Consider the following 55,968-nt stretch of genomic DNA (forward strand, 5'->3'; position numbering starts at 1 on the left):
ACCGAGCGGGAGCAAGCTCCCTCGCCACAATGGATCCGCGTTTTACTCGCACATATCCGGCGCATAAACAAAACACAACTTGTTCCCCTCCGGATCGCGGCAATAGGCCCCGAAATACCCTTCTGAGTACTGGGGGCGCGGGCCCGGCGGGCCTTCGTCGGTGCCGCCCAGGGCGATGGCCTGCGCCCAGGCGGCGTGCACGGTGTGCGGTGAATCGGCGGCAAAACTCACTTGCATGCCATTGCCCCAAGTCGCGGGCAAACCATTGAACGGCAATTGCACGAACACCTGGGGCCAACGCTTGCCGGGTTGATGCCAGCCTTCTCCCGGCGGGCCCGAGTCGTTTTCACTGGGCAGGCGTACCAACCCCAGGCAGCCCAGCACGGCATCATAAAACGCGACCATTGCTGGCAGGTCCCGCGCGCCGATTTGTATGTGACTGAACATATGGCCTGCTCCTTATTCACATTCGCCCCACATTAAGTCGATGTCGATCGCAAGGCACCTCGCGCTCATCGACCGGCCCCGGAATCCGACCGAACTCTGCCTGAAGGCCCACAGTCCACCCTCCATCGACTATACATCCAGCATGGAGAATGTCATGACTGACTACCCTACCCCGCCGTTTCCAAAACAAAGCCAACCGGTGCCCGGCACTCAACGCAAGATGGATCCGTATCCAGACTGCGGAGAACAGAGCTACACCGGTTCCGGACGCCTGGAAAGCAAGATCGCCTTGATCACGGGCGCCGACAGCGGCATCGGTCGTGCTGTGGCGATTGCCTTCGCCCGCGAGGGCGCGGACGTGGCCATTTCCTACCTGGACGAGCATGAAGACGCCAGGGAGACTGCCCGTTGGGTAGAACAGGCCGGCCGCCAATGCCTGTTGCTGCCCGGCGATCTGGCGGACAAGGCCCAATGCCGCAAGATCGTCGACGAAACCGTCGCCCGTTTCGGGCATATCGACATTCTGGTCAACAACGCGGCGTTCCAGATGACCCACGAAAACCTGGAAGACATCCCCGACGAAGAGTGGGTGCGCACGTTTGATATCAACATCACCTCGATGTTCAGGATCTGCCAGGCCGCCGTCCCGCATATGAAGGCGGGTAGCTCGATCATCAACACCACTTCGGTCAACTCCGACATGCCCAAGCCGACTCTGCTGGCCTACGCCACCACCAAAGGCGCCATCGCCAACTTCACCGGCGGCCTGGCGCAGATGCTCGGGCCCAAGGGCATCCGGGTGAACAGCGTGGCGCCAGGGCCGATCTGGACACCGCTGATTGTGGCCACAATGCCTGAGGAAGAAGTGCAGAACTTCGGCTCCCAGACGCCCCTTGGCCGTCCTGGCCAGCCGGTGGAAGTGGCGCCGATCTATGTACTGCTGGCTTCGGATGAGGCGAGCTACATTTCCGGTTCCCGGTATGGGATTACGGGCGGCAAGCCGATCCTGTGAGTCAAGCAGTGATACGCAGCTGTTGTGGCGAGGGGATTTAGCCCTCGCCATAAATCATGTGAAGGGGATCACGACTCCTTGGCAATCACCGAGATCTTGCCGTTACGCTCGATAATCGCGAACTTGATCTGTTCCAGTGTCTCGATCCCCTGGCTCGACCGTGCCGCTTCCATGATGTCTTCTTCTATGAGTCGGGCATGGCGCATGCGTGCCTTCAGTATTCGCCCATCCTCCACAATAATGGTCGGGCCGCCGTCAATCAGTTGCGAGACCCATTGTGAGCGTTGCTTGAGCAACGACAGGCCGACATCGATGGCAATCAGCGTCACGATCACCATCAACGAATTGGTCAGCGAGAAATCGTCCCCCAGCAACGCCTGCTGAGTGGCCTCGCCGATGATCATCAGCAGGACAAAATCAAACGTGGTGATTTCCGCCAGGGAGCGACGCCCAGCGATCTTGAACAGTACCAGCAACGCCCCATAGATCGCGGCAGCCCGCAGCACAGAGTCCATACGTCACCTACGGAAAAATGAATTGATCGAAACTGACCGTGGCGCCACCGGGCGTGGCAATACGACTGTGATAGAGCCCCAGCCCATCGCCCAGCAGTGACAGGTAAAGGCTGGCCTCTCCATTGGCATCCGCCTGGACCCAAAGCTTCAGGCCCCGCTGCGCACTCGCCGAGCGCACGGGCTGGGGCTGCAGGGTCTGCACCTCGAAACCCTCCAGCCACTGGCCGACCAGTTCCACCTCCAGCACGGCATTGGGCTGCCCCTTCAGATGGATGACCATGGGGTTGGTAGAACCGTTGCGGTGGAACATTTCGTACTCGACGCCGAGTCGGCCATCACCGCTGTGTACATCTCGAGTGCTCAACGGGCCGCGAGAGAACAATCCAAGCAACGTCAGGATCACCAGCAATACCAACACGTACCAACCCACTCGCTCGAAACGCCAGACCTTGAGCTGGTAGGCCATGTCTTCGCGGACCGGGAACTGGCGGCTGCGCAACTCCTCGGATTCAGTGGGATGGGTCATGGGGGCTCCTATCTGCGTTCACCCGCCAGTGCGCGTTGATGAAAGTGCCGCAACTGCACAAGCGCATGTTCAGCGGCCCACCGTTGGACCTGGTTGCGACTGCCGAAAAACCTCTCCTGGCGACTGAACAGCGCTCGCTCGCCGCGCATATCGAACGCCCAGGCAAAACAGACGGTACCCGCCGGAATGCCGTCCATGTCGTCCGGCCCGAGAATGCCGGTGGTGGCCACGGCGACGTTGGCATTGGCGTCGCGCAGCGCGCCGAGGGCCATTTCCTCGGCCACCTCACGGCTGGTGAGATTGAAGGTGTCGATGGTGCATGGGTTGACCCCTAGCAATCGTTGCTTAGCCTCCGGGGAATACACCACGTAACCGCTTTCAATCAGCGAGCCGCTGCCCGGCACTTCGGCCAACAGGGTGACGATTTTGCCGGCTGTGCAGGATTCAGCCGTCGTCAGGCGCAACTGGTGTTCACGCAGGTAATCAACCAGGGAGCAAGCAACAGTCATGGCATACAGTCCTTCAGGGATCTGATGGATTGACCCCGGCCGTATTGATTCATTCCCTCGGATCATGCCCCGCGGGCACTCCAAATAAATGAACCCCGGGCCGATCCTGAACCTCAAATCCGTATAGGCCTCAGCAGAGGCTGTACTGATCAGGAGGTCGTCATGTCTGCCCCTTTCGTCAAACTGTTCACCCACCCCGAGTTTGCCTGGAAAGACATCCGCGAGCAGGAACAAGCTCACCCGCGCCACTATCTGGCTCACCTGTTGTTGCTCGCCCTGATTCCCGTGGTGTGCCTGTTCATTGGGACCACCTGGACCGGCTGGAGCCTGGCTGAAAACGAAACGGTACGGCTCAGCACGGCCAGCGCCCTGCAACTGAGTGTGCTGCTGTACCTGACCATCGTGGCCGGCGTGATGCTCATGGGGCTGTTCATCCGCTGGATGTCGCGCACCTTCGAAGCCCGCCCTACGGTCAACCAGTGCATTGGTTTTGCCGCCTACACCGCCACGCCCTACTTCCTGGCCGGGATTTTCGGGCTCTACCCCAACCGCTGGCTGGCGGTGATCGCGCTGGCAATGGCGTCGGCCTACTCGACCTTTTTGCTGTTTGTTGGCCTGCCCAAGTTCATGAACATCAAGAAGGAACAAGGTCTGTTGTACTCCGCCAGCGTATGGGGCGTAGGGCTGTTGGTGCTGGTGACCATCCTGGTGGAAATGATCCTGCTGTGGTTCAACGTCTTGCAGCCGGAATACCTGCGCGTTCCGGTGAGTTGACAGTCGGGAGGCACCGAACAAGATTACTTCTCGGTCTTTTTCATACCAATGCGTCGGCGCATGTCGGCGGTGATGTTTTGGCGGGTCTTCTTCAGGCCCGCCCACGGCTCGTGACCCACTTGTGCCAAACGCTCATGGACGTTGTGCACGTTCCACAGATTCGCGCCCTTGAGTTCGGCGACTTCCTCGCGAAAGATCGGCACCGACACCGGCAACCCTTCACGGGTTCGCGCGGCATAGGCGCAGATGGTGGTGGCGCCCAGGCCGTTACGCAGATAATCGATGAAGATCCGCCCTACCCGGTTCTTTGGCCCTGAGACCGCCGAGAAGCGATCCGGCAATAGCTTGGCCATGTGGCTGACAATCGCATGACTGAAGCCCTTGACCTCGTCCCAACCCAATTTGCGGGTCAAGGGCACGACAATGTGGATCCCCTTGCCGCCGCTGGTCTTGAGAAACGCCTTGAGCCCTAGTTCATCGAGTACCGACAAGGTCAGATGCGTCGCTTCCACCATGCTTTTCCAAGGGAGGGCCGGATCCGGGTCAAGATCGAGCACAAAGCGATCAGGCTTGTCCAGGTTCACCGAAGTGGCATTCCAAGTGTGCAACTCCACCGTGCTCATTTGCACCGCGCCGATCAACGCTTCGGCATTGTTGATGATCATCACCGGCTGCCCAGTCAATGATTTGTCGAGGCTGGTGATGCCAGGAATCGCCAGGCGCTCGGCGTTTTTCTGGAAAAACAACTCACCGGCAATGCCATCCGGCGCCCTGACCAATGCCACCGGGCGATCGGCCAATTCCGGCAGGATGAATTCGGCGACGCTGGCGTAGTACTCGGCCAGTTGCAGCTTGGTCGTGCCGCTGCTGGCGTCGATGACCCGTTCCGGGTGGGTAATGCGCACCTTGCCGTCCATGGCCGGCGCCTTTTTCGCGGTCTTTTTCACGGGCTTGGCCAGCTCCTGGGTGATCGACTTCGCCGGTTTATCGTTGCGCAAACCATGAAACACGGCATGGCGGACCGAGCCTTCCTTGGTCATCTCGGCAAACGCCACCTCAGCCAGCAGCGTCGGCTCCAGCCAATGCACGCCTTTGGCGTCATATCCGGTGGGTGGGTTGACCACCGCAGCCTTTGTTCTTTCCAGGGGCAACAATTGCTGGTGAATGCTGTTGAGCGTTTGCTCATTGAACCCTGTGCCGACCTTGCCGGCATAGCGCAGTTGCCCGCTGTCGGCATCGTGCAGCCCCAGCAGCAAGGCGCCGAAGCCATTGCGGGCGCCCTTGGGCTCGCTGAAACCGACGACGACGAACTCCTGGCGATTCTTGCACTTGAGCTTGATCCAGTCGTTGCTGCGCCGGGAAACGTAGGCACTGCCCATGCGTTTGCCGATCAATCCTTCCATCTGCATTTGGCAAGCACTGTTGAGCAAGGCTTCAGGGGTTTCTTCGAAGGCATCGGAGAACCGCAACAGCGGATTCTTGTTGCTCGCAAGCACCGCCGCCAACGCGGCCCGCCGCTCTTGCACGGGCACCTCGCGCAGATCCATGCCATTGAGGTAAGGCAGATCGAACAAGTAGTAGGCAATCTTGTTGCTGCTGCCGGCGTCGAAAGCGTTTTGCAGGGCCTGGAAGTCCGGGACGCCTTGCTCGTTGGCCACCACCATTTCGCCGTCCAGCCAGGCTGATTCCAGGCCCAATCCGGCCAGGGCCTCGGCCTGTTTGGGCAGCTTGTGGGTCCAGTCATGGCCGTTGCGGGTGATCAGCCTCACGTCGTCGTTTTCAATGCGGGCGATGACGCGGTAACCGTCAAACTTGATTTCATAGAGCCAGTCGCCGTCAGGCGCGCGTTCTACTAACGTAGCTAGTTGCGGTTTGAGTGTCTTGGGCATTGGCCCGGCCACCGCGCCGCTGAGGGTGGTGGACGAGGTTTTTTTCGACGGTTCAGACTTGGCGGCCTTTTTGGGTTGCTTCGCTGCCGTCACCTGGGCGGCAGCCTTACCACGGTGTTTGGGTACAAGGGTACGCTCGCTGAGCACGCTGTCCGGCTCAGCCTGGACCACGTCGTACTCGCTTTCGGGGCGTGCCGCTGCGTCCTGGTGCTTGATCAGGAACCACTGTTCCTGCTTGCCGGGCATGTGGGTGCGCACCAGGTTCCACAGGCCGCTGAGTTTTTCCCCTTGCAACTCGAACTTGAGCCGGCCTTTTTCATAGGCCTCGTGGGCATCGCCCTGGGGAATCCACACGCCCCGATCCCAGACAATGACGTCGCCGGCGCCATAGTGACCTTCGGGGATGCTGCCTTCGAAGGTCGCGTAATCGAGCGGATGGTCTTCAACATGCACCGCCAAGCGCTTGACCTTGGGGTCCAGGGACGGCCCCTTGGGCACCGCCCAGCTCTTGAGCGCACCGTCCAGCTCCAGCCGGAAATCATAATGCAGCCGTGAGGCGTCGTGCTTTTGAATACAGAACTGCAAGGCATGAGCGGTTTTCGTCGATTTACGTGAACGCTTGGCCGCCGGTTCCGGGGTGGCGGCGAAGTCACGCATCCGGTTGTAATCCTCCAGGGTCTTGCTGCTCATGGACCACCTGCCACTTGCAACAGCGACGGGTCGGCCACGGGCATCCCAGCAGTTTCGGCCAACAATTGATCGACCACCCTGCTCAAGGCGTGCTCGGTGGAGTCACCCAGCAGCAGCCCTTGTTCGTAGAGCACGATTTGCCGATCGGAACTGGAGCCTTCCTGGACGATACGCCGCGCCTGCTTGAACACATCCTCAACGTCCAGCGCGGCGGCCGTTTCGCCAAAGGTTTGCTCCGCCAGTGTGATCCACTCCCCGATCATCATCGGCTGCTCCTGCCCCTCCAGGATGAACTCGGCCAGGGTTCCATGACGCTTGGCCCGCCAGCGATTCTCCTTGAGGATCCAGTGGGAGGTCAGGCTGAAGTGCGCGCCGGGCGCAGGTTGTGCAATGGCATGAGCTACCATCAGGCGAAACAGCGAGGCCAGGCACAGGACATCTTCAACGCGCGGACAGGCATCGCAGATTCGCAGCTCCAGCGTGGGATAACGCGACGAAGGCCGCATCACCCACCAGCAATCGCTGGGCTGGCGAATGGATCCGGTGCGCATGAGCATGTCTACGTAGCCGGCAAACGCCGATTCGTCCTCGAAGAACTCCGGCACGCCCATGCGCGGCCATTCATCGCAAGCGACCTGACGGTAACTGCTGAACCCGCTGTAGGCGCCGTTCCAGAAGGGCGAAGAAGCACTCAGGGCCAGGAACATCGGCAACCAGGGCAGCACCTCGTTCATGACCCGGACACGGTCCTTGTTGGCCGGCACCTCTACGTGCACATGCAGGCCCGAGACTACGCTACGGCGGGCCACCCGCTGGTAATCGTCGAACAGTTGCTGAAAGTGCAGTTCGTCGGTGGGCTGCAGACCCTGGGTCGCCATGGGATGAGATCCTGCGCTGAGCAGGCCCAGGCCATGGGCAGCCAGGCACTGGGTCAGGCCTGTGCGCACCCGGGACAGATAATCGGCCGCCTCGGCCAGGTTGCGAAAAATAGGCGACGCCATCTCGATCTGACACTGGAACATTTCATGGGCAAAATGCTTGCCCAGTAGCGCCTGGCACGCCGCGACAACCTCTGTCGAGGGTTGATCCGGCATGCAACGGGTTTGCAGATCGGTGATGAAATACTCCTCTTCAATGCCGAACTTCAGTCGCCTGTTCATCGATAGTCCCTCCGATACCCGCGCCGATGCGGGTTACAACCAACGCCACCACGGCGATCCTTTCTACATCCTGGTAACCCGGGGTGAGCAGTTCTTCACCAAACACGTCCGGGTCCAATTCCTTGTAAGTCCAGCCGAAATCCGGCGAGTCGCGCCAAGGCTCAAGCGCCTCGAGAAACGGATCACGACCATCGACCATCGCCACGCCGGTGTAGAGCACCAGCGAGCCACCGGGCGTAAGCCGTGGCAGGGCCTGTTCGACGATGCGCAGCGACAGCCCGGCGCCCAGTGCGCCACCGCCATGGCGGTAGGCCCGTTCGCTGGGGTCGGCCATGTACGGCGGATTGGCGACGATCAGGTCGAAATCGCCCTCCACATCCTGGAGCACATCGCTGCGGGCGATCTCGACGTTGGACACCTCGGCCAGCGCTGCGTTGACCGCGCTCAGGCGCAGGGCCATTGGATTGATGTCCACCGCCAGCACCTGTGCCTCGCGCCGGGCGCGGGCAATGACCAGCGCACCGACACCGGCGCCACAGCCAATGTCCACGGCCCGATGTATTGCCGTGAAGTTCTGTTGCAGATAAGTATGGATCAGCTGGGCGAAACGATAGCTGTCGGGACCGAAAAACACCGCGTCGTTGGCTTGGGTGGGAAATTGCGAATGAGCGAACAACAGGCCGTCAAGGCTCGACCAGCGCACCCGGCTATGCAGCAGGCCGTCGCGCTCCTCCAGCACCTCGGCTTGCTGCAATTGACGCTGCTCATCGGCGCTGATCAGCCCCGGGGCAAACGGGCGCGACCAGCCGAACACGTCCCTCAGGGTCCTGGAGCGCTCATTACCAGGCCGCTGGTTGACGCGTTCGTGGGTCAGAGGTGTCGGGGTAATGAAGCGATAGCCGTCGGCTTGCAGGCGTCGGCCCAATTGCAACAGCGCCAGGTCGGTTTCTGATAGGCGTTCTTCCTGATTCATGCGGGCTCCTAGCGCAGCGCGGATTTGAGTTCGATGAAACGACGAGTCGCCAGCAGGCCGGCCGGATGGCTGTGGCAGCGTGCCGAAAGCCACGGCATCAGGGTCTGCATCTGCGCATCGGGCGCCTGGCCGCGCAGGGTCTGTTGCAGGCTCTGTACATCGGGATCCTCGGTCGGCGTCGGTGGTTCGCACGCGGCGCATTGGGTGCGGCGTGGGGCCTTTCGGGCGCCCCCTTTCAGCCAGTCACCGGCGATCCAGTCGTGCAGCAACTGTTTTTCATAGGGGCTGAACACCCCGAACATGGCCGCGCCCGCCCCTTCGATCAGGGTCCAGAACCGGCTGTTCTGCGGATCTTCATGACGTTTTATCCAGCCCTTGTTTTGCATCGCCGTCAGGAAACCCTCCAGCTGTCCAGGTGCTGCCAGCCATTGATTGACGGTCTTGCCTTCGAACTTGCAGTAATCGGAATGCATGTGCTGGCCGAACGGGCGTTTGCGTTCGAGCATCTCCAGCACTTCGCGATACAGGTCGAACGACTCGATGATGGTTCGGCTGCCTTGGCCCAGGTCATTGAGGCGATAACCCAGGGTGACCCGGCGCCAGAAGGCTTCGCGATCCGCTTCCATCGGCAGCAGTTGCAGCAGCGACTGGATGGCCTTGTGGGCATGACCGGTGCTCGCGTTGTCGATCGTGACGTGGAGGGTGAAGTAGTAAGGGTCGATGTCCAGCTCAGTCAGCTCATAAGCGCTGATCAACAGGTGCAAGGGCAATTGTTCGTAACCCAGGTTGTAACCGATTACTTCAGGCAGGTATTCATCGCCGGCATAACCCAGGGCCAATTGCACGGCACCTTGCAGGTAGCGCTCGTCTTCAATGTCGGGCGCGTCCGACAGGTCGTGTTCGGCGAGCAGCTTGCGATAGATCACCACATGGTTTTGCGAAGGATTGCCGTCTCCCAGCTCTTCCAGATAGGTGCACAGCAGCCCTTCAAAACGATGGTCGTGCCAATGCTTGAGCACGCCATACAACCACGCGCCATCCACCCGTTTGGTCGGCGCCACCGCCTGCAGGAAATACAAGGCGTGGGCCTTGCAAGTGAAGAACTCTCGCGGACCGGCGTTTTTGCGCCGCTCCAGATACTCGGCGTACTGGCGGGCTACACCGGCGCTGTGTTGCTCGACCCAGGCTTGCAGGGCCGTGGGGTCGCCGGGCATTTCCAGGGGCAGCGTCTCGGCCTGCCCCAGGCATTGCTGGAGGAAGGCCTGGGCGACGGCCTGTTTGTCAGCATCGTCGGGGCCATTGAGCAGCCGCTCATAGCATTGGCGCACGTTCCCGGCATCCATGAATGAATGCACGGTGGCAGGCCGGGATTGGAGGGGTGTCAGCGCAGTCATAAGGGCCTCTTGGGTTCTCGGCAGGACGCTGAATCAACACGTCTCTTCTTTTGCAGAGCGCCGGGAATGACGAAAAATTCCCTTGGGGTGAAATGCTGCCGGACAAACGGGAGCGTACCGCTTCGATGGGAACCCCTGCTTCGCTGCGGCGCTCGAATCACTGACAGGAGTCGAACATTGGCTCCCCTGCTTTACCTGTCCGCTATCCAAGGAGCAGCAATGATTTTTACGGTATGGGTAGCGGTGCTCGGCGCCGTATTGCTGACCTTGGCCCTGACGTCCTCCTACCTGCGCTGGATGCCGGTGACCACCTCGGCAATCTGCCTGGGTTTGGGTGTTGCCATCGGGCCGGCGGGCCTGGAGCTGTTGAGGCTGGACATTGCCGACTCCTCGGCCTGGATGGAACACCTCACGGAAGTCGCGGTGGTGTTTTCGTTGTTCGTCAGCGGCCTCAAGTTACGCTTGCCCCTCAAGGACCGAAGCTGGCGCGTGGCTTATACCCTGGCCGGGCCAGTGATGATCCTGACCATCGCGGGCCTGAGCCTGATACTGCATTTCCTGTTCGGCCTCGGTTGGGGCGTGTCGGTATTGATCGGGGCGATCCTGGCGCCGACTGATCCGGTGCTTGCCGCGCTGGTGCAGGTTAACGACGCCCGGGATGACGACCAGGTGCGGTTTGGCCTGTCGGGGGAAGCCGGTTTGAACGACGGCACCGCCTTCCCCTTTGTGATTCTGGGTTTGTTGTTGCTGAACGAGGACGGCCTTGGTTTTCTCGGCGACTGGATGCTGCAGGATGTGCTGTGGGCGGTGCCGGTCGGTTTGCTCACCGGTTACTGGATGGGGCGCGGTATCGGCTGGTTGACCCTGTCGATGCGCATCAAGAACGCCGACAGCACGCTCTCGCCCAACGATTACCTGGCCCTGGCACTGATTGCCCTGGCCTATGTCGTGGCCGAAGCCCTCCAGGGTTATGGTTTTCTTTCGGTGTTCGCCGCCGGCCTGGGCCTGCGCCAGGCCGAGGTGCAATCGACAGATGAACACTCACTTCCGGCCGAACACCTGGTGCAACCGGTCGTGGGGCACGAAGCGGCCACCCCCCGGGACGCGGTCCGGGGTGACGCCGAGACGCTGGAAGAGGGTCAGGTGGCCGCCGGGGTCATGATGAGCGACATGCTCGCCTTCGGCAGTCTGGTGGAGCGTTCCATGGAAGTGTTTTTGGTGACGCTGTTGGGGGTGGTGCTTGCCACTCATTGGGACTGGCGGGCGCTGGTCATCGGCGGCCTGCTGTTTGCCGTGATTCGCCCGTTGAGCTTGTTGGTGTTGCCATGGGGGCGGCTGCTGGACAGGCCGCAACGGCTGCTGATTGGCTGGTTCGGCATACGCGGCATCGGCAGTCTGTTTTATCTGTTCTATGCGGTGAACCATGATTTACAGCCAGAGATGGTCCAGCTGTGCATCGATATCACGCTGTCGGTGGTGGCCCTGAGCATTCTGGTCCATGGCCTGAGCACCCAACCCATACTGGCCTGGTATGAGCGACACAAAAAATCGAGCTGAGGCTTCAGCCGCCTGGATCACTCACCTGGATATAGATCGAGTACACCCCAAGCAACACCCAGAACGTGGCAAAGATCCATGGCGTACGCACCGAAAACAACAACGACTTGCGATAGCCCTTGTGGGTCGATTCCTGTTCGCTGAACAGCGGGGACTCATCGTAGGCCAAGCCCATCAATGGCTCTGCACGCAGCAACTCGCTTTGCTTGAAATGCCAATGGTCAATGATCTCGTAAGCGGCGCGAATTCCTGGCCAGGCGTTGAGCGAGCTCAGGAAGCCCAGCAGAGCCAGGAACGGCGGCACGATCAAGGTGAACAACTTGCCCCACTCCGGGTTCAGGTTGGCCATGCATGAGGCAAAGGCGATCACCAGGAAGGACTGGGCAGCCAGGTAGGCATCGGTTCGATTGGCCAGGATGCTGGTTTCGTACTGGATCTCCCGACGATAGAAATCCAGGCGTTCCTTGGGCGAGCCGAACAGCTTGGCATTGTGTTCCGTCAGTTCTTCATCCGGGGTATGGCTGGTGAGTATTCTGGGCATTGCGCAGGCTGCGCCTCGGGCGTGGGTTTGGGACTTGTTAGAAGAAATGAGGGACAGGCAAGTTCCGACCACCGGACCAGAGGTGCGACCCGGGTTCAACGAAACACTTACCGATCGTCACGGTCTCTAAATCACCAAATGCTTAAGGAGGGATCTGTGGACTATCTTGGATGGGTGCAATGGCCGGCGATGGTGGTAACGGTGCTGGCCGCCTGGCTGATCGGCTCACGTCAGCCCCGACGGCGGGTGGCCGGGTTCAGTTGCTTTATCGCGAGCAATATCCTGTGGGTCATCTGGGGGCTGCATTCAGACGCCTACGCGCTGATCGTGCTGCAATTCTGCCTGTGTGCGATGAATCTGCGCGGGTTCAAGAAAAATACCGAATGAACCTGTGGCAGGTGCATGCCTGAGGCTACTTCATCGCCTGCCCAATGACCCGCACCAGATCGATCTGCTTGAACGGTTTGGTCAGCCGCGGCAATTGCGTGGCGAACCCCTCCAGACGCTCGGCGTAACCGGTGGCCAGGATGATGGGCAGGGTCGGATGCCGGTCACGCAACAGTTTCGCCAGCTGCGCACCGTCCATCTGCGGCATGGCCATGTCGGTGATCACCAGATCGATGTCCGGGTTGAGCTCGAACATCTGCAGCGCCTGAGCCGCTGATGGGGCGCAAAGCACCCGGTGGCCCAGATCTTCGATCAGCAACCGGGTGCTGGTCAGCACCAGGCTGTCATCATCCACGACCAACACCCGTAGCTCGTTCACCGGCTGTGTGGTCGTGGCCTGGGACGGCGCCTTGCCTGGCGCCGAACTGTCAGCCACTGGCAACCACAGCTCAGCGGTAGTGCCTTCACCTTTGCGGCTCTTGAGCATCAGGCGGCCACCCAATTGCTCGGCCAGGCCGTGCACCATGGACAAGCCCAGGCCCGTGCCCTTGCCGACGCCCTTGGTGGTGAAGAACGGGTCCACAGCCGAAGCCAGCGTGGCCTCGTCCATGCCTTCGCCCTCGTCGGTGATGGACAGGCAAATGTATTGCCCTGGCGCCATCGGCGTGTCCTTTCCGGCCTCGGTGCCTGAGCGTTCCCGGGCGGTGATCAGTATCCGCCCACCATGTGGCATGGCATCCCGAGCGTTCGTCGCCAGATTCAGGATGGCCAGTTCCAGTTGGTTGACATCGGCCAGCACCGGCGAAAGCGCTTGGGCAAAGTCGGTCTGGATGTGTATCGAAGGGCCGATGGAGCTTTGCAGCAAACCACTGATGCCCTGCACCAGCGCCGACAGTTCCACCGATTCGGAGGACAGTTTCTGTCTGCGGGCAAATGCCAGCATGCGTTGCGTCAGCGAAACACCGCGAAGCGCGCCCTGGCTGGCGTTATCCAGCAACTGCATGAGCTTGGGGTCGCTGGGCATGCGTTTGCGCACAATTTCCAGGTTGCCGAGGATCACCGTCAGCAGGTTATTGAAGTCATGGGCGATGCCACCGGTGAGCTGGCCGATGGCTTGCAGTTTCTGGGACTGGAACAGCGCTTCGCGTGCCTGCTCCAAGGCTTGCTGCGCTCGCGTGGCATCGGTGATGTCGCGGGTGATCTTGGCAAAACCCAGCAGTGTCCCCGTGTCGCTGCGGATCGCATCAATGACCACATGCGCCATGAACCGCGTGCCATCCTTGCGTAACCGCCAGCCCCTTTTTTCGAAGCGCCCTTCATTGGCGGCGATGCTCAAAGCTCGTTGTGGCTCACCGGCCTGGCGGTCCTCAGGGGTATAGAACATCGAAAAATGCCGGCCGATGGCTTCCGCCGGAAGATAACCCTTGATCCGTTGCGCACCCAGGTTCCAGTTGGTCACCTGGCCGTCAGGGTCGAGCATATAGATGGCGTAATCGGTGACACTTTGCACCAGCAGGCGAAACTGCTGTTCGCTTTGCTTGAGGGTTTCCTCGGCCATCTTGCGATCGGTCAGGTCGCGGGTGATCTTGGCAAAGCCCAGCAAGTCGCCGCTCTGGCTATCGATGATCGGGTCAATGACGACATGGGACCAGAACAACGTTCCGTCCTTGCGCACCCGCCAGCCCTCGCCTTCGAAACGGCCCTCGCGCAAGGCCGTGTCCAGCGCCCGTTGCGGAAGACCGTCTGCGCGATCCTGGTCGGTGTAGAAGCGTGAAAAGTGTTGGCCAAGGATCTCGGATTCCTCGTAGCCCTTGAAACGCCGGGCGCCGGAGTTCCAACTGGTGATGATACCGGAGGGGTCGGTCATGTAGATGGCGTAGTCGACCACGGCGTCGATGAGCAGGCGAAAACGCTGTTCCTGATTGATGAGTGCGGTCTTGGGGGCGTCTTCGAGCATTTTTTTGGCCAAGGCATCCAAAAGGATTTTTTGCGAAGTATGGAGCAAGTGCGGCATCGGAAATAGTGATTAAATCCGTGGGAATCAGCAGCTTGATCGCGATATGAGATTCACCACAGATCCCCTGTGGGAGCACGCTCACTCCCACAGCAGTTGTGCTGCTCTTGACTAACTGACCACCAGCGCGGCAACAAGTGCTGCACTCTCGGCTCACCGAAGCGATCGTCGATCAACATCACCACCCCACGATCCTGCTGCGTACGAATGACACGACCCGCCGCCTGCACCACTTTTTGCAGGCCGGGATACAGGTAGGTGTAATCGTAGCCATCGCCGAAAATAGCCGCCATGCGCAGCTTCATCTGCTCGTTGACCGGGTTGAACTGCGCCAGACCCAGGGTCGCGATGAACGCACCGATCAGGCGGGAGCCCGGTAAATCGATGCCCTCCCCGAACGCACCGCCCAACACCGCAAACCCAATCCCCTGGCTGTGTTCCATGAATCGTTCAAGGAACGCCTGCCGGGGTGCTTCGCCCATGCCGCGTGATTGCGACCAGGTGGCAATCTGCGGATGCCGCTCGGCAAACAGTCCGGCCACTTGCTGCAAGTAGTCAAAACTGCTGAAGAAGGCCAGGTAATTGCCCGGGCGCTCGCTGAACTGGCGGGCCATCAACGCGACGATAGGTTCCAGGGACGCCTGGCGATGGGCAAACCGGGTCGAGATCCGGCTGACAACCTGTACATCAAGCTGTTGCGCCTGGAATGGCGACTCCACGTCGATCCACACAGTGTCCGCCGGGACGCCCAACAAGTCAGCATAATAGTGCCGGGGGCTCAGGGTGGCGGAAAACAGCACGCTGCTGCGGGCGGCGGTCAGCCTGGGTCGCAGAAAAGCGGCCGGCACTACATTACGCAGGCACAGGGTCGATGCGCTTCGCTGTCGGCCATATTCACGCTTGTGTATGTCGAACAGAAAGTGCTCATCAAAGGACTCCGCCACCCGGGCAAACTGCAAGGCATCGAAGTAAAACGCCTGTAAACCGCTATCCAGGCCCTGAGGATGGTCATTGAGGTAATCGCTGATAGCCGTGGTGCACAGCGACAGGGCCTGGAGCAGTTTCTCCGGTGGTTTTTCATACGCCTGATAGACCGCAACCTGGGGCTCATGCAGCGCGTTCCACTGGCGATTGACTCGCTGTAGGGCTTTCTTCAACGTCTCGGGCGCGGTTTTGCGCACTGCTGCCAAGACGGACTGATCGAGGGTCGCGCTGTACATCTGCCGTCCCCGCTCCACCAGATTGTGGGCTTCGTCCACCAGGGTCGCGACGGTCCAGCCATTGGCCTGGGCCAGACCAAAGAGCAAGGCGCTGAAGTCAAAGTAATAGTTGTAGTCAGCGACCACCACGTCTACCCAGCGGGCCATTTCCTGGCTCAGGTAGTACGGGCAGATATCATGGGCCAGAGCAATATCGCGCAACGTTGCCTGATCGAGCAGCGTGACCTGGCTCGCCGCCGCACGGGCGCGCGGCAGTCGATCATAGAACCCGCGGGCCAACGGGCAGGCTTCGCCATGGCAGGCCTTGTCCGGGTGCTCGCAGGCTTTATCCCGAGCGATCATCTCCAGCACCCGCAACGGCATCGACGGTGCGCTTTGGGTAATCACTCGGGCCGCATCCAGCGCCAGTTTGCGCCCTGGGGTCTTGGCCGTGAGGAAGAACACCTTGTCCAGTCGCTGTGGCGCCAATGCCTTGAGCATCGGAAACAAGGTGCCCACGGTTTTGCCAATGCCGGTGGGCGCCTGGGCCATCAGGCAGCGGCCGGTGCTGATGGCCTTGAACACCGACTCAGCCAAGTGTCGTTGCCCGGTCCTGAAGCCAGCGTGAGGAAATGCCAGCGTCTGAGCGCCGAGGTTGCGCGCCTGTCGGTGAGCCATCTCCTGTTCGGCCCAAGCGAGGAACAGCGCGCACTGTTGTTCAAAGAAAACCTCAAGCTGCGCCGCTTCAAAGCTTTGCGTCAGGCAGGTTTCCTTTTCGCTGACGATGTCGAAGTAGACCAGCGCCACGTCGATCCGCGGCAATTGCAACTTCTGGCACATCAGCCAGCCGTAGATTTTTGCCTGGGCCCAATGCAACTGGCGATGATTGGCCGGTTGCTTGTCCAGGTCGCCCCGGTAGGTCTTCACTTCTTCGATGCGATTGCAGGCCGGGTCGTAGCCATCTGCCCGGCCTTTGATCTGCAGCGTCTGGTAGCGGCCCTCCAGGCTCACTTCGGCCTGGTAACCCTCGCTACGCCGCGAGGCCACGGTACGGTGGCCGACGATCCCTTCCATGGCCGTGGGCGACGGCGTGAAGCGCAGGTCCAGGTCGCCGGTCTTGGCGGTGAACTCGCACAGTGCCCGAACGGCGATGCTGTAGCCCGGCGCCTGGGTCATGCGCCCTGCTCCGCCCACTGCACATAGCAGACGGCGACGGGCATCTGGTGTTCGTGACAGAACTCCAGCCAGCGCAGTTGATTGTCTTGCAGGCGGTCGCCGGGGCCTTTGACTTCGATCATGCGGTAAGTCTTGTGCTGCGGCCAGAACTGGATCAGGTCCGGCATGCCGGCGCGGTTGGCCTTGATATCCAGCAGCAGGCGGCTGAACCAGTGCTTGAGGTGTTCGGCAGGCAGGCAGTCGAGGGCCTGATGGAGCAACTCTTCGGACAACGCGCCCCAGAACACGAAAGGCGACTGCACGCCCCACTTTTCTGTGTAACGACGGACAATGGTGTCCCGGTAGCGTCCATCGTCGAGCTGCGCGAAACAGGCCGCGAACAGCTCGGCGCGTCGCTCGTGAAAGTCCTCGTTGAGCAGGTCCACCGGCCCGCGCTGAAACGGGTGGAAAAACGCTCCCGGCAACGGCGCAAAAATCACCGGCCAGCACAGCAGGCCAAACAGCGAGTTGATCAGACTGTTCTCCACGTAATGCACCGGCGCGGTTTCATCGTGCAGATGGGCCTGAACGTGATACTCCACCGACAAGGCCGGATCGACACGGGGCAGGTGCAGGTCCAACCGCTCGACCTTGCGCGCCATGGTTCGCGGCACCGGGGGGCCGCCCAGCTTGCGCCGCAGCCGGGGCAGGATCCTGAGCAGGGCCTGGGTTTCGGCGGCGCTTTGCGGCTTTTGTGCCGCCGCCTGCGCCCATTCCAGGGCCAGGGCGTATTCACCGATGCGCTCCATCACCCGGATCATCCGCAGCCGTGCGCCGGGGTAGCTGCAATCCTGATAAATGCGCAAGGCCAAGGTGAAATCGCCGATGCGCTCCGCGTGCTGGCCTATCTGAAACAGCAGCTTGCCCCGGCGTCGCTCCAGCCAGGGGTTGTCCAGGCTCAAGGCATGGATTTGGGCAACGATCTCTTCAAGAGGCTCGCCGGCTTCGAAACGCTGCTGACATTCGTGGAGGAAGAGGCAGGCATCGACATCCTGACGGCTGCGCAGGCCACGGGACTGGACACTGAATTCAACGGTTTCATAGGTGAAGATGCCCAGATCCGCCAGCACGAACTCCGACCAATCCTGATAGAGATTGCCAAAAAACAGCAACCGCAGGCGGTCGCAGAGGTTCATGATCGTCAGGCTGAAGAGACGGTCTTCCAGCAGCGGGCACCAAGTGCAAAAAGGCTGTGGTTGATCGAAATGGCCCTGCAAGAATTCGAGCCACTGGCCCTTTTTCGCCTTGGGGTGTTCGATCAGGTGACCCAGGCACAGGATGATTTCCTGTTTGCGCAACACCTCAAACAGCTCGACAAGCCCGAGAGGCGCCTGATCCTCGACCCAGCCCAGCGCCAACAACGGTTCGACGGCGCTGCCAATATCACCAATCTCAGGGTACTGCAGCTTGCTATGGCGAAAATGCCGCCCCTTGCGCATCACCATGCGCACCAACAACCCCTGGGATGCACGGGGCAAGGTGGCGAAATCGTCGATGAAGCGTTGCTCCTCGACGCTGAGCACATCGGCATAGCGCGCTGCCAACCAGGCGAGCACTTGCTCAAAGTTGTTCAGATAGTAGAAGGGATCATCGAGAGGGTTGTTTGTCACGGAAAGAAGTGCCGTTGCCTGCCGGAGTACTGGTTATGCGTACAGATATCAGCTACGGCGGGCGCAGGCAACTGCAAAAGATGAGCGGTCGCCCGCATTCAGGAGGAAAATCCAGCACTGGCGATGAACTTTCCTACGGCAAGCGAGACCAATGGCGGTTAACTACAGTGATGGCACGGTCTAATCAACTGAACTGCGCCTTTTTGATTGAGAGGTTACGGATATGAACATCAGGATTCTGGGTCTGCCCCTGGTCGCCGCTGCGTTGCTGGCTCTGGCCGGCTGCTCATCACCAACTGTGGTGACCTTGCAGAACGGTACCCAGTATTTGACCAAGGATGCCCCCAACACCCGTACTGCTGACGGTTTCTATGAGTTCGAAGACATTTCCGGCAAAAAAGTGCGGGTCCGCGCCGATGAAGTGGCGACGGTGCGTAAGGAAGACTGAGTTTATTCGAGCCCTCTGTCCGCAGAGGGCCTGTTTGAAATCAGCGGATAGGATCCAGGCTCATCTCCAGCGCCAAGCCGCCCTCGTCGCAACTGATCTTCGCGCCTTTTCGTCGCAACGACCGTTCCTGAATTCGCAGGCAGTGCTCGTATTCCAGTTGAGTGGAACGATCAATGCTGATATTCCCGGTCATGTCTGGTCTCTTCGCTTCATCAACGCCTACCGAAACCCATGACTTGGGCGTCTGCATTTCAAAGCGAGGCAGGTACGAAGGCGCATCGAACGGTTTGCCTCGTTCGGCGGCGGGCAATTGCTCGGGTGTGATGCCATAGCGGGTCAGAATCGATTGATCCGGCAATTCGGCCAAGGCGCCAGCCGAGGCCAAGGCCCCCATCAGGCCGATGATGGGGCTTTTCTTGCTGCTCACTGCTTCACTTCTCCTCAAATCAATTACAGTGGCGAGGGAAATCCCCTCGCCACAGGCTACTCAAAACGATCCTGAATCAGGCAAATACAATGTCGCCTCCCACCTGGCCGGGGTTGACCCCCACCAGGGTCACCGAACTGTCACCGACCTCAAGCAGCGTGTCACCGCCGACCTGAGACAGGTGCTGGCGGTAGTCGTAACCTGCCCCGGCGCCCTGCACGCCCAGGAACACCAGTTTGTCGCCGGCATCATACCCACTGATCAGATCGTGGCCGAACGCGCCATTGAAAAGGAATGTGTCAGCGCCGCCGCCCGATTGCAGCCGGTCATTGCCCGAGCCGCCGACAAAGGTGTCGTTACCCGTACCGCCCAGTAGCACATCGTTGCCGTCATGCCCGAACAGCCAGTCCCCCGATGATCGCGCGGTCAACGTATCGTCAGCCGAGGTGCCGGTGGTCGACGATGCATACGCCGTGAGCTTGCTGCCCGCCACCAGGCCGTTGGCCGTAACACTGTGGCTCACCTCGTCCTTGACCAGCCCCCAGAACAAACCGGGTTCTTTGCTGACGAGCGTATCGATGTCGCGGGTCATGCTGATTGCACCCTGGGCATCGCGCACGTACAAGGTCCCGGCGCCGTCCTGGACGAAGCTTGCATCCTTCACCGAGGACTGCAGTTGCAGGGTATTGCTGCCCTGCCCGCCCAGTATCACGTTGTACCCACCAGCGTCGCGAAAGGTGTCATTGCCGGCGCGGCCCTCCAGATAGTCATTGCCCTGTCCGCCCTGGATCAGATCATCACGGTCAGTGCCGATGATAAACGTGCTGCCGGTGTGGGTTTCGGCGTTGCGATTGAGGTCCTGGACCCACGTATTGCTGCGTGCGGGATCCGACAGGTTGGCGACGATGATGGTGGAGTCTTTCTCGGTGAGGTCGTAGAACGCCGAATCGAGGATCCGGCCCATGCCATCGCCGTAACCGGTGGGCAGGTGGGATATCCAGGTGGGGATGTTGAGGATGGAAAACGGCAACACGTTCCAGGCCGCCGAGGCATAGTGGTCGTTGAAGCTGACGATGTTGTTGGTGGCTGACGCCTGCGGAGCATCATGTACGCCCACCGATGCGGGGGTGAACGTGGAGCCGTCCAGTGCCCGGAACACCGGGTCATTTTCATAACCGATGTTCAGTACCTTGTCGGTGCTGCTTTGGGTGGGTGAGGCGTAAGCGATGTAATTGGCGCTGCTGTAGAACCCCGACCATTGGCTGCTGCTCAAGTCCGCCAGGCTGTTGACCGCCAGCCCACCGAGGCTGTGGCCACTGACCAGCACGTCCTGGCCCGTCAAGCCGTGGGCCTGGGCAAACGCCGCGACGTCCCCGAGCAAGTTGCCGAATGCTTGGCCGACGTAGTTTTTCGCGTAGTCCTGGGGGCCGAAAGCCGCCATCAGATCGCTGATGACGTCGCCAATGGAGTCGCTGATCAGAGTCTCCCGTGGGCCGCTGGTGCCACGAAACGACACTCCGATTTGTGTCAGTTGCCCATCGCCGTCGTACTTGCCGAGAATTTCCACCTGCGCGGTGGTGTAGCCGGCCTTCTCACCAAAAAACGTTCCCCGGTCATCCACCTTGCCGGTGTAGCCCAGTTGCGATGCGCTGATCGGGGTCCAGCCGGCCTCTTGCACCGCCTCCAGGGCGAGCTGTTCCGAGTCGGGATTCCACGGCACGCCGGGGATCACCCCTTGCGAATCGGTGCTGCCCAGCAGCGCCGTCACCAGCGTGGCGGGTAGCCCCGCACCGAAGCCGTTCTGCTGGTAGCCGGCGGCAAAGCCGTGGTCCAGATTGTGGTAGGAATACAGCATGATCGCCATTGCATCGCTGACCAGCGCCTTGGACTCGGTGGTGCCGAGGTTTTTATAGTCGTAGATACCCATCGTGATGACCTCTTTTTTTGTTGTTGGAAAGGTTGCTGATAGCGGCGAAGCTCTTGTGGGTGGGCTGCATCGCAACCCAGCGGGGATAAATCCCCTCGCCACACAGCACTGCCCGTCATTGGGTCAGCGCCGGCGGCACAAACGCCTCATCCACCTGGGCCAGGTCTTGCGCGCCCAAGGTGCCGGCGTAGTAGTGCAACTTTGTCCAGGCCATGAGGTAGTCATAACGGGCCTGGGCCAGGTCGCGTCGGGTGGTGTAGAGCTGTTCTTCGGCGTTCAGGGCATCGAGGTTGACCCGTTCGCCGCCGAGGATGCTTTGCCGGGTCGATACCACCAACGCCTCGGCGGCGCTGAGGGCTTTGCGGTATGCCCGCAGCTTGTTCACCCCCGACATGCAGGCGCTGAACTGTCGGCGCAGCTCGATCAGGGTTTCCCGGGTTTTGGCGTCCAGTTCATATTCGGCCCGCTCCATGTTGCGGCTGGCCTGACGGGTCGACGCCGAGACCCCGCCACCGGCGTACAGCGGCACGCTGATCTCAAGTCCAATGGTGTTGGTGTCGTAGCGCTGGTTGTAGGTGTTACCGCTTTCCGACTCGTTCTGGCGCATCGTCGCGTAGGCGCTGACCTTGGGCAGGTGTCCGGCGCGGTTGCGTTCGACTTCGTAGCGCGCCACGTCCACGGCCTGGCGCTGGGATGCCAGGGTCGGGTTGTTGCTCACGGCCAGTTCGTGCCATGCCTGAAAACTGGCCGGCTGCAAGGCAAAGGTCTGGAACGTTTCGTTCAGGGGCGCCAGGTCGCCAATGTTCAGGGTCGGGACGCCAATCAGCGAGCCCAGTTCGCGCAAGGAAGCGTCCTGCTCGTTGCGGGCCTCAATCTCTTCGGCAATCGCCAACTCATAGCGCGACTCGGCTTCAAGGATGTCGGTGCGCATACCTTCGCCTTGGGCAAACAGGTGCTCGTTCTGATGAAACTGTTGTTCGAAAGCTTTTTTCCTGGCCTGGGCAATGTCGATCTGATCCTGGGCGAACAACGCCTGGGTGTAGGCGCTCAACACCCGCACTAGCAACTCCTGGCTCTTGCCACGAAAGTTTTCGTCGGCAAACAGCGCCTGGGCCACGCCTTTGCGGTAGGCGGCGTAGGCCTCGTAGTCCAACAGCGGTTGTTGCAGGGTCAGGCTGGAGCCATAGCTGCTGTAGTTGCGGTCGTCATGCTGGCTGGCGCCGCGCTCGTTGAGGTAGGTGACCTTGGACTGGTTGCGGCCCTTGTTGTAGCTGTAGCCCAGGTGCGGCAGCAGCCCGGCGCGGCCAATGGCGCGGTTCTCCAGGCCGGCATCGCGCTCCTTGATCGCGCCCAGGTAGACCGGGTCATTGCGCAGGGCTTGTTCATAGAACTCGAATGGCCCCATGGCCCAGGCATTGTTGCAGATAACCGCCGCCAGCGCGGCGAGCCAGTAACGTCCCTTCATACCCCCGAACATCCTCATTCTTCGGTCAACGCGGAGCCGGCTCGGTCGAGCAGCGGTTTGAACAGGTAGTTCATGAGCGAGCGCTCACCCGTGCGCACGAACATTTGCGCCGGCATTCCGGGCTTGATCACCAGCCCGTTGAGTTTTTCCATCGCCACTTCGCTGACGCTGCTGCGCAGGATGTAATACGGCTCAGCGGTTCTTTCATCAATCATCTGGTCGGCGGAAATCAGGCTGACCTGCCCCGGGACCCTCGGCGTGCGGTTCTGGTTGAAGGCGGTGAAGAGGATGTCCACTGGCAACTGGGTGCCCACCTTGTCGATCAGGTTGACCGGCAGGCGCCCTTCCACTTCCAGGCGCGTGTCTTGGGGCACGATTTCCAGCAAGGTATCGCCCTGACGGACCACGGCGCCTTCGGTGTGTACGCCCAAGTTCACGGCGATGCCATCGGCGGTGGCAAGGATCTCGCTGTGTTGCAGCTCAAACGCGGCAGACTTGAGCTGCTGTTGCAGGGTTTCGCGCTTGAGTTGCGCCTCGGCCAACTGACTGCGAACCTCCTTCTGGTATTCCTCATTGTGTTGTTCAAGCGTGAGGCGGGACTCGACGATGCCCTGCTCCACCCGGCCGCTTTCGCCACTGTTCTGCGCCAGTTCCTGCTGCACTTGCGACAGTTGCCGTTGATAATCCAGCAGACGGTTGCGCGGGATGTAGCCGTTGTCCGCCAACGGTTGCAGGTTGCTGAGCTGCTGACGCAGGGACTGGGCTTGGGCATTGAGGTCATTGCGAGCCCGGCGCATGCCCGCCAGTTGCGCCGTGGCGCCTTCGATATTGGCGCGCAACGCGGCCTGCTCCCGGGCCACCGCTTCGCGGCGGCTGCTGAACAACTGCCGCTGGCCTTCGAGCACCAGCGCCAGGCGCGGGTCGGGGTCGTGGCTCAGTTCAGCCGCAAAGCTGACCTGTGGGAGGTTGTCCCGCTCGCTTTGCCAGCGTGCCAGGCTGGCCCAGGCCATGCGGTACTGGGCTTGCAGCGATTGCACATCGGCCGCAGCCTGAGTCTGGTCCAGTTGGAACAGCGGTTGGCCCTGCCTCACGGTCTCGCCTTCACGCACCAGAATCCGGCTGATCACGCCGCTGCTCATCGATTGCACGGCCTTGCGCTTGCCGGAAACCACCACGGTGCCCTGCACCGCAATACCTTGGTCCAGCGGCGCCAGGCTGGCCCAGGTGAAAAAACTGCCGGCGCCAATGATCGCCAGTGCCCATCCCAGACGGGTGAAGAAACGGGCATCGCGCTCGGGATGTTCGAGGTCTTGAGAGTGTTGCAGATTCATGTCGCGATCCTTGCTCATGCGCCGCTGGGTTTGCTGGCCGCCGAGTACTGGCGACTCATGCTCAGCCCGTTGGGGGCTGCCTGGGGTTTGTCGCGTTGCGATTGCGGTTGGCCGGACAAAGCCCGCAGCACCTCCTGACTTGGACCGAACGCTTGTAGGTGGCCTTCATTGAGCACCAGCAGCTTGTCGGCCTGAGCCAGCGCCGAGGAGCGATGGGTCACCAGCACGACCGTGGAGCCCTGGGCTTTCATCTGCGCGATGGCGCCGGCCAGTGCCGCTTCACCGACTGTGTCGAGATTGGAGTTGGGTTCATCGAGCACCACCAGGCTCGGTTGGTCATACATTGCCCTGGCCAGGGCGACGCGCTGTTTCTGGCCACCGGACAAACCGCTGCCATCCTCTCCCAGCACGGTGTCGTAGCCTTGAGGCATGCGCAGGATCAGTTCATGCACACCGGCCTGTTGTGCGGCCGCGACGACCTTTTGCGGATCGGCCTGGCGAAAACGGGCAATGTTCTCAGCAATGCTGCCGCTGAACAGCTCAATATCCTGGGGCAGATAGCCAATGTGCGGGCCGAGCTGGTCGCGATTCCAGCGATGGATGTCGGCCCCGTCGAGCCGCACGGTGCCTGCGAAGGTCGGCCATACCCCAACCAACACGCGGGCCAGGGTGGATTTGCCGGACCCCGACGCGCCCAACACCCCGAGCACTTCCCCGGCGTCCAGGCTGAAACCGAGCTGATGCAGCGTCGCGTTGCGCCGCCCCGGTGGGCCGGCGCTGACCTGTTCGAAGCTCACCTGGCCCTTGGGCGCCGGCAATTTCATCGCCTCGTCCTGCTGCGGATAAGCCTGCAACAGCGCGTCGAGACGGCGATAGGCCAGTTTGGCCCCGCTCCACTGCTTCCACACGGCGATCAACTGGTCGATGGGGCTTAGCACCCGCCCCATCAGGATTGAGCCGGCAATCATCATTCCAGCGGTCATGTCGCCCCTGATCACCAACAGCGCCCCCAGCCCCAGTACCAACGATTGCAGACACAGGCGCAGGGTCTTGCTCAGGGAGCTGATCACCGCGCCGGTATCACTGGCTTGGTTTTGCAGGCCGAGAAAGCGCGAATGCACGGCAAACCAGCGCCCGCGCAATGCGCCGAGCATGCCCATGGCCTGGATGGTCTCGGCGTTGTGCAAGTGGCTGGTCGCCAGTTGGCTGGACTGTTGCGAGTAAACACTGGCCTGCCCCAGCGGCTTTTTGGTCATGGCTTCGTTGAGACAGGCCAGGCCGATGAGCAGCAAGGTGCCAACGCTGGCGAACACGCCCAACCAGACGTTGAACAGGTAGATCACCAGCAAATACACGGGAAACCACGGGGCGTCGAAGAATGCGAACAGCGCAGGTCCAGTGACGAACTGGCGGATGTGGGTAAGGTCACCCAGCGACTGCCCGGCGTTGCCCTCGCCTTGGCACAGGTTGCGCTCGAACGCGGCCTTGTATACCTGAAGGTTCAAGCGTCTTTCCAGCTGGCTGCCGATACGGATAACAATGAAGCTGCGCAGCATTTCCAGCAGCCCGATAAATACGAAGAAACCCACCACCATCAACGACAACATCCACAGCGTGGTTTCGTTTTGTGATGACAGGCCCCGGTCATACACTTGGAGCATATAAATCGAAGGCGCCAACATCAGGACATTAATCAGTGCGGTAAAACAACCGACGCTGATCAGAATACTTTTATAGTCGCCCAGCGCTCTATACAGCGGCACCGTCGCAGCGCGCCTTGTCATGTTCATGTAGATATCCTTGCTGTTGGCTTTGCCAGGTTATTCAACTTGCCAATCTTTAAATGTTTTACGTCGGGCCGCAGTGCGGTGCACACCTGTTTAAACAGGCGCGCCAAGGGCATTGGCACACTGTACTTACGTGTTAAGGAATGGTTTGGGGTGGACTCCGTTCGAGCGTCACTACCTGACCTGATTTCAAGGTGACTTGATAGTGTTGCTCTTGACGCAGTTGCAAGTGAATCCGGCTGTTCTGTTTGCCAATCAGTGAAAGGCCGTCTGGCTCGGTGAACCAATGGACCGGCTCATCGCCCAGCCACTGTCCCAGGCAGGCGGTTTGCCCGACCAGGGTTTGATCTGCCCGAAGCTCGACAAGGCAGATGCTGGACGGCGCGTCTTGGGACGATGGGGGCTGCGCAGGCGCCTGCGGCCCCGACAGAACAGCCTGCCACTGGCCGGCCAACTGGGAAGGTTCTGCTAACAACAGGCTGCGCGCCATGGCGACTTCTCCGGTAAACATCATCAGCGTAGCGAGTAACCAGGCACCTGCCTGGACACCTCGGGGCTTAGGGCTTTTGCACATAGGTTCAATCCTGAAGGATCCCGCAAGAGCGCTGGCCGCTCCCACGGGATCGAGGACATCAGGCCACGATATCCGAGACAGCCGCCTGGCCGACGGTACTGACCAGGAAGTCAGCCACGCCGTGCCCGGAGAAGTCCACCGACAGCAGGCTGTTGCCACCTGATGTCGACAGCACCGCATCACCCGCCGTACCGGTGAATGCGTTCACAAAGTGCAGGCCCGCGCCTTTGGTGATGGCGGTCAGGTCGATCTTGTCCAGGCCGCTGACGAAATCGAGGATCTGATCGACCGCACCTGGCCGTGAGTCAGAACTGGCGGCGAACACGAAGGTGTCCGAGCCCGAACCGCCCCACAGTTTGTCGGCACCGCCGGCGCCCCAAAGGATGTCGTTGCCGGCACCGCCCTTGAGTTCGTTGGCCACGGAGTTGCCGATCAGCAAGTCACTGCCCGAGCCGCCAATGGCATTCTCGATGGTCACCCCCTGAGCGATGGACACGTTACCCACCATGCCGCCTACGTCGGAAAACGAGGCGCCATTGAGGTTGATTTTCTGGTTTTGTGTGAAGCCTGAAAAATCCAGGGTGTCGCGGCCACCGGCGTCCCATACCGAGAACACGACTTTGTCCGAAGACGAGGATGCGCTGTAGAAGTCGCGACCGGTGTTGGAGTTGAAGCCGTAGGTCGAGTCGCCGGTCCGGGTGCTGGTGTTGGCACCGTAGAGCTTCTGAATGGCCGCAATGTCATCCATCAGCGGGCCCGAGGCATAGGCTTCGACGCCGCCCTTGCTGAAGTCCTGGCTGGTGTTGGTTTCACTCCAGTAACTCATGAGGCTGTAGCCTCGGGTGTCCTGAGCATAGGTGGCGTCATCGTAGGTCGGGCTACCTTCACCGGCGTTATAGTCGCCAGGATGCGCCAGGCCCAGGCTGTGACCGATTTCATGGGTCAGGGTCTGACGGCCATAGTTGTTCAGTTCCGGGTTCTTGTTCTGGGTGTAGCGGCTGTTGATCAGGTACCAGGAAGTCCCGTCATAACCGGCGCCCGTGCCCGGTAAATAGGCAAATGCCGCCGCGCCGTCCTGGCCGCTGCTGTAGTTGCCGAAGGTCATGTGGCCGTCGCCACCGCTGGCCCTTTCAGTGAACGTGACATTGGCCACGTCCGCCCAGGACTGCATGGCCAGGACCGCCTGGCCTTTCTGTTGCGCGCTGAACTGGCTGAAACCGCTGATGCCGTGCTTGTTCATGGTGCTTGAGGAGGCAGAGGTCAGGAACGTGTAGGTCAGCTCGATCTTGCCGCTGGCGTCCCGGTCCTGGTAGGCCGCACCGTCGCGCAGCAACTGGGTGGCCGCTTCGTCCACGGAGTACGAGGGTTTGCCGTTGACGGTCAGATTGCCGCCACGATCGTATTGGTGGCTGAAACTATTGATCTGATTGAATGCACTGCTGGCCGCCGCCAGTGACTGTGGCGCCCAGAGCAGTTGCTCAGCAGAATCAATAGCGCTGTTTTTGACTTTCGACATAAACACACTTCCTTGTTTGCAATGGAACAGTTTTTGTCAGATAGAACAATCTCTGGCGAGAGCGTCCTATCACTCGCCCAATTGAGGACGCAAGAAAACTGACACAATTGGAAATCAAACGTCCAGCGAATTTTTTTGACCCTTTGACGCACTCACGCCTTCAACAACGGCGAAAGATACACGGCGCCCCGTTAGTACAGGTATTTCCCGGAAGACATTAAAGATTGTAGGACAAGATTCTATTTAAATATTAAATGAGGTTAACCACCATTTGCCAATCACGTCGCACTTCTAGCAACTAAGTGCCAGCGAAACGCTACTAACTAATGGCGGCTAAATCTCTACGGTTTTGCCTGAACACACTTCCCGCAGACAACCGCGAAACCAGCGGTGCACAGGATCGGCATCCATTCGGGGGTGCCAAAGCATGGAAATCGTGAATGTCGGCAGCGCAAACGGCAACGCAAAGCTGTGCATGCCGACGCGCAGGCGGGTGGTATAGCGTTCAGGGACGCTGGCGATCAGGTCGCTGGACCGGGCAAGGCCCAGCGCAGTGGAGAAGCCAGGGACGGTGATCGCGATCTGCCGTGTCAGGTTCAAGGACCGCAAGGCCTGGTCGATGACGCTGTGGTCCAGACCCCGCAAGGAAACGCCGATGTGCCCGCCTGCCGCATAACCGGCGGTACACACCTCGGCCCGACTCAGCGGGTGACCCGCGCGCACCACGCCAATGAGGCGATCAGTGAACAACGCCTGGGTTCGTAGCTCCGGGCTGGTGTCCTTGTCCACGACCGCCGTTTCCAGATCCACGCTGCCCTCTCGCAGCGCCGTACTGTCCTTGTCGGCCTTGTCCAGGAAATGCAGCCGCACACCGGGCGCCTGCTCGTTGATGCGGTTGATCAAGTCGATGGCGAAGTTTTCAACGAACCCTTCCCGGGTGCGCAGGATGAAAGTGCGGCTCAGTCGGCGCAGATCCGGCACCTGGGACGGCCGCAGCGCCGCTTGGGCATCCTGCACCAGTTGGCTGACCTGCTCGCGCAACGCCAAAGCGCGGGGTGTGGGCACCAGGCCCCGCCCGGCTCGCACCAGCAGCGGATCACCCGTGGTTTCGCGCAACCGCGCCAGCGCCCTGCTCATGGCCGAAGGGCTGAGTCGCAGTCGCCGAGCGGCGCGGGCCACGCTGCCTTCCGACAGCAAGACATCGAGAGTAATCAGCAGATTGAGGTCGGGTGTGGACATGGCGCAGCCCTGGGTTGGAGTAGGTGGCGCTGCATGCAGTTATAAAGTGCAATCCGTGCGTCTTCCGCCATGTTATGCCCAGGCGTAACGTTCTGACAGCTCCATTTTTAGAGCGGCAGAGACAGAGGACATGATGAAACCAGCCAATACCCAACCCAGCCTGCCGAGCGCGACGGGCGCACAACGGGTCTTTTCACCGCGCTGGGCCTTGACCAGCCTTTCACTGTCGACCTTGCTGGCCTCCCTGGGCGCCAGCGTGGCGACGGTGGGTTTGCCGACACTGGCCCATGCGTTCGAGGCCTCCTTCCAGCAAGTGCAGTGGGTCGTCCTTGCCTATTTACTGGCAATTACCACCCTGATTGTCAGCCTCGGGCGATTGGGGGACTTGCTCGGTCGTAGCCGGTTACTACTGGCCGGGATCGTGCTGTTCACCCTCGCATCAGCGCTATGCGGCATGGCGCCTTCGCTTTGGCTGTTGATCGCAGGCCGGGCATTACAGGGTCTTGGTGCGGCCATCATGATGACGTTGACCCTGGCCCTGGTGAGTGAAACGGTCAGCAAGGAAAAGACCGGCAGCGCGATGGGGCTGTTGGGCACCCTCTCCGCAGTCGGAACCGCCCTTGGCCCCTCACTGGGTGGTGCGCTTATCAGCGGTTTCGGGTGGCAGGCGCTATTTTTGATTAATGTTCCTCTTGGACTGCTGACGTTTGTCCTGGCCTGGCGTTCATTGCCCGCCCAACCACCCATGCGGGTAGTCGGGCGCCCGCGCTTTGATGCCTTGGGCACGCTGTTATTGGCAGCAACGCTTGCTGCCTATGCATTGGCCACGACGTTGGGACGGGGGAACTTCGGCTGGCCGAATATGGCGCTGTTGCTGACTGCGATCCTGGGCGGCAGTCTGTTTGTTTTGGCCCAGCGGCGGGTCGCGGCGCCGTTGATCCCCGTGGCGTTGCTGGGAGACCGGCTGCTGGTTTGCGGGCTGGTGACCAGTGCTCTGGTGGCAACGGTCATGATGGCGACGCTGCTGGTAGGGCCCTTCTACCTGTCCGTCGCCCTTGGATTGCCTGCCGCGCTGGTGGGGCTGGCGTTGGCGGCGGGACCGTCGGTGGCTGCGCTGACGGGTGTGCCTGCCGGGCGGCTGGTGGACCGGTTCGGCGTGCGCCCTGTGCGGCTCGTCGGGCTGCTGGTCATGATTGTCGGCTGTCTGATGCTGTCTCTGATGTCACCGACCCTCGGTGTGGGCGGCTATGTCGGTGCTATCGCGGTAACGACCCTTGGCTATGCGCTGTTCCAGACGGCCAACAACACCGCAGTGATGGCGAACGTGCCAGCAGACAAACGTGGCGTCTTCTCAGGGCTGCTCAACTTGTCGCGCAATCTGGGTTTCCTGACCGGTGCATCGGCACTCGGCGCGGTGTTTGCCCTGACTGTACCGACGAATGGCATCGTCCGCGCCTCCCCCGAAGCGGTAACAAATGGCTTGCATCTGACCTTCGCCGTAGCCACATCGTTGATGCTGTTGTCCTGGCTAGTGGTCTTGCAATGCCGTGAACCAGAGCCTCTGGATGGGCGTAATGACATCCTTGCCCAGAGAAAGTGAGGGCCTGATCAAAACGGCATAAGTCGTGATGCAAATCAAAAAAAGTGAACCAATCGCCAAACGGCCTGAAAAAAGCCACATGACATTCATTTTCAGGTGCTATTTTTAGTTCTCACTGGTAGAGCCATGATGGCTCTTCCTTCCTGATATGAGCAAACGGAAGCGCTTGATGAAGAAGGTGGGCAACAGATGAATAGAGGATCTTTCAGCAAGGTTACGTTTCCCAACGCCTGCCAGTTGATGCGCTGGCATTTTCATCCCATGGGATTCGAGGCCAGCATGGACGCACCGGGCAGTATGGTCGCCCGGCTGTTTGACCGTGCCAGCGGCGAGACTATGATCGCGATTGCGGGCATCCCCTGCGCGACAGTGATGAACGCCCCTGACGTGGAGCGAATAATCGAAGCAGTGGAAGCCGAGCTGGAAGCTTTCGTGCCACCGGTTGGCTTGCGACGATTTGCCTCCTGAAAAAAAGAAGCCCACAGCAGTGGGCTTCTTTTTGGCTGACGGTTTTGTTCGTGTATCGAGGTTCTCAACCGCGGGCGCGGCGATGATCGGCAAAGAACGGCTTGCCGGTCCCTATCCGATCCGAAGCCTTGGGCGTCTTGTTCATTTGTGTGTCCTGCCCATCGACATACCAATAGCAGTGCTGCACCGCCCGGGTAATGCCGACATAGGCCAGACGCAGAATCTCATCCTTCTGTGCCGTGTCGTACGGCTCGGCATCGCCCTCCTGGCCAAGCCCGGCCATTCGGTAGACCTGATTCTTGTAGGGGGAACTGGTTGAGTGCTGGCAGTCACCGAGCAAAAACACCGCATCGGCCTGAAGTCCCTTGGCGCTGTGGTAAGTCATCTGTCGGAGGCGTCGCACGGGGTACGGCAAGCTAGAATCCACATTAACTGTTGGTTGAATATGCTTTTCAATCAATAGCTTATCGCTGCTTTTTCGATAAAGCATCAAGATTGAATCGCCTTTGCGGTAGTGTTCGTCCAGCCGCTTCGCCAAGCCTTCGTCGTCTCTGTCCAGCACATTGACCGGGCTCAAGGTTCGAGGCGCGCCGCTGGCCTTGGCCTTTTTGCCGGGAATCGCCGCAGCCGCGCGCACGACGTGTTCGGCGGCGTCAATGATGTGCTGATGGCTACGGTAGTTGTCGGTGAGCATGACCCGGGTGTTTGCCGGTGAAGGAAACTGTTTGTTGAACGCCATGAAATAACTCGGGGAGCTGCCGCGCCAGCCGTAAATCGACTGCCAATCATCGCCCACGCACAGCAAGGAGGAACGTTGGGCGCCCCGTCCCACATGCATGGCGGGACCGCGGCTGCGCACTTCCCGCAGGCTGGCGCGAAGCCAGGAGACGATCTGCGGCGAGACATCTTGAAACTCGTCGATCATCAAGTGCGACAGAGGACGCAGTATCGCATCGCTCAACAGCTTGAAGTTCTCGGGGGAATGCTCACTGAACAGCGCGAACATTCGGTTATAAGTCATGACGGGCGGCGACTGATCCAGCAAATGATCTTCAAATGCCCGCCAGTAGCGACTCAGGGCCTCAAAGAAATAACGATCCGGGTCATCCTGGGCAAAACACATCCGGCCCACGGCGTCCGGGACGTCCAGGCCCAGGTTCTCGATAAAGCCGGCGGCCGCGACGAAACAATCCAGCAACGGTGCCGAACCCAGTTCGCCTTTCACTTTGTAATCGAACCCTGGGCCTGCGCTGGCATCGCCGGCCAAGACGCTCAATACACGCTTTGACGCCTCATAACTATCGAGCCATATCAATGGCTTAGAGCAGAAAGCTTGAAACAGGGTGCGCTTGACTGCCCACTCCGCACGGATACTCAGCTTGGCGCCCGGCCGGCTGAGTCGGGCGTCTTCCCGCGGATCGAAACCCAGCATCACCCAGGCGTCCAGAGTTGGAACATAGCCGTGACAATAAAAGGTCGCGCCATTGATCTGGAATGCCTGACGCTTTGGCACGATGCCCTTGATCGGCCAGGCGCTGGCGCGAAACCACAGGTCTTCGATCGCATCGCACAGCTCTTCATCGCGCTGGGCGGCCAGCTCGGTCACGGCTACACGTTTCTGCACATCAGGGTGGTCGCGTTCCAGCTCCTTGAGCTGCAAGGCATGGCGGGACATCGGCTTGATCAGTTCGCGAAAACGCTCGTCGCGCTGATAGAGACCGTGATAGCAGGCATTGAGCTGTTGGCGCTGAGCATCGTTGATGCGCAATTCAAAGGGATTGCCTTGGGCGTCATCATCCGGCGATTCGGTGCGATGGCTCAGGGTTTCAAACGCCTGGAGTCGCTCGAACCCGGGCAGGCTGCGCACCATGGGCAAGATGCGTGAATGGAAGGTTCGCACCAGGTCGCGAGCTTCCTTGAGGCTGATTGTCCGCCCCCAGAGGGCGAAAACCTCAATGAGTTTGTGAATGAAATCCTTGCGCGACTCCCGCGTGAAGGTCACCACGGTCATCGAATCCAACTCAAAACCCAGGTAATGGGACAGCAGCACAATACGTAGCACCAGGGTCGTGGACTTCCCGGCGCCTGCGCCCGCAACGACCGAGGTAGACGGCGTATCGCTCAGGATCATCTTCCACTGCGCGGCGCTCGGCTGGGCGTGAGCAGGAAGCAATCGGGCAACATCGGCCTTGATGCGTTTCTTGAGTTCGGCGGTCAACGGCAGGCGCCAGTCATCGAACAACAGATCATCGACTTTCGGTGCCGGGTGTTCAGTGCTTCGGGAATCCCGAATCAACAGGACCTGACGGCCCTCTTCCAACCCTTCGGCCTTGCCTTCCTTATGGCCGTAGTCAAAACCGGCGCTATGCCCGCTGCGAAAGCCGTCGGCCTGGCCGTGCAGCCAGGAAGCCCGATGCTGGGCTCGAAGTCGCGTCAGGCCATGACCTAAAAACCGCGCGGCCAGACGCTTGAGTAAAGGCATCTGCGCCAGGGGCAGAAGTTCGGGGGGAAGATCGGGAGTGTGTTGCGACACGCTGAGGGACTCCGGTGTTCAGAACCATGGCGGCTATGGTGTCTGTATTTGTCAGCGGATTCCACTCAAAAGCTTGTAAGTCATGGATTTAGGCGATGAAGTGAAAGTGGTGTCGCACATCGCCATCAGTGTCGCCCGACCCACCGTCATCGCGAGCTGGTTCGCTCCCACAAAGGCCGGGGTGCACCGCAAAGCCAATGTGGGAGCGAGCCTGTTCGCGATGGGTTTGAATCACTGTCCGGAAATGGCGCTGTCGACCAATGCCTGCGCCTCGACCACCAATTGCTTGAGGTGCTCGTCACTGATGAAGCTTTCGGCGTAAATCTTGTAGATGTCCTCAGTGCCTGATGGTCGCGCGGCGAACCAGCCGTTTTCAGTCATGACTTTCAGGCCGCCGATGGCCTGGTCATTGCCCGGTGCATGGCTGAGGATGCTCTGGATGGTCTCCCCGGCCAATTCGGTGGATGCGACCTGATCCGGTGCCAGCTTGCTCAGCAGCGCCTTCTGTTGCGGGCTCGCCTTGGCATCGACGCGCACGGAGAACGGCTCACCCAGTTCATCCGTCAGGGCGCGGTAGGCCTGGCTTGGGTCGCGACCGGTGCGCGCGGTCATTTCGGCCGCCAGCAACGCCGGGATCAGGCCGTCTTTGTCGGTACTCCACACACCGCCGTCCTTGCGCAGGAACGAGGCGCCGGCGCTTTCTTCGCCACCAAAGCCCAAGGAACCGTCGAACAAGCCGTCGGCGAACCACTTGAAGCCTACCGGCACTTCATACAGGCGCCGACCCAGACGCTTGGCTACGCGATCGATCAGCCCGCTGCTGACTACCGTCTTGCCCACGGCGGCATCGGCACGCCACTGCGGACGGTTCTGGAACAGGTAGTCGATGGACACCGCCAGATAGTTGTTCGGCGCCAGCAAACCGCCGGACGGCGTCACGATGCCATGGCGATCATGGTCCGGGTCGCAGGCGAAGGCCACATCGAAACGCTCTTTGAGGCCAATCAACCCTTGCATGGCATGGCTGGAGGACGGGTCCATGCGGATCTGCCCATCCCAGTCGACGGTCATGAAGCGGAAGGTGGAATCCACCTGAGTGTTGACCACGTCCAGATCCAGGCGGTAATGCTCGGCAATGGCGGGCCAGTAGCGCACCCCTGCTCCGCCCAGCGGATCCACGCCCAGGCGCAAGCCGGCAGCGCGAATGGCATCGAAGTCGATGACATTGATCAGATCCGCCACGTAGGTGTTGACGTAGTCGTGACGGTGAGTGGTGTCGGCCTTCAGGGCCTGCTCATAGCTGACGCGCTTGACGCCTGCCAACTGGCTTGCCAGCAGCTCGTTGGCCTTGGCTTCGATCCATTTGGTGATGTGGGTATCGGCCGGGCCGCCGTTGGTGGGGTTGTACTTGTAGCCCCCACTCTGCGGCGGATTGTGGGACGGGGTGATGACGATGCCGTCCGCCAGACCGGTGGTGCGGCCACGGTTGTAGCAAAGAATGGCGTGGGAGATCGCCGGCGTGGGCGTGTATTCATCGGCCTCGGCAATCATCACGGTGACCCCGTTGGCAGCGAACACCTCCAGCGCGCTGGCGCCTGCCGGGGTGGACAGCGCATGGGTATCGATCCCCAGGAACAAGGGGCCGTTGATGCCCTGGGCTTCGCGGTACAGGCAGATCGCTTGGCTGATAGCCAGCACATGCCATTCGTTGAACCCCAGGTCGAAGGAACTGCCACGGTGCCCGGAGGTGCCGAAAGCCACACGCTGGGTCGACACCGAGGCGTCGGGTCGGCCGGTGTAATAGGCCGTCACCAGTCGCGGGATATCGATCAACAACTCTGCCGGTGCCGGCTTGCCCGCAAATGGACTGACTGTCATGCAAAACCTCTGAATGGAGTGGCTCGATAAAATGGATGCAGTTTACTGACAGTTCGACCGTGGCGCGACGGGTTCGATCCATCGCCCTCCATTACGATTGCTCAAGTCTCAAGGCATCGGCCAGCGCACAGAGTGCAGTATCCAGATCGTGTGAACCGCTCAAGGCGTGGGTCAGGCGCAGATGTTGTGCATACAACCCTTGCAAACTGAACAGCTCCCCCGGCACAATGACGATTCGCTGCGCCAGCAGCCGCTGGAAGACCCGTCGCAGATCGACGTGCCGCGAAGATCGGGTCCAGATCGTTGCGCCCCCTTGGGGCTCCAGCCATTGCAGGCTGTCCCCTAGCCGCTCGCGCAGCATTTGCGTTGTCGATAGCGCACCTTCACGCAACAATCGTCGCAGCACCAGCAAGTGCTGATCGATCCGTCCGTTGCTGTACAAACGTGCGATGGCCTTCTGGCGAATCGGTGACAGACGAAACGCGCGCAGCAGGAAATGTCGCTGCAGCTCCAGCGTCAGCTGTCGCGACAACACATAGCCGTAGGGGGCCTCGGGACCGATGGTTTTTTCGAAAGTGGAATAGACGATCAGCCGGTCCGGGTCGAGCAAGTCTCGAAAAGGCGTAACCCCGGCTTCGAACGCCAGGTCTGTATAGCTGTCGTTCTCCAGCACCCATGTGCCGTGCAGCTCCAGCAAGCGCGCTACGGCGCGACGGTTGTTTTCAGGAACAAGCGTGCCCCTGGGCATATTCAGGACCGAGGACAGGATGACCAGGCGTACCGCTTTACTCGTCAGCAATTGTTCCAGTTGCTCGACATTGATCTCCCCATCCGCCAGCAGTGGCAGCTCGATCACGTCGATATCGGCCGCCTGCAGCAAGCGCAGAACCGTCCAGTCGCAGGGGGACTCGATCAGCACCGTGGCGCCCTTGAGCGCCAGCACGGCGATCAGAATCTCCAATACACCGCGCAGATCAGCGCCGATATAAACATCGTCGGCGTTCCAGCATCGGGCCGGCGAAGACGTATAGCGAGCCGCCAGCGCGGTGCGCAGTTCCAGCTCGCCCCAAGGCTGCGAGGGCATCTGTGAGGAGCGCGGATACTGACGCAGCAGCTCACGCTCCAGTAACAACAGCGGGCTGTCCAGCGGTTGCATCGATGCAGGCTCGTCAGCGCTGAGTACCAGCATTCCCGGTCGCCGTGCATTGACATACAGGGTCTCGAGCAGATCATCACCGCCGCCCAGCGTCGCGACGCAGGGTACTGGCAATGCGTAATAACCGGATTTGGCGACCGAATAGACCCGCCCTTCCTTCTCCAGCAACGAATAAGCGTACTGGATGGTAGAGATCGACACGTTCAGGCGCTCGGCCAGTTGCCGTAATGACGGCAAACGCACTCGGGCGTCGGCGCCCAGTTCGTTGATCAGGGTGGTGAGGTAACGATAAACCGCCTGATACGCGAAGTCTGTTTCCCGGCAACCTTTCATGGGGTTGGGCCAGGCGACGTGGCGAATGAATCCGTCAAATCCTGCCCCTCAATGCCGTGCCGCACGTTCGCGCATGGCATCGTCGCCCTGCCCGGCTTCTTCAATGTCGACGTCATCGACAGGCTGCTGCGCATCCATTCCCGATGCCTGTTCCTGCTCCGGCGGCGTGATACTGGCCCGATACAGCTTGCCGAGCATGTCGATGGACAGGCCGCTGACGTCGACCATCCATTGCGCCACCTGATCGGCGATGGCCGCGCCCTGCATGGCCTTGTGCAGATCCGGCAGCGCCACCAGCATGCCGGGATGACAGCAGCGCAGGAAGTGTTCCAGGCCGGCGCCTTGCTCCACGAAAGGAGCGAACAACATGCACACCAGTTGCGTTTCATTGAGCCCCAGGGTCTTGTGCGCGTCGCTGGCAGCCTGGGGGCGCCGCTCGGGGATGGCGGTGGGTGGGCCAAACAGCATTCGTGCCTGCTCGCAGACGTGCTCGGGCAACTGCTTGCGATGCATGATCATGATCGCCCGTTGTACATAGTCGCCATAGCCGGCTTCATAGCTGCGCCCCTGTAGGTAGCAGGCCTGCAGGCCATGCAGGTGGGCTGACAGCAGTGGGCTCAGGTATTCGTTTTCCGGCGCCGATGCGACCAGCTCATCGGTCCGCACCCGAAGGAATTCACTGAACAGTGGCCAGTTGGTTTCTTGCGAACTGTCGACGATCAGGTCGTCGATACCAATGTGACTCACGCGCCGACACGCCTCGAAATGCCCCTCGGGTCTCCATGCGTCCCCGTGTTCCTGACCATAGAAGCCCAGGTAGGGATTAGCGCCCAAGGAATCGAGTTGCGCGAAGAGACTGTCGAAACCGCTGGATGGGTCTGTCGCCAGGCCGACCTTGCGGGCAGCACGCCGAAGGCCCGACATGAACTGTTTTTGCTCGCGCGGCGTATCACTGCTGACTAACGAGTCCACGCCACGCTCCCAGCGAGCCATATGCCGATAGAACTCCGCCATCGCCAGGTAGCCGTGATCGCCTACCTCCAGGGGACTGTCGACCGAGCGAAGGTGGCCCAGAACCAGCGTGTCCATGCGATTGGCCTCATGCCCGGCCGCCGACAACGGCTGCTTGTGATTGAACGGCACCACCTCGCGGTTATCCGCCATCAGCAGTTCCACCCGGGGGTCGTCGTAAACGAACAGCGCGCTGTAACAGCGGTGGATGTTTTCCAGGGTCGCCTGGGTGGTTTCGCTCAGGCGTGGCGTGGCGACGCGCAAGTCGAAGGTCACCGGATGCCTGCCCGCGATGCTCAACTGTGCGGCCCGCAAGGCGGTCAGGACGTAAAAGCTGTCCCGGCTGCCGTTCTGGACTGTCAACACGCGATAGTCGCCGATCCGGTCGATGCCGCCGGCGGCGACAATTAAACGCTGGATCAAAAGCTGCAACGCCGTCCGTTCCGCGCGGGAATAAAAACCTGACAGTCGCTGCAATATCTGTTGATACACGTGATTCATTGCCTGCTCATGAATTGAACTCATAGCCATATACCTGGAAATTCAAATATCGGCGTCGCACTGGCATAGCGTGACCGAGCGACGGGTTGATCTGGAAAATTGTTCTAGTGCTGCAAAGAGTATTGGTAATACGCTCAAGCTTTGCTTGTCGTAATTATTTGATACATAAGCTGGGGAGTTCGCCCGCTTCGCCTTGGTACGCGCCTGCAAGCCTCTGAGCCATTGGGTTTCAGCGATTCAGTGTTGCGTCCTAGGAAGTTTCCGACAGCGTCCTTCAGACAATGAGTACGAAAAACAAAGAACATGCCTAACTTCAATTGCCCCCCTGCCCCAGTCAGTTTTCCCCGCAGTCGATTGATAGCGTTAAAACAATTAACGCTTGATGCACCTTTGCCCGAAGGATGACGATTTTCTAAAAACTTGTACTGCGCCACGACTTCTTCCTTGAGATGGAAATCAGCGTTCAATTATCAGGACTTAAATAACGATTAGAAGATACAGATTGAGGGCAAAAACCAGTTCAGTTCCCTGGGAATTAAACACTTTTCGGGTGTTGAGCGAACTGGACCGCCCAGGCAAGGGCATGGTTGCCGCGCACAAGGGCGTCATTGCCGGACGGAGCGGCAATGGCAGAAGAGAGGAAGAAAAGCAGGTTCAGGCCGACGGCGGCGCAAGAGTCGCCTTGCTGACTCTTGCGCGGGGGAGGAATCAGGCGGGATCGACTACCTGAAGGGCGACGCGTTCACGGCAGGGGCATTCGCCCATGTAACGGTGGGCTTCGACAAACTCGGAGAATGGAAACACCCGGGTCTTGAGCGGCAACAGCACGCGATCGGCGGTCAGTTGATTGATATCACGCAGCGCCCGCTGCAATGCCACCTGGTCCTGGATGATGCCCAGTTCCGGCTTGCCGGTAAAATTGCCGATGCAGTGCACAAAGAACTGAATGTTCTTCTGGAACGCCGCACAGGCCGGAAACGGCGTCTGGTTGCCGCCTTGCAAGCCATACAGCACCAGGCTGCCCCGCGGCGCCAGCACATCACCGAGCAGCGACATTTGCGGCCCGCCGAGGCCATCGAACACCACATCGACGCCACGGTTATCAGTGAGCTTGTTGATTTGCATCAGCAAGTCCTGCTCTTCGGTGACGATGACTTTTTCGGCGCCGAGCGACAGCAGGTACTCACGCTCATCAGCGGTCTTGGTGGCCGCGATCACCCGTACACCCAAGGCCTTGCCCAGTTGCACGAAGGATGGGCCGGCACAATGACTGGCATCAGTGACCAGGGCAAACTGCCCCGGTTTGACCCGTGCCAAGTCCACGTAGGCGAAATAGGCGATCAGCAGTGGCGTGTAGTGCACAGCGGCTTCGATCGGGGTGAGCACGTCGGGATAACGGGTCAGCGCGGTACGCGGCAGCACGATGATCTCACCGTACACCGGGTAATCGTTAGGGCTCTCGGCAGGAAAACTGGCGACTTTGTCGCCTACAGCCAAGTCGTCGACACCGTCTCCAACAGCCGTCACCACCCCGGCCATTTCATGACCAAGGCCCGAAGGCAGGCGCGCCTGGGACGACGCCAGATTCTGGCGCCACAGGGTGTCATACCAGCTGATGCCGATCGCTTCGACACGGACCTGCACTTCTCCTGGCGCAGGAAGAGCCGCCGCATGCTCTTCGCATTTGAGCACCTCGGCACCACCAAACTTGTGAAAACGGATCGTGCGGGACATCGCAAACCTCGTCAAAGTAACCTCTAATGCCATGAACTCTATCCGGGCTTTGTACCCAAGACCATCAGCGGCTATTAATAGTCGACATGCCTGTCATTGATTCCGCAGCAAGAAATCGGATCCGTCCTGTAGGAATATTCAAATTAGCCGGTGCAGAGTACCAGCCTTTCCCCGTAAGATTCATGCCGGTCATTGTTCTCATATGGCCGCTCACGTCAAGCTTGCTGAATCTGCCAGGACCCCAGATGAATCGTAATGACCTGCGTCGTGTCGACCTGAACCTGTTGATCGTGTTCGAAACATTGATGCATGAACGCAGTGTGACCCGAGCCGCCGAGAAGCTGTTCCTCGGCCAGCCAGCCATCAGTGCCGCGCTGTCACGCCTGCGCAACCTGTTTGATGACCCGCTGTTCGTGCGCACCGGTCGTAGCATGGAACCGTCGGCCCGGGCGGTCGAAATCTTCGCCCTGCTCTCCCCAGCCCTGGATTCGATCTCCACGGCGGTCAGCCGCGCGGCGGAGTTCGACCCGGCCACCAGCACCTCGGTGTTTCGCATCGGCCTGTCGGACGACGCCGAGTTCGCGCTGTTGCCGATGCTGCTCAAACGCCTGCGGGCCGAAGCCCCGGGCATTGTCCTGGTCGTGCGCCGGGTCAACTACATTCTGATGCCCGGCTTACTGGCGTCCGGTGAAATCTCCATCGGCGTCAGCTACACCGAGGATCTGCCGGCCAACGCCAAGCGTAAAGTCTTGCGGCGCAGCATGCCCAAAGTGCTGCGGGCCGACACGGCCCCAGGACGACTGAATCTGGACGAATTCTGCGCCCGACCCCATGCGCTGGTGTCCTTCGCCGGGGACCTGAGCGGTTTCATCGATGAAGAGCTGGAGAAACTGGACCGCAAGCGTCACGTAGTATTGGCCGTGCCGCAGTTCAATGGCCTGAGCACGCTGCTGGCGGGCACTGACATCATCGCCATCGTGCCCGACTACACCGCCGACGCACTGACCGCCGCCGGCGGCGTCCGCGCCGAAGACCCGCCGATCCCGGTGCGCAGCTTCGAGCTGCACATGGCCTGGCGCGGCTCCCAGGACAACGACCCGGGCGAGCGCTGGTTGCGTTCGCGGATTCAGATGTTTTTTGGGGATCCCGAGAGTCTTTGATTCAAGCCGTCGCACACTTAAACGCTGGATGACCGCGCACCGCCGCTTCCAAGCAGGCGTTCATCGCCTCGGCGAGTTCTCGCGTCGCCAGATTCCATACAAACTCGCCGGTCGCACGCGCATTGGCGAGCGAGTCCTTCGCGCCAAGCGAGCAAAAGCCGATGATCGGCGGCTTGTAGTTGAATAGGTTAAAAAAGCTGCCTGAGAAACGAAGGAGACATTCGATTCGAGTCAATTCTGCTGCGCCGTTTCTAAAGAACGGGGCGGCTTTCGTATTTCTTACTTGTTTACCCAAGGCCCGCCAGCGCGCGTTTCTCTTCGCTAGAGATTTTTTGAGCTGGAATGTGGGCGTGGAAAATTGGCATGAGTGGTTCCTCAGTGGTGTTGCTCAGCTAATACACGGCGACGAATTGGCCCGGCTTAGCTAAAGAAGTCTTGACCGAGTGTTTCTTCGAGTCGCTCTTTCAGGCCCGCCGAGAACTCACGAACGACGGGGAACGGGCTTTGAAAGAGCTTGATATTGCGGACGAGGCCAGACTCATTCCGAGTGATGATGGTGGTGCCGGCGATCGGCTTACCTCCGTGGATGGCATCCCACTCCAGGTAAGTCTTCGCACCGTCAACCGTCTCCGCAGTGAACACGAAATCTTCGTACATCGTACTTGTCGCGGCAAAGAATGCCCCGATGGATGTCGGGCCGATCACGGTCTTGCTGAGGGCTGAGGTCTGAAGGCTGGCGTCAGCAGTGAACGACGTCGCGAAGTCGCTCGTTCCTTTCTTCTTGACGATTTGCATCCACGCTGTCCCCGGTGGGGTGGCGTCAGTAGTCATTACCATCTCCTATCTAGTGTCTGCGGTTTTGCAGCGTGCGTGCGCGTGCTAGTCAGCGAGGTGTCCGATGAGAAACTCGCCGGCTCTCTGGAGAGCGTCCTGGGCCTGAGGCAAAGAAGCTGTCTGAATGTGCCAGACGTGGAGCATCTCCGGCCAGACCTCAAGGTGCGACTCGCCGTCGGCCGCGCGCACCTTTCGGTCAATTTCAAGCGCGTCGTCGAGAAGTACTTCGTCGCTTCCGACATGTATGAGCAGCGGAGGAAAACCGTGCATGTCGGCGAACATGGGTGAGATGCGCGGATCCTTCAAATCGTGGTTGCCGGCGTAAGCCTCTACCATCTCCCGCATCGCGCTCGCGTTGACCATTGGGTCGCGGTGAGCCAGTTGCGTTAACGAGGGCAGCGTTAGCGTTAAATCTGCCCATGGGCTAATGAGTAGCGCTGCTCGTGCGTCCTTATGGCCCTTCGAGGCTGCATAGGCCAGAACGTTGAGAGCCATGCCACCGCCACTGGAATCACCTGTCACGGCAAACGGTTTGCCAAGCGCACGCACGGCTTCGTAGCCGCGGATGGACTCGTCGTAGGATGCTGGAAATGGGTGCTCGGGAGCCTTGGAGTGGTCCAGAACGATGACCTGGGACTTTGCCGCTCGAGACAGCTCCCCAAGCATGCCCAAATGCGACGCAGGAGAGCCAGCCACCCAGCCACCACCATGGAAATGGTAGATGACTCGGTCCTTAGATGCGCCAGGAGCCGTAATCGCCACTGCGGCTACGCCATCGAGCTCGATCGTCTCGACGGTTAGGTCGGCCGCCGGCGGGTTCGCTTGTGAAATGGCCTCCATGCCGACGCGGAGCGTCTCAATGGTGCGTACAGGATGCGCAAAGTCGAAGGCGAACATCGCATCCCGAAGCTCCCGGACGGAAGATGAATCGTAAGTCATGATCAGCTCACTCCAGGTTGAGGAAAGTCGCCGACACCCAGTCATAGCCCTCGCCGTTGTCGGCTTTGCGAAGACGGCCCAGGCCAGGGAACGGCATGTGGGCTGCGGCAATCATTGTTTTGTCCGCAGCGAGCTTTACCAAAAGGGCTTCACGCGTTTTGATGGCCGTCGCGCTGTCTGAGTCGAAGACGATGCTGATTTCCGGATGCGGCATCTGGACGGCGCCAACATGAGCTACGTCGCCCCAGATGAGCAGCGACTGACCCTTTGAGGAAATCATGTAGCCAGTGTGACCGGGCGTGTGGCCGGGAATGGCATACGGTGCGATACCGGGGACGATTTCGGCCAGGCCTTCGTACGGCTTCCATTTGCCTGCGGCGATGTAAGGCGCGGCGCCTTCCTGTGCGACTTTGAAGAAGATCTTTGCTTCTTCCGGGGCCTTGGCCATGATTTCCTTCGACAACCAGAAGTCGGCGTCGGCCTTCGTCATCATCACGGTCGCGTTCGGAAAGACGCGTTTCCCGTTTTGGTAGATACCGCCGGCATGGTCAGCGTGAAGGTGAGTCAGTAGAACCAGGTCAATCTGCTCCGGCTTGTAGCCGGAGGCCTTCAAGTTCTGCACGAGCTTGCCCAGCGTGGGAGGGCCCCAGTGACCGCCTGAACCGGTATCGATGAGAACGAGTTTGGAGCCAGTGTTGACAAGGAAGCCTTGGACGGTTGCCGAAACCTGCTTGGGGTCGTTTTGGAAGGAGCGCGCCAAGAGGGACTGAATGAGCGCGGGATCACCGTGTAGGAGACTGGAGTCGATGCTACCGCCACCGTCATAGAGCGCAGTGACTTCATAGTCGCCAATCATCGTGCGATAGAAGCCCGGCACCTGCTTGTGCTGCATCGGCGCTGCAGCTTGGGCCGGAGCTACGGCAGCGAAGGCACCCGCGAAGGCTAACGATACCGCGAGCAGGGTACGCGAAGTGATGGTGGAGAATTTCATAGTGTTCTTAACCATTGTGTGTGGTGGGTATGTAGATACGTACAGCTGTAATGATCTTTAGCAAAACGCCAGCTCATCGTGCCATGTCGCTGTTACCGCCTTTCCGGCCATACGCAGCATCGAATTGCCGGTGTTACCCGTGATGAAAGCCCCGGATGTTCGATTTTTTCGCCGATCCGGCTGAGCCACCATAGTGCTTGCAATGTGCAAGTGGTTGAATAGTATTTGAGCGACTTGCACAATGCAAGTGGAAATTCAAGGAGAGTAACTGTGCAACAAACAAGACGATCGGGCTGCCCGATCAACCTGACGCTTGAGCAGATCGGCGACCGCTGGAGCCTGATCGTTATCCGCGATGTTATGTTCGAGAACAGACGCACTTATGGCGTCCTGCTGGAGAAAAACCAGGAAGGCATCGCCACGAACATCCTCGCGAGTAGGCTGAAACACTTGACCGCGTCTGGCCTGCTGACACGATGCCCGGATCCGAATCACCAGCAGAAAGTAATTTACAGCCTCACGGAAGCGGCGATACAGCTTGTCCCTCTGCTCGCGCATTTGGCTGCCTGGGGTGTTCGGCATACGCATCCGAGCAAGGAAGCGTCTTTGCGCGCGGAGGTGCTGGAAAAGGGCGGCCCTTCGCTTTGGAGTGCCTTTATGGATGAACTACGTTACCTGCATCTCGGTGCACCGCGTCCGGAGCGCTCAGTATTGGACAAGCTCCGGGCCGACGACGAGCAGGCGATCGCCACTTAGCACCGATCCTTGGCGTCTGGTGGAGGAAAAAGACATCGAACCTCACGCGCCGGTGTGGGACAAAACCGAGCGCAAGAACGACAGTTTTTCGAGCAACGATTTCCACTGGAATGAAGAGATTGAGGAATACCGCTGCCCGGCCGGCAAGGCATGCAGAACCTGCGCCGGCTGGCCAAATTTACCTCTCAAGGTCCACCGGTTACGGGATTACCTGTGTGGCATGACACTCTCCAAGGCTCAAACCAATTCGGCTAAAGATGCCGGATTGAAGCCCTTCAGATCTGCGTAATCGCCTTTTTCCACTTTGGCGACCCACTCCTTGTCACTCAGCAGAACACGCCCTACAGCGATCAGATCAAACTCTTCGCGCTCCATGCGCTCGACGAGCCGCTCCAGGCTCGCGGGGGTTGACCCCTTGCCAGCGAAGGCGTGAGTAACATCATTGTCCAGCCCGACCGAACCGACGCTAATAGTCGTGGCGCCAGTGACTTTCTTTGCCCAGCCCGCGCAGTTCAGCCCGTTCTCACCATCGACTTCGGGAAACTCAGCGTCCCAGAAGCGTCGCTGCGAGCAATGCAGCACATCAACACCCGCCTCAACCAACGGTAGCAACCACTCTTCCATTAATGCAGGGGTCTCGGCGAGGCGCACCCCGAAGTCCTGCTGCTTCCACTGGCTAACGCGCATGATGATAGGGAACTCGGGCCCCACCGCATGACGAACGGCAGACACAATCTCAGCGGCAAAGCGCGAGCGCTCTTTGATCGTCGGTCCGCCATAACGATCGGTGCGCTGATTGGTACCCGCCCAGAAGAACTGATCCACCAAATATCCATGAGCCCCATGGATCTCGACTGTGTCGAAACCCAGCCGTTTGGCATCCGCCGCTGCCCTGGCAAAAGCAGCAACTGTGTCTGCAATGTCCTCTTCGCTCATTGCCACGCCGCGCGGGTCGTTTGGCGAATCGAGACCAGATGGGCTTTCAACCGGTGCATCAGGCTCCCAGCCGCTGACGTCACGTACTGCACCGGTGTGCCAGAGTTGCGGCCCCATGCGGCCACCCGCCTTGTGAACCGAATCGATCACGTTCTTCCATCCAGCTAGCGCTGCTTCACCGTGGAAAAAAGGAATGCCGGAACCGTTACGTGAAGCGGGACGGTCGATGACGGTGCCTTCTGACAAAATCAATCCGACCCGACCCTCAGCCCGCCGCCGGTAGTAGGCAGCGCTCCCTTCACCGGGGATGCCCTGCGGCGAAAGTTGCCTCGTCATCGGCGCCATGACAATCCGGTTTTTCAGTTCAAGCGAGCGGATCGAAAAAGGACGAAATAGTATGCTGGTATCAGGGTTTGACATTGGATGGACTCCGTTTGCTTTTGGAAGCCATATAAGTATATTTTGTAAACCAAATGTCAATTAGGCACCTAGAGTCGCCTAGGTATATATGAGGAAACTTCGATGCTGGAATTAAAGCCGCAATGTTTCTCGTCGGAGTGCCCAAGCCGGGCGCTGTTCGACCAGATCGCCGATAAGTGGTCAATGATGGTGCTGGCGGTGCTGGATGATGGGCCGCACCGCTTTAATGCCATCAAGCGCCGCCTGGAGGGCGTCACTCAGAAAGCACTGACACAGTGCCTGCGGCGGCTGGAAAGAAATGGCCTTGTCTCACGCAAGGTGATTTCGTTCTCGCCCGTGGCGGTCCAGTATGAGATCACCCCACTGGGTCAAACGCTGCAACAGCCATTTCGCGAACTGCATAAATGGACGCTCGACAAACTGCCTGAGGTTGAAGCGGCCCGGTCGAAATTTGACGAGGCCGCGGAGGTAAATCTGACGGTGTGATTCTCTTTGAAGATACCCCCAGCCCTTTAGAACCAGGTTTCCATCTGTATCCCGTATTGCCACACGCCACCTGAATTGAAGTCAGACTTGCCGAACGAATCGGCGGCGCTGTACCTGTCCAGATCCGAGGACCAGTCCATGACACTGGCAAACACACGCAGTTCGGGGCGTGTGAGAAGGTCCCCAAAATCAGGCTTGAAGGTCGGGGCGATCGTGAACTTCCAGAAGTTACCGTCGACTGCGTTGCGTTGCAGGTAGCCCTTGGGATCGAGATCCATGGTTTGCCAGCTCATCTCGTAGGCCATTTCGAAATTGCTGTTGATTTCATTGGCCAGGCGCACGTTGAGTGTCATCCAGCGGTAGTCATCCCCTTTGACGTAGCGGTCCTTGCTCTGCTCGGCCAGTAAACTCGGACCGATGCGCCAGCCGGGAGCGATGGGTGTCTCACCGTAGAGCGCCAGACGCAAAGCGCGGGCGTCGTCGATCAGTTCGCCGTCCGAGCCAATGTTCTTGACCTCTGCCCCTAGGCCTTGCCCATAGAGCAACGCCGTTTTGAAGAAGCCTTCCCTGCCGAAAAAGGTCTTCTGGTGATTGGCCACCATACTGTGCAAGCCGGAGTCCGCAGGCGTCAGGCCCGCTTCATTGCTACGAGTACCGATGTCGTTTTCCTTGGCGCCAATGGCGTTGAACATCCATTGCCACTGCCCATTGTCGAAAAACTGGTTAGAGGTCAGGACGTAGCTTTCCACATCAGCGTTGACGCCGCCGTCACTGAACTCCCCGTAATTTCTCCCGACCAGCGAGTAATTCGAGCGCCAGTTCTTATTCATTTGCACGTCGTAGATGCCGCCGCCGGTGCCAGCCAGGTAGACGACGTCCGAGTCCAGCCAGTGGATATCGAAATTGTCCCGGTCAAACCGCTTGCCTGCCCAAAGGGTGGAGTTCTCAAACACCGAGTTCCCCTTGAACGCCGCGATATGGTCCAGTTCGGTAAACACCTGGCGCACGTTCAGGTTACTTTCGTCGGCGGTCCAGTCATTGGAGCTTTCTACGCCATCGGCGATGGACACCGTGAATTTCGAGCGGGTGCCGTTCTGTGCGTACTGCTCTTTCGACAGGTCGATACGCATGTAGGTGTCGTCCTCGTTACCGAGTCGCCCGACGGCGCCGCCGACGGAACCTGCCGGGGTGGTATAAGGACCGCCACGACCGCCACCCAGCCCGTCATTGACCAACAACCCGGAGCGGGCGTAGCCCTTGAAACTGAACCCGTCGGTGAGGTGAGCACCGCTGTCCTTTTTTTCCAGGCTCTGTTGATGGGCTTCGAGTTTTGCCAGCCGCGTGTCCAGCGTCGACGTGGCGACACTTGCAGGGGATGCCATGGATTGGAGGGCGGGAGCGGCGCGTTTGAGTTGTTGCAGTTCCCTGGCCAGGGCCTGGGTTTGCTGTTCGGCGGCCGCTGCACGTTTTTCCGCGGCACTGGCACGAGCCTCGAACGCGGCCATGCGTTCTTCCAGCGTCGCTGCGTGAGCGGTGGCTGCCGAGGTGCCGAGCACGCCTGCGAGAAGCCAGCTTGATGCTTTCTGCATGTGGATTTCCCTGTTTTGTTTTTATTTTTGTGTTCCCGCAATGGTCTTTTTTTCTCGGCCTTTGAATTGTCAAAAACCATGAAAAAAAGGATGCCTCATCGCAAATACGCTGCTACATTTGGCGATGTTAACGTTAACTTTTCTAAAAACAAAAATAAAGAGGGCTTTATGAAACAGCTCAAATCGCTCCTTCCTGCTGCGCTGCTCGGCCTTTGTGTCGGGCTTCCATCCCTCTCGACCGCCGCCAACCTGACAATCTCCTGCGGTGCGGTGGGTGCTGAATTGCAACTGTGCAAGGAGGCTGTCGACGCCTGGTCGAAGCAGACCGGCAACAGCGTCGAAGTGGTTTCGACGCCTAACTCGGCCACCGAAAGGTTGTCGTTCTACCAACAAATCCTGAGTGCCCGGTCCAGCGACATCGACATCATTCAAATCGATATGGTGTGGCCGGGGATGCTGGCCAAACATCTGATGGACCTGCGCGAGGTGCTCCCTGCCAACGCGACCGAGGGCTACTTCCAGGCCCAGGTGGACAACGCCACGGTGAACGGCCGGCTGGTGACGATGCCTTGGTTCACCGATTCGGGCCTGCTGTATTACCGCAAGGACTTGCTCGAGAAGTACCACAAGCAGGTGCCGCAGACCTGGGAGCAAATGACTGCAACTGCCCGGGAAGTCCAACAGGCTGAGCGCAATGCCGGGAACGCCAATGCCTGGGGGTACGTCTTCCAGGGCCGCGCCTACGAAGGCCTGACGTGTAATGCACTGGAGTGGATCAGCAGCCAGCCGCAAGGTGGGTTGGTCAATTCACAAGGCGACATCGTGGTCAACAGCCCGGCGGCAAGAACGGCGTTGACGCTGGCCAAGAGCTGGGTAGGAGACATTTCCCCACGCGGCGTACTCAACTACACCGAGGAAGAAGGACGTGGTGTGTTCCAGTCGGGCAATGCGCTGTTCATGCGTAACTGGCCGTATGTCTGGGCCCTGGTGCAAAGCCCGGATAGCGTCGTAAAAGACAAGGTCGGCGTGGCTCCCCTGCCCCGCGGTGGCGAGACTGGCACCCACGCCTCCACCCTCGGTGGCTGGGGCCTGGCGGTGTCGCGTTACAGCGCCAACCCCAAGCTGGCCGCAGAACTGGTGAGCTACCTGAGCAGTGCTCAGCAGCAGAAACATCGTGCCCTGGTCGGCGCCTATAACCCGGTGATCGAGTCGCTGTATCAAGACCCCGAGTTGCTCGCGGCGATGCCTTATTACAGTCAACTGCGCAGCATTCTTAAGGATGGGGTCATGCGCCCTGCCTCGATTACCGCCGATCGCTATCCACGGGTCTCCAATGCGTTCTTCGATCAAGTGCATGGCGTGCTGGCCGGCGAAGTGCCGGTCGATCAAGCGCTGGCCGAACTGGAAAGCGAACTGACGCGCATCAAACGCCGGAACTGGTAAGCCACAAGGAAGGAAATCACCATGTCTGTCTCCACTACCCTGGCCACCGGTGACGAGCTGCTGCCCGCCCGGGAAACGCCGGTACAACGCCGCCGTGTTCGCGCCGCGTGGCTGTTCCTGACTCCGATGTTGTTGTGTCTGGCCCTGGTGGCGGCCTGGCCGCTGCTGCGCACATTCTGGTTCAGCCTGACCGACGCCAGCCTGGCCGACACCGGTGACGCAAGTTTTATCGGCCTGAGTAATTATCTGTTGCACAGCAGCACCGGCTGGTCGGGCGTTCTGGTCGATCCACAGTGGTGGAACGCGGTGCGCAACACCCTGCATTTCACTGTGGTTTCAGTGGGGCTGGAAATGGTGCTGGGGTTGTTGGTCGCGCTGCTGCTGAACGTCAAGTTCACCGGGCGCGCCTTGGTACGGGCATTGATTCTGATTCCCTGGGCAATTCCAACCATTGTCTCGGCGAAGATCTGGTCATGGATGCTCAACGACCAGTTCGGCATCATCAATCATCTGATGCTGGGCGCCGGCCTGATTGACGCGCCCCTGGCCTGGACGGCAGACGCCGACCTGTCGATGTGGGCAGTGATCATCGTCGACGTCTGGAAGACCGTCCCGTTCGTCACGCTGCTGATGCTGGCGGCCTTGCAGATGTTGCCGGGCGATTGCTACGAAGCTGCCCGCGTCGATGGCATTCACCCGCTGAAGGTGTTCTGGCGAGTCACCCTGCCGCTGCTGATGCCGGCGCTGCTGGTGGCGGCGATTTTCCGCATCCTCGATTCGTTGCGGGTGTTTGACGTCATCTATGTGCTGACCTCCAACTCGTCGAGCACCATGAGCATGTCGGTCTACGCCCGCCAGCACCTGATGGAGTTTCAGGACGTCGGTTACGGCAGCGCTGCCTCGACCTTGCTGTTTCTGGTCGTCGCAGTCATCGCCATGATTTATCTGTACCTCGGACGCCGTCAAATGGAGGTTCGCTCATGAGCCCGCGCCTACTGAAAAAAGCGCTGTTGCGCGTCGGGTTCTGGTGCCTGATCGGGATTTTGCTGCTGTATGCGGTCTTCCCTTTCTACTACGCCATTGTGACTTCGCTGAAGCCGTCCAGCGCCTTGTTCCAGGTGAGCTACTGGGTCGACAACCCCGACTTCTCCAACTATGCCGCCGTGCTCCAGCAGGCCTCGTTCTTGCGGGCGATCGGTAACTCGCTGGTGGTTGCCCTGAGTGTGGTCGCGCTGGCGCTGTTCCTCAGCCTGACCGCCGCCTATGCCTTGGGCCGGGTGAAGTTTCGTGGGCGGGGCACGGTGCTGATGATGGTCCTTGGCGTGTCGATGTTTCCCCAGGTCGCGGTGTTGTCGGGGCTGTTCGAGGTGATCCGTGCACTGGGGCTGTACAACACGTCCTGGGCGTTGATCCTGAGCTACACGATTTTCACCCTGCCCTTCACCGTCTGGGTACTGACCACATTCATGGGCCAACTGCCCCATGAGCTGGAAGAGGCGGCGATCATGGACGGTGCTTCGCCCTGGGTTACCCTGACCCGCGTGTTGTTGCCGCTGCTCTGGCCGGCGCTGGTCACCACCGGCCTGCTGGCTTTCATCGCTGCGTGGAACGAGTTCCTGTTCGCCCTGACCTTCACCCTCACCGACACGCAGCGCACGGTGCCGGTAGCCATCGCCCTGATTTCCGGCGGCAGCTCCCATGAGTTGCCTTGGGGGCTGTTGATGGCCGCTTCGGTGCTGGTCACCGTCCCACTGGTGATTCTGGTGCTGATTTTCCAGCGCCGAATCGTTTCCGGTCTCACTACCGGTGCGTTAAAGGGTTGATGCCCAACAAAGACAAGGAACAGCATCGTGATCAAGTTGAAGCTAGACAACGTGAACAAACAATTGGGCGGCATGCGCATTCTTCGCGACGTCAGCCTGGAAATCGCCGCCGGTGAATTCGTGGTGTTCGTCGGCCCCTCGGGCTGCGGAAAATCGACCCTGCTGCGACTGATCGCCGGGCTCGATTCCATCTGCGCCGGCGACCTGCTGATCGACGGTCGCCGGGTCAATGACCTGGAGCCGCGCGAGCGTGGCGTCGGTATGGTGTTTCAGTCTTACGCGCTCTACCCGCACATGAGCGTCTACGACAACATCAGTTTTGGTCTGAAACTGGCAAAGACCGAAAAGACCAGCCTGCGTGAGCGCGTGTTGAAAACCGCGCAAATCCTGCAATTGGATAAACTGCTGCAACGCAAGCCCAAGGAACTGTCGGGCGGGCAGCGTCAGCGGGTGGCCATGGGCAGGGCCATGGCGCGGGAGCCGGACATTTTGTTGTTCGATGAGCCGCTGTCCAATCTGGACGCTTCCTTACGGGTGCAGATGCGTAACGAAATCGCCCGCCTGCATGCTCGACTGGGCACCACCATGATCTACGTGACCCACGATCAGGTTGAGGCAATGACCCTGGCCGACAAGATTGTCGTGCTCAATGGCGGCCACATCGAGCAGGTTGGCTCGCCGCGGGAGCTCTACGAGCGCCCGGCCACTCGGTTTGTCGCCGGCTTCCTGGGTTCGCCCAGAATGAACTTTCTTGCTGCGAGCCTGCATACGCCAGGCGCAAGCAGCCTGGTTGAAAGCCTCGTATTGGGCAGGACCGCCCTGCCCTTTGACAGCTCGAGCCTGGCGGCGAACAGCCAACTGAGCCTGGGGATTCGCCCGGAACATGTGACGCTCAAGGCGGCACAGGGCACTGCCGGCATCGCCGTGATCGGGGTCGAATACCTGGGCAGCGAAACCTATGTACACCTCGATACCGGCCAGGATGAGCCCATGATCTGTCGCTGTGAGGTACACGCCGGGTGGCGAGTGGGCGATCGGGTCGAACTGCAGGTGGAGATCGACAATCTGCACCTGTTCGATGCCGACGGTACGGCCTTGAGGCGCCACCCACAAACCCTCGAAACCCCGTTGGATGATATTGCCCAGCGCTCGGTACGAGCAGGCGCCCTATGACCGTGTGTGTGAATCCCATGAACGCTCCAATGTCCGCGACCCTTGAGCTTGCGCAACAGGCGCTGAGCGCTGGCCTGTCCCGCGTCATCGATGACTATCGTCCCGACTATCATCTTGCCCCACCCGCGGGCTGGATGAACGACCCTAACGGAGTGGTGTATTTCCGCGGCGAGTATCACGTGTTCTATCAACATCACCCCTTCGACGCAAAATGGGGCCCGATGTATTGGGGACATGCCAAGAGTGCTGACCTGGTCCATTGGCAGCACCTGCCCATCGCACTGGCGCCGGGCGATGACTTTGACCGCGACGGGTGTTTTTCCGGCAGTGCGGTGGTGTGTGGCGACACGCTGGCGTTGATCTATACCGGGCACACCTGGCTGGGGGAAGTGGGTGACGAACGCCAGATCCGCCAGGTCCAGTGTCTTGCCACCAGCGTCGACGGCATCCGGTTCGCCAAGCATGGCGCCGTCATCGAAACCGCACCGCAAGACACGATCATGCATTTTCGTGATCCCAAGGTCTGGAAGGACCACGACTATTGGTACCTGATTGCTGGCGCACGCCAGGGCGATACGCCTTTGCTCCCGTTGTACCGCTCCACCGATCTGCACGCCTGGGAGTTCCTTGACTATGTGTCCCGTGGCAACGAGGGCGATGGCTATATGTGGGAGTGCCCGGATCTGTTTCGCCTCGATGGGCGCGACGTGCTGCTGTACTCCCCCCAAGGCATGCGCCCTGAGGGGTATGAGCGGCTCAATAAGTACCAGACCGGTTATCGCGTGGGGCAACTCGACAGCCAATGGCACTTCAACGGCGGGCCGTTTATCGAGCTGGATAACGGCCATGACTTCTATGCCGCGCAAACGCTGGTAGCCGCCGATGGTCGGCGCCTGGTATGGGCGTGGCTCGACATGTGGGAAAGTCCGATGCCGAGCCAGCCCCATCACTGGTGCGGCATGCTCGGACTGCCACGCGAGCTGCAATTGCATGCTGATCGCCTCAGGGTGTTCCCGGCCCGGGAACTGACGGCGTTGCGCAAGGCGCCGTTGCCAAGCACGCCTGCGTGGGGTGAATCGGGCAGTCGGTGGGTGCCGCAAGTGAATGGCGACAGGCTCGAGATCCATGTGCAGTTGAATTTACTCGACTGCACCGAAGGCACCCTGGGCATCGCCTTGCGATGCAGTGCCGATGGCGATGAATACACCCTGCTTTACTACGATGCGTCACTGCAGCGCCTGGTGCTCGACCGCAGTCGTTCGGGGGCACAAGTGAGCGGTCAACGCAGCGTGGCGATCGACCGGGAACAAGAGCCTCTGCAACTGCGTGTGTTTCTGGACCGCTCGTCCATCGAGGTGTTTGAGCAAAGCGGCCGCTTCAGTCTCAGCAGCCGCATCTACCCCCAGCCCAACAGCCTGGGGGTGAAGTTACTCGCAAGCGGGACCGGCGGGGACGTCTCCATCACCCATGCGTGGTCTTTGGCCTCGGGGTGGCTATGAGCATCGTCATTCGAGTCGCGAGAAGCCCGGGGCCTGTGTCATGATTCGGCGTCAACCTGACTGGCCGCACCTCGCATGACTTCAGTGAAAGACGTTGCACAGCTGGCCGGCGTGTCCCTGATGACGGTTTCCCGAGCGCTCAACACCCCGGAAAAACTGAGCCCGGAAACCCTCCAGCGGGTGCGTCGCGCCATTGACGAACTGCAATTCGTACCGAGCCTTTCGGCGCGCAGGATGCGCGGGGACAATCTCCAGGCGCGAACCATCGGTGTGTTCGCACTGGATACCGCCACCACCCCCTTCGCCGTCGAGCTGCTACTGTCCATCGAGCAGACCGCGCAACAAGCCGGCTGGAATGTGTTTATCCTCAACCTGTTGAGCAACCCGCCCACCGAGCAGAATATCGACCTGATGATGTCACACCGTCCCGACGGGCTGATCTTCAGTGCCATGGGGTTGCGTCAGGTGAGCATCCCCGAGCGTTTAAAGAGCAAACCGCTGGTACTCGCCAATTGCCTGGCCGATGATACTCGCCTGGTCAGCTATGTGCCGGATGATGAAACGGGGCAGCATCGAGCGGTGCATCACGCCTTGAGCCAAGGCTATCGGCGCCCTCTGTGTATCAATCTGCCAAAACAGAGCCTTGCCTGGAGCCTGCGACAAGAAGGTTTGCGACGTGCCTGTCAGGCCTTTGGGCTGGCGCCTGAAGCGCTCCTGCAATACGACCTTTCCGATCACGATGCCTACGGTGAAACCGCAGCCATTCTCGACCGGCACATCATCGAGGGGCGACCGCAGTTCGACATTCTGATCTGCGGCAACGACCGTATCGCCTTCTGTGCCTATCAGTTGTTGTTGGGCCGTGGCCTGAAGATTCCCGGCGACGTTGCGGTGCTCGGCTATGACAACATGATCGGCATCGCCGAGCTGTTCATTCCGCCACTGACCACGGTCCAACTGCCGTACTACGAGATCGGGCGCAGGGCTGCCCGGCACCTGATCGAGAACCTCGAGGTGTCGGGCGCCCAGCCAGTAGATTGCCCATTGGTAGTCAGGGCGTCGCTATAAGCCGAGTCGGTATTGGGCAAGCTCTGAGCTGTCTCAGAGCGTCCGGACACCGCTTTATCAAGCAATCAGATCGTTGGCACTGAAGGTATTGACGCCCAGTAGCTGGATTTCGAAATCCGCATCCAGATTGCCGTTGATGTTGCCGTAAAGCACCTGATCGACGAAGCGCAATTGTCCCGCGCCGGTGAAGTCGTTCGAGTCGATGAAGCTGAACCCGTTGATTGGCGTGGTCAGGATATTGGCGTCCAGTTTCGACAGGTCAATCTTATCGCCCTGGATGCTGCTGAAGTCGTTAATAACGTCGCGAGCGCTCCCCTTACCCAGTTCATTCAACGCATTGAAAACAAATCGATCGGCTCCAGTGCCGCCGGTCAGGACGTCAGCGCCAGTGCCGCCGATCAACATGTCGTTGCCTGCGCCGCCGTTGAGTTTATCGTTGCCTGCTCCACCGTTCAGCACGTTGTTGCCGGTGTTGCCGGTGAGCACGTTGCCCAGGGCGTTGCCGGTGCCG

47 protein-coding genes and 2 pseudogenes are annotated in these 55,968 nt (G+C 60.0%); 17 read left to right on the plus strand and 32 right to left on the minus strand.

The genetic code is table 11. The annotated features are described in order from the left end of the window. Nucleotides 1–42: 42 nt before the first annotated feature. Entirely contained in the window at nt 43–447 is a 405-nt protein-coding gene (locus HU811_RS04365; RefSeq protein ID WP_092398248.1) for a VOC family protein, read from the minus strand. Between the two features lie 154 nt (nt 448–601). On the opposite strand from HU811_RS04365, the gene HU811_RS04370 reads away from it, so the two are divergent. Further along, a complete protein-coding gene (locus HU811_RS04370) occupies nt 602–1,459 on the plus strand; it encodes an SDR family oxidoreductase (RefSeq protein WP_092398246.1) in 858 nt (285 codons plus the stop codon). Nucleotides 1,460–1,527: 68 nt separating this feature from the next. Here the strand turns inward: HU811_RS04370 and HU811_RS04375 are convergent, their stop codons facing one another. From HU811_RS04375 to HU811_RS04385, 3 genes are read right to left on the minus strand one after another with little or no spacing between them, the layout of a single operon-like run. After that, nucleotides 1,528–1,974: a DUF421 domain-containing protein gene (locus tag HU811_RS04375; protein WP_092398244.1), complete on the minus strand. Its 447-nt coding sequence runs from the start codon at nt 1,972–1,974 to the stop codon at nt 1,528–1,530. A 7-nt stretch (nt 1,975–1,981) separates the two neighbouring features. Continuing rightward, a complete protein-coding gene (locus HU811_RS04380) occupies nt 1,982–2,500 on the minus strand; it encodes a hypothetical protein (protein WP_186654248.1) in 519 nt (172 codons plus the stop codon). An 8-nt stretch (nt 2,501–2,508) separates the two neighbouring features. After that, nucleotides 2,509–3,009 carry a CinA family protein gene (locus HU811_RS04385; RefSeq protein WP_092398240.1) on the minus strand — a complete coding sequence of 167 codons (501 nt, stop codon included), beginning with the start codon at nt 3,007–3,009 and terminating at the stop codon, nt 2,509–2,511. Nucleotides 3,010–3,171: 162 nt separating this feature from the next. On the opposite strand from HU811_RS04385, the gene HU811_RS04390 reads away from it, so the two are divergent. After that, on the plus strand, nt 3,172–3,783 hold the full coding sequence (locus tag HU811_RS04390) for a Yip1 family protein (protein ID WP_186654249.1): 612 nt from the start codon (nt 3,172–3,174) through the stop codon (nt 3,781–3,783). A gap of 23 nt (nt 3,784–3,806) precedes the next feature. Here the strand turns inward: HU811_RS04390 and ligD are convergent, their stop codons facing one another. The 4 genes from ligD to HU811_RS04410 are packed head-to-tail and all read right to left on the minus strand — an operon-like array spanning nt 3,807 to nt 9,889. Then, nucleotides 3,807–6,362 (minus strand): DNA ligase D, encoded by a 2,556-nt coding sequence (gene ligD / locus HU811_RS04395; protein ID WP_186654251.1) that lies wholly within the window; start codon nt 6,360–6,362, stop codon nt 3,807–3,809. After that, nucleotides 6,359–7,522 (minus strand): carboxylate-amine ligase, encoded by a 1,164-nt coding sequence (locus HU811_RS04400; RefSeq protein WP_186654253.1) that lies wholly within the window; start codon nt 7,520–7,522, stop codon nt 6,359–6,361. Before HU811_RS04400 ends, ligD begins: the two co-directional genes overlap by 4 nt. After that, the gene (locus tag HU811_RS04405; protein ID WP_186654255.1) at nt 7,494–8,495 is read right to left on the minus strand and encodes a methyltransferase; all 1,002 of its coding nucleotides are present in this window, start codon (nt 8,493–8,495) and stop codon (nt 7,494–7,496) included. Before HU811_RS04405 ends, HU811_RS04400 begins: the two co-directional genes overlap by 29 nt. 8 nt (nt 8,496–8,503) lie before the next feature. After that, nucleotides 8,504–9,889, minus strand: a complete 1,386-nt coding sequence (locus tag HU811_RS04410; protein WP_186654257.1) for an iron-containing redox enzyme family protein — start codon at nt 9,887–9,889, stop codon at nt 8,504–8,506. 219 nt (nt 9,890–10,108) lie between these two features. Here HU811_RS04410 and HU811_RS04415 point away from each other — a divergent pair, with 219 nt between their 5' ends. Next, a complete protein-coding gene (locus HU811_RS04415) occupies nt 10,109–11,446 on the plus strand; it encodes a cation:proton antiporter (RefSeq protein WP_186654260.1) in 1,338 nt (445 codons plus the stop codon). A gap of 4 nt (nt 11,447–11,450) precedes the next feature. Here the strand turns inward: HU811_RS04415 and HU811_RS04420 are convergent, their stop codons facing one another. Next, nucleotides 11,451–11,987 (minus strand): hypothetical protein, encoded by a 537-nt coding sequence (locus HU811_RS04420; RefSeq protein ID WP_092398225.1) that lies wholly within the window; start codon nt 11,985–11,987, stop codon nt 11,451–11,453. A 156-nt stretch (nt 11,988–12,143) separates the two neighbouring features. Between HU811_RS04420 and HU811_RS04425 the strand changes: the two genes are divergently transcribed. Then, on the plus strand, nt 12,144–12,374 hold the full coding sequence (locus HU811_RS04425) for a hypothetical protein (protein WP_092398223.1): 231 nt from the start codon (nt 12,144–12,146) through the stop codon (nt 12,372–12,374). A gap of 25 nt (nt 12,375–12,399) precedes the next feature. Here HU811_RS04425 and HU811_RS04430 read toward each other — a convergent pair whose 3' ends face one another. The 3 genes from HU811_RS04430 to HU811_RS04440 all read right to left on the minus strand — a co-directional run bounded on the left by HU811_RS04430 (nt 12,400) and on the right by HU811_RS04440 (nt 18,412). Beyond that, nucleotides 12,400–14,331, minus strand: a complete 1,932-nt coding sequence (locus tag HU811_RS04430; RefSeq protein WP_186654262.1) for a hybrid sensor histidine kinase/response regulator — start codon at nt 14,329–14,331, stop codon at nt 12,400–12,402. Nucleotides 14,332–14,441: 110 nt separating this feature from the next. Beyond that, entirely contained in the window at nt 14,442–16,763 is a 2,322-nt protein-coding gene (locus HU811_RS04435) for an ATP-dependent DNA helicase (protein WP_186654263.1), read from the minus strand. Further along, entirely contained in the window at nt 16,760–18,412 is a 1,653-nt protein-coding gene (locus tag HU811_RS04440; RefSeq protein ID WP_186654265.1) for a VRR-NUC domain-containing protein, read from the minus strand. The genes HU811_RS04435 and HU811_RS04440 overlap by 4 nt, the downstream gene beginning before the upstream one ends. Nucleotides 18,413–18,635: 223 nt before the next feature. Between HU811_RS04440 and HU811_RS04445 the strand changes: the two genes are divergently transcribed. Further along, on the plus strand, nt 18,636–18,860 hold the full coding sequence (locus tag HU811_RS04445) for a YgdI/YgdR family lipoprotein (protein ID WP_173406954.1): 225 nt from the start codon (nt 18,636–18,638) through the stop codon (nt 18,858–18,860). A 40-nt stretch (nt 18,861–18,900) separates the two neighbouring features. Here HU811_RS04445 and HU811_RS04450 read toward each other — a convergent pair whose 3' ends face one another. From HU811_RS04450 to HU811_RS04485, 8 genes are all read right to left on the minus strand, one after another. Continuing rightward, complete coding sequence (locus tag HU811_RS04450) at nt 18,901–19,287, minus strand: hypothetical protein (RefSeq protein ID WP_367616227.1); 387 nt, start codon at nt 19,285–19,287, stop codon at nt 18,901–18,903. A gap of 76 nt (nt 19,288–19,363) precedes the next feature. Beyond that, nucleotides 19,364–21,214 carry a polyurethane esterase gene (locus HU811_RS04455; protein ID WP_186654267.1) on the minus strand — a complete coding sequence of 617 codons (1,851 nt, stop codon included), beginning with the start codon at nt 21,212–21,214 and terminating at the stop codon, nt 19,364–19,366. Between the two features lie 115 nt (nt 21,215–21,329). Further along, complete coding sequence (locus HU811_RS04460) at nt 21,330–22,679, minus strand: TolC family outer membrane protein (protein ID WP_186654268.1); 1,350 nt, start codon at nt 22,677–22,679, stop codon at nt 21,330–21,332. Nucleotides 22,680–22,693: 14 nt separating this feature from the next. Next, a complete protein-coding gene (locus HU811_RS04465) occupies nt 22,694–24,028 on the minus strand; it encodes an HlyD family type I secretion periplasmic adaptor subunit (protein WP_092453503.1) in 1,335 nt (444 codons plus the stop codon). Then, entirely contained in the window at nt 24,025–25,800 is a 1,776-nt protein-coding gene (locus HU811_RS04470) for a type I secretion system permease/ATPase (RefSeq protein WP_186654270.1), read from the minus strand. The genes HU811_RS04465 and HU811_RS04470 overlap by 4 nt, the downstream gene beginning before the upstream one ends. A 133-nt stretch (nt 25,801–25,933) precedes the next feature. Next, nucleotides 25,934–26,371: an AprI/Inh family metalloprotease inhibitor gene (locus HU811_RS04475; RefSeq protein WP_186654272.1), complete on the minus strand. Its 438-nt coding sequence runs from the start codon at nt 26,369–26,371 to the stop codon at nt 25,934–25,936. Nucleotides 26,372–26,429: 58 nt separating this feature from the next. After that, complete coding sequence (locus tag HU811_RS04480) at nt 26,430–27,887, minus strand: serralysin family metalloprotease (protein WP_186654274.1); 1,458 nt, start codon at nt 27,885–27,887, stop codon at nt 26,430–26,432. Between the two features lie 333 nt (nt 27,888–28,220). Then, nucleotides 28,221–29,126, minus strand: coding sequence for a LysR family transcriptional regulator (locus tag HU811_RS04485; protein WP_186654276.1), 906 nt, complete (start codon nt 29,124–29,126; stop codon nt 28,221–28,223). 133 nt (nt 29,127–29,259) lie between these two features. Here HU811_RS04485 and HU811_RS04490 point away from each other — a divergent pair, with 133 nt between their 5' ends. After that, nucleotides 29,260–30,726 carry an MFS transporter gene (locus HU811_RS04490; RefSeq protein WP_186654278.1) on the plus strand — a complete coding sequence of 489 codons (1,467 nt, stop codon included), beginning with the start codon at nt 29,260–29,262 and terminating at the stop codon, nt 30,724–30,726. 189 nt (nt 30,727–30,915) lie between these two features. After that, the gene (locus HU811_RS04495; RefSeq protein WP_047226440.1) at nt 30,916–31,194 is read left to right on the plus strand and encodes a DUF1652 domain-containing protein; all 279 of its coding nucleotides are present in this window, start codon (nt 30,916–30,918) and stop codon (nt 31,192–31,194) included. A 64-nt stretch (nt 31,195–31,258) separates the two neighbouring features. On the opposite strand, the gene HU811_RS04500 is transcribed toward HU811_RS04495, so the two are convergent. The 5 genes from HU811_RS04500 to HU811_RS04520 all read right to left on the minus strand — a co-directional run bounded on the left by HU811_RS04500 (nt 31,259) and on the right by HU811_RS04520 (nt 40,340). Beyond that, the gene (locus HU811_RS04500; protein ID WP_186654280.1) at nt 31,259–33,727 is read right to left on the minus strand and encodes a UvrD-helicase domain-containing protein; all 2,469 of its coding nucleotides are present in this window, start codon (nt 33,725–33,727) and stop codon (nt 31,259–31,261) included. A gap of 231 nt (nt 33,728–33,958) precedes the next feature. After that, a complete protein-coding gene (gene pgm / locus HU811_RS04505; protein ID WP_186654282.1) occupies nt 33,959–35,605 on the minus strand; it encodes a phosphoglucomutase (alpha-D-glucose-1,6-bisphosphate-dependent) in 1,647 nt (548 codons plus the stop codon). Between the two features lie 91 nt (nt 35,606–35,696). Continuing rightward, the gene (locus HU811_RS04510) at nt 35,697–37,094 is read right to left on the minus strand and encodes an aminotransferase-like domain-containing protein (RefSeq protein ID WP_186654284.1); all 1,398 of its coding nucleotides are present in this window, start codon (nt 37,092–37,094) and stop codon (nt 35,697–35,699) included. Nucleotides 37,095–37,142: 48 nt separating this feature from the next. Further along, entirely contained in the window at nt 37,143–38,630 is a 1,488-nt protein-coding gene (locus tag HU811_RS04515; protein WP_186654285.1) for a hypothetical protein, read from the minus strand. A 684-nt stretch (nt 38,631–39,314) separates the two neighbouring features. Beyond that, a complete protein-coding gene (locus HU811_RS04520) occupies nt 39,315–40,340 on the minus strand; it encodes a zinc-dependent alcohol dehydrogenase family protein (RefSeq protein WP_047226435.1) in 1,026 nt (341 codons plus the stop codon). 245 nt (nt 40,341–40,585) lie between these two features. Here HU811_RS04520 and HU811_RS04525 point away from each other — a divergent pair, with 245 nt between their 5' ends. Then, nucleotides 40,586–41,500 (plus strand): LysR family transcriptional regulator, encoded by a 915-nt coding sequence (locus HU811_RS04525; protein WP_047226434.1) that lies wholly within the window; start codon nt 40,586–40,588, stop codon nt 41,498–41,500. A gap of 58 nt (nt 41,501–41,558) precedes the next feature. On the opposite strand, the pseudogene HU811_RS04530 reads toward HU811_RS04525, so the two are convergent. The 4 genes and pseudogenes from HU811_RS04530 to HU811_RS04545 all read right to left on the minus strand — a co-directional run. Further along, nucleotides 41,559–41,699 (minus strand): annotated as a pseudogene (locus tag HU811_RS04530) (flavin reductase family protein); the annotation flags it as partial. A gap of 221 nt (nt 41,700–41,920) precedes the next feature. Next, entirely contained in the window at nt 41,921–42,331 is a 411-nt protein-coding gene (locus HU811_RS04535; RefSeq protein ID WP_092398175.1) for a hypothetical protein, read from the minus strand. 48 nt (nt 42,332–42,379) lie between these two features. Then, nucleotides 42,380–43,273 (minus strand): alpha/beta hydrolase, encoded by an 894-nt coding sequence (locus HU811_RS04540; protein WP_186654288.1) that lies wholly within the window; start codon nt 43,271–43,273, stop codon nt 42,380–42,382. Between the two features lie 7 nt (nt 43,274–43,280). After that, a complete protein-coding gene (locus HU811_RS04545) occupies nt 43,281–44,264 on the minus strand; it encodes an MBL fold metallo-hydrolase (RefSeq protein WP_186654291.1) in 984 nt (327 codons plus the stop codon). Nucleotides 44,265–44,534: 270 nt separating this feature from the next. Between HU811_RS04545 and HU811_RS04550 the strand changes: the two genes are divergently transcribed. Together HU811_RS04550 and HU811_RS27720 are read left to right on the plus strand one after the other, a co-directional pair. Further along, on the plus strand, nt 44,535–45,020 hold the full coding sequence (locus HU811_RS04550) for a winged helix-turn-helix transcriptional regulator (RefSeq protein ID WP_092398169.1): 486 nt from the start codon (nt 44,535–44,537) through the stop codon (nt 45,018–45,020). A 16-nt stretch (nt 45,021–45,036) separates the two neighbouring features. Then, nucleotides 45,037–45,180: pseudogene (locus HU811_RS27720) on the plus strand (IS5/IS1182 family transposase); the annotation flags it as partial. A 77-nt stretch (nt 45,181–45,257) separates the two neighbouring features. Here HU811_RS27720 and HU811_RS04555 read toward each other — a convergent pair. Beyond that, on the minus strand, nt 45,258–46,376 hold the full coding sequence (locus HU811_RS04555) for an NADH:flavin oxidoreductase (protein WP_186654292.1): 1,119 nt from the start codon (nt 46,374–46,376) through the stop codon (nt 45,258–45,260). 102 nt (nt 46,377–46,478) lie between these two features. On the opposite strand from HU811_RS04555, the gene HU811_RS04560 reads away from it, so the two are divergent. Then, on the plus strand, nt 46,479–46,862 hold the full coding sequence (locus tag HU811_RS04560; protein WP_092453462.1) for a winged helix-turn-helix transcriptional regulator: 384 nt from the start codon (nt 46,479–46,481) through the stop codon (nt 46,860–46,862). Nucleotides 46,863–46,888: 26 nt separating this feature from the next. Here the strand turns inward: HU811_RS04560 and HU811_RS04565 are convergent, their stop codons facing one another. Next, nucleotides 46,889–48,451: a carbohydrate porin gene (locus tag HU811_RS04565; RefSeq protein WP_186654293.1), complete on the minus strand. Its 1,563-nt coding sequence runs from the start codon at nt 48,449–48,451 to the stop codon at nt 46,889–46,891. A 168-nt stretch (nt 48,452–48,619) separates the two neighbouring features. Between HU811_RS04565 and HU811_RS04570 the strand changes: the two genes are divergently transcribed. The 6 genes from HU811_RS04570 (at nt 48,620) to HU811_RS04595 (ending at nt 55,457) form a co-directional block, all read left to right on the plus strand. Continuing rightward, complete coding sequence (locus HU811_RS04570) at nt 48,620–49,894, plus strand: ABC transporter substrate-binding protein (protein ID WP_186654294.1); 1,275 nt, start codon at nt 48,620–48,622, stop codon at nt 49,892–49,894. Nucleotides 49,895–49,915: 21 nt separating this feature from the next. After that, nucleotides 49,916–50,878: a carbohydrate ABC transporter permease gene (locus tag HU811_RS04575; protein ID WP_092453456.1), complete on the plus strand. Its 963-nt coding sequence runs from the start codon at nt 49,916–49,918 to the stop codon at nt 50,876–50,878. After that, nucleotides 50,875–51,717, plus strand: a complete 843-nt coding sequence (locus tag HU811_RS04580) for a carbohydrate ABC transporter permease (protein ID WP_092398158.1) — start codon at nt 50,875–50,877, stop codon at nt 51,715–51,717. Before HU811_RS04575 ends, HU811_RS04580 begins: the two co-directional genes overlap by 4 nt. Before the next feature lie 27 nt (nt 51,718–51,744). Further along, a complete protein-coding gene (locus HU811_RS04585) occupies nt 51,745–52,890 on the plus strand; it encodes an ABC transporter ATP-binding protein (RefSeq protein WP_092398156.1) in 1,146 nt (381 codons plus the stop codon). After that, on the plus strand, nt 52,887–54,389 hold the full coding sequence (locus HU811_RS04590; protein ID WP_186654295.1) for a glycoside hydrolase family 32 protein: 1,503 nt from the start codon (nt 52,887–52,889) through the stop codon (nt 54,387–54,389). Before HU811_RS04585 ends, HU811_RS04590 begins: the two co-directional genes overlap by 4 nt. A gap of 75 nt (nt 54,390–54,464) precedes the next feature. Continuing rightward, complete coding sequence (locus HU811_RS04595; RefSeq protein WP_186654296.1) at nt 54,465–55,457, plus strand: LacI family DNA-binding transcriptional regulator; 993 nt, start codon at nt 54,465–54,467, stop codon at nt 55,455–55,457. Nucleotides 55,458–55,514: 57 nt separating this feature from the next. Here HU811_RS04595 and HU811_RS04600 read toward each other — a convergent pair. Beyond that, nucleotides 55,515–55,968, minus strand: a 454-nt coding sequence (locus HU811_RS04600) for a calcium-binding protein (RefSeq protein WP_496198542.1), incomplete at its 5' end; no start/stop codon positions are given.

The sequence above is a fragment of the Pseudomonas tehranensis genome (genome assembly GCF_014268615.1).
Classification (GTDB): Bacteria; Pseudomonadota; Gammaproteobacteria; order Pseudomonadales; family Pseudomonadaceae; genus Aquipseudomonas; species Aquipseudomonas tehranensis.

Bases quoted from the DNA above. Each gene is read 5' to 3' on its own strand.
- HU811_RS04365 (WP_092398248.1), bottom strand. From the start codon at position 447: ATGTTCAGTCACATACAAATCGGCGCGCGGGACCTGCCAGCAATGGTC.
- HU811_RS04370 (WP_092398246.1), top strand. From the start codon at position 602: ATGACTGACTACCCTACCCCGCCGTTTCCAAAACAAAGCCAACCGGTG.
- HU811_RS04375 (WP_092398244.1), bottom strand. From the start codon at position 1,974: ATGGACTCTGTGCTGCGGGCTGCCGCGATCTATGGGGCGTTGCTGGTA.
- HU811_RS04380 (WP_186654248.1), bottom strand. From the start codon at position 2,500: ATGACCCATCCCACTGAATCCGAGGAGTTGCGCAGCCGCCAGTTCCCG.
- HU811_RS04385 (WP_092398240.1), bottom strand. From the start codon at position 3,009: ATGACTGTTGCTTGCTCCCTGGTTGATTACCTGCGTGAACACCAGTTG.
- HU811_RS04390 (WP_186654249.1), top strand. From the start codon at position 3,172: ATGTCTGCCCCTTTCGTCAAACTGTTCACCCACCCCGAGTTTGCCTGG.
- ligD (WP_186654251.1), bottom strand. From the start codon at position 6,362: ATGAGCAGCAAGACCCTGGAGGATTACAACCGGATGCGTGACTTCGCC.
- HU811_RS04400 (WP_186654253.1), bottom strand. From the start codon at position 7,522: ATGAACAGGCGACTGAAGTTCGGCATTGAAGAGGAGTATTTCATCACC.
- HU811_RS04405 (WP_186654255.1), bottom strand. From the start codon at position 8,495: ATGAATCAGGAAGAACGCCTATCAGAAACCGACCTGGCGCTGTTGCAA.
- HU811_RS04410 (WP_186654257.1), bottom strand. From the start codon at position 9,889: ATGACTGCGCTGACACCCCTCCAATCCCGGCCTGCCACCGTGCATTCA.
- HU811_RS04415 (WP_186654260.1), top strand. From the start codon at position 10,109: ATGATTTTTACGGTATGGGTAGCGGTGCTCGGCGCCGTATTGCTGACC.
- HU811_RS04420 (WP_092398225.1), bottom strand. From the start codon at position 11,987: ATGCCCAGAATACTCACCAGCCATACCCCGGATGAAGAACTGACGGAA.
- HU811_RS04430 (WP_186654262.1), bottom strand. From the start codon at position 14,331: ATGCTCGAAGACGCCCCCAAGACCGCACTCATCAATCAGGAACAGCGT.
- HU811_RS04435 (WP_186654263.1), bottom strand. From the start codon at position 16,763: ATGACCCAGGCGCCGGGCTACAGCATCGCCGTTCGGGCACTGTGCGAG.
- HU811_RS04445 (WP_173406954.1), top strand. From the start codon at position 18,636: ATGAACATCAGGATTCTGGGTCTGCCCCTGGTCGCCGCTGCGTTGCTG.
- HU811_RS04455 (WP_186654267.1), bottom strand. From the start codon at position 21,214: ATGGGTATCTACGACTATAAAAACCTCGGCACCACCGAGTCCAAGGCG.
- HU811_RS04460 (WP_186654268.1), bottom strand. From the start codon at position 22,679: ATGAAGGGACGTTACTGGCTCGCCGCGCTGGCGGCGGTTATCTGCAAC.
- HU811_RS04465 (WP_092453503.1), bottom strand. From the start codon at position 24,028: ATGAGCAAGGATCGCGACATGAATCTGCAACACTCTCAAGACCTCGAA.
- HU811_RS04470 (WP_186654270.1), bottom strand. From the start codon at position 25,800: ATGAACATGACAAGGCGCGCTGCGACGGTGCCGCTGTATAGAGCGCTG.
- HU811_RS04475 (WP_186654272.1), bottom strand. From the start codon at position 26,371: ATGTGCAAAAGCCCTAAGCCCCGAGGTGTCCAGGCAGGTGCCTGGTTA.
- HU811_RS04480 (WP_186654274.1), bottom strand. From the start codon at position 27,887: ATGTCGAAAGTCAAAAACAGCGCTATTGATTCTGCTGAGCAACTGCTC.
- HU811_RS04485 (WP_186654276.1), bottom strand. From the start codon at position 29,126: ATGTCCACACCCGACCTCAATCTGCTGATTACTCTCGATGTCTTGCTG.
- HU811_RS04490 (WP_186654278.1), top strand. From the start codon at position 29,260: ATGAAACCAGCCAATACCCAACCCAGCCTGCCGAGCGCGACGGGCGCA.
- HU811_RS04495 (WP_047226440.1), top strand. From the start codon at position 30,916: ATGAATAGAGGATCTTTCAGCAAGGTTACGTTTCCCAACGCCTGCCAG.
- pgm (WP_186654282.1), bottom strand. From the start codon at position 35,605: ATGACAGTCAGTCCATTTGCGGGCAAGCCGGCACCGGCAGAGTTGTTG.
- HU811_RS04510 (WP_186654284.1), bottom strand. From the start codon at position 37,094: ATGAAAGGTTGCCGGGAAACAGACTTCGCGTATCAGGCGGTTTATCGT.
- HU811_RS04515 (WP_186654285.1), bottom strand. From the start codon at position 38,630: ATGAGTTCAATTCATGAGCAGGCAATGAATCACGTGTATCAACAGATA.
- HU811_RS04520 (WP_047226435.1), bottom strand. From the start codon at position 40,340: ATGTCCCGCACGATCCGTTTTCACAAGTTTGGTGGTGCCGAGGTGCTC.
- HU811_RS04525 (WP_047226434.1), top strand. From the start codon at position 40,586: ATGAATCGTAATGACCTGCGTCGTGTCGACCTGAACCTGTTGATCGTG.
- HU811_RS04535 (WP_092398175.1), bottom strand. From the start codon at position 42,331: ATGACTACTGACGCCACCCCACCGGGGACAGCGTGGATGCAAATCGTC.
- HU811_RS04540 (WP_186654288.1), bottom strand. From the start codon at position 43,273: ATGACTTACGATTCATCTTCCGTCCGGGAGCTTCGGGATGCGATGTTC.
- HU811_RS04545 (WP_186654291.1), bottom strand. From the start codon at position 44,264: ATGAAATTCTCCACCATCACTTCGCGTACCCTGCTCGCGGTATCGTTA.
- HU811_RS04555 (WP_186654292.1), bottom strand. From the start codon at position 46,376: ATGTCAAACCCTGATACCAGCATACTATTTCGTCCTTTTTCGATCCGC.
- HU811_RS04560 (WP_092453462.1), top strand. From the start codon at position 46,479: ATGCTGGAATTAAAGCCGCAATGTTTCTCGTCGGAGTGCCCAAGCCGG.
- HU811_RS04565 (WP_186654293.1), bottom strand. From the start codon at position 48,451: ATGCAGAAAGCATCAAGCTGGCTTCTCGCAGGCGTGCTCGGCACCTCG.
- HU811_RS04570 (WP_186654294.1), top strand. From the start codon at position 48,620: ATGAAACAGCTCAAATCGCTCCTTCCTGCTGCGCTGCTCGGCCTTTGT.
- HU811_RS04575 (WP_092453456.1), top strand. From the start codon at position 49,916: ATGTCTGTCTCCACTACCCTGGCCACCGGTGACGAGCTGCTGCCCGCC.
- HU811_RS04580 (WP_092398158.1), top strand. From the start codon at position 50,875: ATGAGCCCGCGCCTACTGAAAAAAGCGCTGTTGCGCGTCGGGTTCTGG.
- HU811_RS04590 (WP_186654295.1), top strand. From the start codon at position 52,887: ATGACCGTGTGTGTGAATCCCATGAACGCTCCAATGTCCGCGACCCTT.
- HU811_RS04595 (WP_186654296.1), top strand. From the start codon at position 54,465: ATGACTTCAGTGAAAGACGTTGCACAGCTGGCCGGCGTGTCCCTGATG.